The organism is Vibrio sp. Vb0598 (genome assembly GCF_033338935.1).
In the GTDB taxonomy this organism is placed as follows: domain Bacteria; phylum Pseudomonadota; class Gammaproteobacteria; order Enterobacterales; family Vibrionaceae; genus Vibrio; species Vibrio alginolyticus.
Genome location: NZ_JAWOTP010000001.1, coordinates 173,015 through 230,685 on the forward strand (window position 1 = coordinate 173,015; position 57,671 = coordinate 230,685).

53 protein-coding genes (2 of these 53 running past the window's edge) are annotated in these 57,671 nt (G+C 44.9%); 19 read left to right on the top strand and 34 right to left on the bottom strand.

Features of this window, described 5'->3' with window-relative positions:
• Together R7Q38_RS00830 and R7Q38_RS00835 are read right to left on the bottom strand one after the other, a co-directional pair.
• Positions 1-24, bottom strand: the 5' end (the start) of a protein-coding gene (locus R7Q38_RS00830) for a glycine betaine/L-proline ABC transporter ATP-binding protein (protein ID WP_318113958.1). It extends 1,206 nt beyond the left edge of the window; the window shows 24 of its 1,230 coding nt (coding positions 1-24); it begins with the start codon at positions 22-24; the stop codon falls past the left edge of the window.
• On the bottom strand, positions 17-916 hold the full coding sequence (locus R7Q38_RS00835) for an ABC transporter permease (RefSeq protein ID WP_005373926.1): 900 nt from the start codon (positions 914-916) through the stop codon (positions 17-19). The genes R7Q38_RS00830 and R7Q38_RS00835 overlap by 8 nt, the downstream gene beginning before the upstream one ends.
• A 500-nt stretch (positions 917-1,416) precedes the next feature.
• Here R7Q38_RS00835 and R7Q38_RS00840 point away from each other — a divergent pair, with 500 nt between their 5' ends.
• Genes R7Q38_RS00840 through nqrM form a run of 3 tightly spaced genes read left to right on the top strand, consistent with a single transcriptional unit; the run spans position 1,417 to position 2,421 of the window.
• Positions 1,417-1,707, top strand: coding sequence for a DUF134 domain-containing protein (locus tag R7Q38_RS00840; RefSeq protein ID WP_005373924.1), 291 nt, complete (start codon positions 1,417-1,419; stop codon positions 1,705-1,707).
• Complete coding sequence (locus R7Q38_RS00845) at positions 1,704-2,210, top strand: NifB/NifX family molybdenum-iron cluster-binding protein (protein WP_005387209.1); 507 nt, start codon at positions 1,704-1,706, stop codon at positions 2,208-2,210. The genes R7Q38_RS00840 and R7Q38_RS00845 overlap by 4 nt, the downstream gene beginning before the upstream one ends.
• A gap of 1 nt (position 2,211) precedes the next feature.
• Positions 2,212-2,421 (top strand): (Na+)-NQR maturation NqrM, encoded by a 210-nt coding sequence (nqrM, locus tag R7Q38_RS00850; RefSeq protein WP_017635136.1) that lies wholly within the window; start codon positions 2,212-2,214, stop codon positions 2,419-2,421.
• Here the strand turns inward: nqrM and R7Q38_RS00855 are convergent.
• A complete protein-coding gene (locus R7Q38_RS00855; protein ID WP_213903203.1) occupies positions 2,399-3,211 on the bottom strand; it encodes an aminoglycoside phosphotransferase family protein in 813 nt (270 codons plus the stop codon). The two genes, nqrM and R7Q38_RS00855, sit on opposite strands and share 23 nt — an antisense overlap.
• Positions 3,212-3,399: 188 nt before the next feature.
• Between R7Q38_RS00855 and R7Q38_RS00860 the strand changes: the two genes are divergently transcribed.
• Positions 3,400-3,594 (top strand): hypothetical protein, encoded by a 195-nt coding sequence (locus R7Q38_RS00860; RefSeq protein WP_005373920.1) that lies wholly within the window; start codon positions 3,400-3,402, stop codon positions 3,592-3,594.
• A gap of 75 nt (positions 3,595-3,669) precedes the next feature.
• On the opposite strand, the gene fusA is transcribed toward R7Q38_RS00860, so the two are convergent.
• The 5 genes from fusA to R7Q38_RS00885 all read right to left on the bottom strand — a co-directional run bounded on the left by fusA (position 3,670) and on the right by R7Q38_RS00885 (position 10,397).
• Complete coding sequence (fusA, locus tag R7Q38_RS00865) at positions 3,670-5,694, bottom strand: elongation factor G (RefSeq protein WP_213903204.1); 2,025 nt, start codon at positions 5,692-5,694, stop codon at positions 3,670-3,672.
• A 293-nt stretch (positions 5,695-5,987) separates the two neighbouring features.
• Positions 5,988-6,980, bottom strand: coding sequence for an N-acetyl-D-Glu racemase DgcA (dgcA, locus tag R7Q38_RS00870; protein ID WP_318113959.1), 993 nt, complete (start codon positions 6,978-6,980; stop codon positions 5,988-5,990).
• Between the two features lie 50 nt (positions 6,981-7,030).
• A complete protein-coding gene (gene dgcN / locus R7Q38_RS00875) occupies positions 7,031-8,035 on the bottom strand; it encodes an N-acetyltransferase DgcN (protein ID WP_239938685.1) in 1,005 nt (334 codons plus the stop codon).
• A 101-nt stretch (positions 8,036-8,136) separates the two neighbouring features.
• Positions 8,137-9,018: a LysR family transcriptional regulator gene (locus tag R7Q38_RS00880; protein WP_025767997.1), complete on the bottom strand. Its 882-nt coding sequence runs from the start codon at positions 9,016-9,018 to the stop codon at positions 8,137-8,139.
• Positions 9,019-9,188: 170 nt separating this feature from the next.
• Positions 9,189-10,397, bottom strand: coding sequence for an MFS transporter (locus R7Q38_RS00885; RefSeq protein WP_025767996.1), 1,209 nt, complete (start codon positions 10,395-10,397; stop codon positions 9,189-9,191).
• Positions 10,398-10,598: 201 nt separating this feature from the next.
• Between R7Q38_RS00885 and soxR the strand changes: the two genes are divergently transcribed.
• Entirely contained in the window at positions 10,599-11,033 is a 435-nt protein-coding gene (gene soxR, locus R7Q38_RS00890; protein WP_005373898.1) for a redox-sensitive transcriptional activator SoxR, read from the top strand.
• A 9-nt stretch (positions 11,034-11,042) separates the two neighbouring features.
• On the opposite strand, the gene R7Q38_RS00895 is transcribed toward soxR, so the two are convergent.
• On the bottom strand, positions 11,043-11,438 hold the full coding sequence (locus R7Q38_RS00895; protein ID WP_005373896.1) for a DUF2391 family protein: 396 nt from the start codon (positions 11,436-11,438) through the stop codon (positions 11,043-11,045).
• A 13-nt stretch (positions 11,439-11,451) separates the two neighbouring features.
• Positions 11,452-12,297 (bottom strand): tetratricopeptide repeat protein, encoded by an 846-nt coding sequence (locus tag R7Q38_RS00900; protein ID WP_005373890.1) that lies wholly within the window; start codon positions 12,295-12,297, stop codon positions 11,452-11,454.
• 200 nt (positions 12,298-12,497) lie between these two features.
• Here R7Q38_RS00900 and R7Q38_RS00905 point away from each other — a divergent pair, with 200 nt between their 5' ends.
• Positions 12,498-12,968 (top strand): ASCH domain-containing protein, encoded by a 471-nt coding sequence (locus R7Q38_RS00905; RefSeq protein WP_149192157.1) that lies wholly within the window; start codon positions 12,498-12,500, stop codon positions 12,966-12,968.
• A gap of 54 nt (positions 12,969-13,022) precedes the next feature.
• Here the strand turns inward: R7Q38_RS00905 and R7Q38_RS00910 are convergent, their stop codons facing one another.
• A complete protein-coding gene (locus tag R7Q38_RS00910; protein WP_017635142.1) occupies positions 13,023-13,610 on the bottom strand; it encodes a class I SAM-dependent methyltransferase in 588 nt (195 codons plus the stop codon).
• A 90-nt stretch (positions 13,611-13,700) separates the two neighbouring features.
• Positions 13,701-15,218 (bottom strand): phospholipase D family protein, encoded by a 1,518-nt coding sequence (locus R7Q38_RS00915; protein WP_149192156.1) that lies wholly within the window; start codon positions 15,216-15,218, stop codon positions 13,701-13,703.
• Between the two features lie 518 nt (positions 15,219-15,736).
• On the opposite strand from R7Q38_RS00915, the gene R7Q38_RS00920 reads away from it, so the two are divergent.
• The 5 genes from R7Q38_RS00920 to R7Q38_RS00940 all read left to right on the top strand — a co-directional run bounded on the left by R7Q38_RS00920 (position 15,737) and on the right by R7Q38_RS00940 (position 22,928).
• Positions 15,737-16,894, top strand: a complete 1,158-nt coding sequence (locus R7Q38_RS00920) for an efflux RND transporter periplasmic adaptor subunit (protein ID WP_025767993.1) — start codon at positions 15,737-15,739, stop codon at positions 16,892-16,894.
• Between the two features lie 13 nt (positions 16,895-16,907).
• A complete protein-coding gene (locus R7Q38_RS00925) occupies positions 16,908-20,066 on the top strand; it encodes an efflux RND transporter permease subunit (protein ID WP_053304607.1) in 3,159 nt (1,052 codons plus the stop codon).
• Between the two features lie 324 nt (positions 20,067-20,390).
• Entirely contained in the window at positions 20,391-20,657 is a 267-nt protein-coding gene (locus R7Q38_RS00930; RefSeq protein WP_005373876.1) for a hypothetical protein, read from the top strand.
• Between the two features lie 395 nt (positions 20,658-21,052).
• A complete protein-coding gene (locus tag R7Q38_RS00935) occupies positions 21,053-21,901 on the top strand; it encodes a DNAase (protein ID WP_239938673.1) in 849 nt (282 codons plus the stop codon).
• Between the two features lie 169 nt (positions 21,902-22,070).
• Complete coding sequence (locus R7Q38_RS00940; RefSeq protein ID WP_054574539.1) at positions 22,071-22,928, top strand: hypothetical protein; 858 nt, start codon at positions 22,071-22,073, stop codon at positions 22,926-22,928.
• 487 nt (positions 22,929-23,415) lie between these two features.
• On the opposite strand, the gene R7Q38_RS00945 is transcribed toward R7Q38_RS00940, so the two are convergent.
• The 9 genes from R7Q38_RS00945 to R7Q38_RS00985 all read right to left on the bottom strand — a co-directional run bounded on the left by R7Q38_RS00945 (position 23,416) and on the right by R7Q38_RS00985 (position 33,938).
• Entirely contained in the window at positions 23,416-26,517 is a 3,102-nt protein-coding gene (locus tag R7Q38_RS00945) for an efflux RND transporter permease subunit (protein ID WP_318113961.1), read from the bottom strand.
• A complete protein-coding gene (locus R7Q38_RS00950) occupies positions 26,514-27,842 on the bottom strand; it encodes an HlyD family secretion protein (RefSeq protein ID WP_318113962.1) in 1,329 nt (442 codons plus the stop codon). Before R7Q38_RS00950 ends, R7Q38_RS00945 begins: the two co-directional genes overlap by 4 nt.
• Entirely contained in the window at positions 27,829-28,485 is a 657-nt protein-coding gene (locus R7Q38_RS00955; RefSeq protein WP_025767986.1) for a TetR/AcrR family transcriptional regulator, read from the bottom strand. Before R7Q38_RS00955 ends, R7Q38_RS00950 begins: the two co-directional genes overlap by 14 nt.
• Positions 28,486-28,677: 192 nt before the next feature.
• Positions 28,678-29,337 (bottom strand): HAD family hydrolase, encoded by a 660-nt coding sequence (locus R7Q38_RS00960; RefSeq protein WP_017633566.1) that lies wholly within the window; start codon positions 29,335-29,337, stop codon positions 28,678-28,680.
• A 2-nt stretch (positions 29,338-29,339) separates the two neighbouring features.
• Positions 29,340-30,359 (bottom strand): ABC transporter ATP-binding protein, encoded by a 1,020-nt coding sequence (locus tag R7Q38_RS00965; RefSeq protein ID WP_005373862.1) that lies wholly within the window; start codon positions 30,357-30,359, stop codon positions 29,340-29,342.
• Positions 30,356-31,144, bottom strand: coding sequence for an ABC transporter permease (locus tag R7Q38_RS00970; protein ID WP_005387090.1), 789 nt, complete (start codon positions 31,142-31,144; stop codon positions 30,356-30,358). The genes R7Q38_RS00965 and R7Q38_RS00970 overlap by 4 nt, the downstream gene beginning before the upstream one ends.
• Positions 31,145-31,146: 2 nt before the next feature.
• Positions 31,147-32,037 carry an ABC transporter permease gene (locus R7Q38_RS00975; protein WP_033906313.1) on the bottom strand — a complete coding sequence of 297 codons (891 nt, stop codon included), beginning with the start codon at positions 32,035-32,037 and terminating at the stop codon, positions 31,147-31,149.
• Positions 32,034-32,858 carry an alkaline phosphatase family protein gene (locus tag R7Q38_RS00980; RefSeq protein WP_005373854.1) on the bottom strand — a complete coding sequence of 275 codons (825 nt, stop codon included), beginning with the start codon at positions 32,856-32,858 and terminating at the stop codon, positions 32,034-32,036. Before R7Q38_RS00980 ends, R7Q38_RS00975 begins: the two co-directional genes overlap by 4 nt.
• Before the next feature lie 12 nt (positions 32,859-32,870).
• A complete protein-coding gene (locus R7Q38_RS00985; RefSeq protein ID WP_239939088.1) occupies positions 32,871-33,938 on the bottom strand; it encodes an ABC transporter substrate-binding protein in 1,068 nt (355 codons plus the stop codon).
• A gap of 210 nt (positions 33,939-34,148) precedes the next feature.
• Here R7Q38_RS00985 and R7Q38_RS00990 point away from each other — a divergent pair, with 210 nt between their 5' ends.
• Entirely contained in the window at positions 34,149-34,877 is a 729-nt protein-coding gene (locus R7Q38_RS00990) for a UTRA domain-containing protein (RefSeq protein WP_213898006.1), read from the top strand.
• Between the two features lie 62 nt (positions 34,878-34,939).
• Here R7Q38_RS00990 and R7Q38_RS00995 read toward each other — a convergent pair whose 3' ends face one another.
• Positions 34,940-36,526, bottom strand: coding sequence for a BCCT family transporter (locus R7Q38_RS00995; RefSeq protein ID WP_005373846.1), 1,587 nt, complete (start codon positions 36,524-36,526; stop codon positions 34,940-34,942).
• 303 nt (positions 36,527-36,829) lie between these two features.
• Between R7Q38_RS00995 and R7Q38_RS01000 the strand changes: the two genes are divergently transcribed.
• Entirely contained in the window at positions 36,830-39,238 is a 2,409-nt protein-coding gene (locus R7Q38_RS01000; RefSeq protein WP_239939089.1) for a beta-mannosidase, read from the top strand.
• Between the two features lie 101 nt (positions 39,239-39,339).
• Here the strand turns inward: R7Q38_RS01000 and R7Q38_RS01005 are convergent, their stop codons facing one another.
• Entirely contained in the window at positions 39,340-39,594 is a 255-nt protein-coding gene (locus R7Q38_RS01005) for a hypothetical protein (protein WP_005387084.1), read from the bottom strand.
• Positions 39,595-39,760: 166 nt separating this feature from the next.
• On the opposite strand from R7Q38_RS01005, the gene R7Q38_RS01010 reads away from it, so the two are divergent.
• A complete protein-coding gene (locus tag R7Q38_RS01010; protein ID WP_054865478.1) occupies positions 39,761-40,120 on the top strand; it encodes a DUF6559 family protein in 360 nt (119 codons plus the stop codon).
• Between the two features lie 137 nt (positions 40,121-40,257).
• Positions 40,258-41,292, top strand: coding sequence for a PotD/PotF family extracellular solute-binding protein (locus tag R7Q38_RS01015; RefSeq protein WP_054730624.1), 1,035 nt, complete (start codon positions 40,258-40,260; stop codon positions 41,290-41,292).
• Between the two features lie 107 nt (positions 41,293-41,399).
• Here R7Q38_RS01015 and tyrS read toward each other — a convergent pair whose 3' ends face one another.
• The 4 genes from tyrS to ppsA form a co-directional block, all read right to left on the bottom strand.
• Complete coding sequence (gene tyrS / locus R7Q38_RS01020; protein WP_239939090.1) at positions 41,400-42,659, bottom strand: tyrosine--tRNA ligase; 1,260 nt, start codon at positions 42,657-42,659, stop codon at positions 41,400-41,402.
• An 82-nt stretch (positions 42,660-42,741) separates the two neighbouring features.
• Positions 42,742-43,548: a response regulator transcription factor gene (locus R7Q38_RS01025; protein ID WP_206953401.1), complete on the bottom strand. Its 807-nt coding sequence runs from the start codon at positions 43,546-43,548 to the stop codon at positions 42,742-42,744.
• A gap of 193 nt (positions 43,549-43,741) precedes the next feature.
• Positions 43,742-44,521, bottom strand: a complete 780-nt coding sequence (locus R7Q38_RS01030) for a hypothetical protein (RefSeq protein ID WP_005373824.1) — start codon at positions 44,519-44,521, stop codon at positions 43,742-43,744.
• 170 nt (positions 44,522-44,691) lie between these two features.
• Entirely contained in the window at positions 44,692-47,064 is a 2,373-nt protein-coding gene (gene ppsA, locus R7Q38_RS01035) for a phosphoenolpyruvate synthase (protein WP_239939091.1), read from the bottom strand.
• Between the two features lie 251 nt (positions 47,065-47,315).
• Here ppsA and R7Q38_RS01040 point away from each other — a divergent pair, with 251 nt between their 5' ends.
• Positions 47,316-48,152, top strand: a complete 837-nt coding sequence (locus R7Q38_RS01040; RefSeq protein WP_005373820.1) for a pyruvate, water dikinase regulatory protein — start codon at positions 47,316-47,318, stop codon at positions 48,150-48,152.
• 76 nt (positions 48,153-48,228) lie between these two features.
• Here R7Q38_RS01040 and ansB read toward each other — a convergent pair whose 3' ends face one another.
• On the bottom strand, positions 48,229-49,293 hold the full coding sequence (gene ansB / locus R7Q38_RS01045; protein WP_239939092.1) for an L-asparaginase 2: 1,065 nt from the start codon (positions 49,291-49,293) through the stop codon (positions 48,229-48,231).
• Between the two features lie 370 nt (positions 49,294-49,663).
• Positions 49,664-50,920, bottom strand: a complete 1,257-nt coding sequence (locus tag R7Q38_RS01050) for an adenylosuccinate synthase (RefSeq protein WP_005373814.1) — start codon at positions 50,918-50,920, stop codon at positions 49,664-49,666.
• A gap of 105 nt (positions 50,921-51,025) precedes the next feature.
• Between R7Q38_RS01050 and R7Q38_RS01055 the strand changes: the two genes are divergently transcribed.
• The 3 genes from R7Q38_RS01055 (at position 51,026) to R7Q38_RS01065 (ending at position 52,999) form a co-directional block, all read left to right on the top strand.
• Positions 51,026-51,895: a LysR family transcriptional regulator gene (locus R7Q38_RS01055; protein ID WP_062731066.1), complete on the top strand. Its 870-nt coding sequence runs from the start codon at positions 51,026-51,028 to the stop codon at positions 51,893-51,895.
• A gap of 19 nt (positions 51,896-51,914) precedes the next feature.
• Entirely contained in the window at positions 51,915-52,307 is a 393-nt protein-coding gene (locus R7Q38_RS01060) for a ribosome recycling factor family protein (protein WP_062731091.1), read from the top strand.
• A 77-nt stretch (positions 52,308-52,384) separates the two neighbouring features.
• On the top strand, positions 52,385-52,999 hold the full coding sequence (locus R7Q38_RS01065) for a LysE family translocator (RefSeq protein WP_062731065.1): 615 nt from the start codon (positions 52,385-52,387) through the stop codon (positions 52,997-52,999).
• A gap of 92 nt (positions 53,000-53,091) precedes the next feature.
• Here the strand turns inward: R7Q38_RS01065 and R7Q38_RS01070 are convergent, their stop codons facing one another.
• The 5 genes from R7Q38_RS01070 to doeB all read right to left on the bottom strand — a co-directional run.
• On the bottom strand, positions 53,092-53,613 hold the full coding sequence (locus R7Q38_RS01070; protein WP_017633576.1) for a DUF2058 domain-containing protein: 522 nt from the start codon (positions 53,611-53,613) through the stop codon (positions 53,092-53,094).
• Between the two features lie 171 nt (positions 53,614-53,784).
• Positions 53,785-55,188 (bottom strand): aspartate aminotransferase family protein, encoded by a 1,404-nt coding sequence (locus tag R7Q38_RS01075; protein ID WP_213910116.1) that lies wholly within the window; start codon positions 55,186-55,188, stop codon positions 53,785-53,787.
• A gap of 41 nt (positions 55,189-55,229) precedes the next feature.
• Complete coding sequence (locus R7Q38_RS01080) at positions 55,230-56,750, bottom strand: NAD-dependent succinate-semialdehyde dehydrogenase (RefSeq protein WP_239938745.1); 1,521 nt, start codon at positions 56,748-56,750, stop codon at positions 55,230-55,232.
• Between the two features lie 155 nt (positions 56,751-56,905).
• Positions 56,906-57,385, bottom strand: a complete 480-nt coding sequence (locus R7Q38_RS01085) for an Lrp/AsnC family transcriptional regulator (RefSeq protein WP_005387046.1) — start codon at positions 57,383-57,385, stop codon at positions 56,906-56,908.
• A gap of 123 nt (positions 57,386-57,508) precedes the next feature.
• A protein-coding gene (gene doeB / locus R7Q38_RS01090; protein ID WP_239938747.1) for a N(2)-acetyl-L-2,4-diaminobutanoate deacetylase DoeB crosses the window boundary here: on the bottom strand, positions 57,509-57,671 show its 3' portion. The gene runs 845 nt beyond the window's last position; only the last 163 of its 1,008 coding nucleotides appear in the window; its start codon lies off the right edge, out of view; it ends in the stop codon at positions 57,509-57,511.

Sequence of the window (57,671 nt, forward strand, 5' to 3'; positions counted from 1 at the left end):
GATTTCGATAAGTGGACTAGTCATGTTTTGAGTCTCCTAAATGAGCTTGAGTGCGTTTCGCATACGCTTGTGAAGCACGGTCAAAAAGGATTGCTAGGGCGACAATGGCTAAACCATTGAGAAGACCAAGAGTGAAATATTGATTGGTAATAGACTTTAGAACAGGCTGACCTAAACCTTTTACCCCAATCATTGATGCGATGACCACCATTGACAGTGCCATCATGATCGTTTGGTTAATTCCCGCCATGATGGTTGGCATTGCAAGCGGAAGCTGAACCCCAAAAAGCCGTTGCCGAGTGCTGGCACCAAATGCGGTTGCGGCTTCCAATACTTCTTTATCAACTAGACGAATGCCCAAATTGGTTAAACGAATAACCGGTGGAATCGCGTAGATCACTACTGCGATAAGGCCAGGAATTTTCCCGATGCCCAATAACATCACAACTGGAATGAGATACACAAATGCCGGCATGGTTTGCATGACGTCGAGTAATGGTGTTACCACCGACTGAATGCGATTAGAGCGCGCCATAGCGATGCCGATAGGGATACCAAGTGCTATGGCAAGCATAGTACATACAGTGATGATACTGAGCGTGCGCATAGTGTCTTCCCACATTCCAAAATAGCCAATCAGAATCAGCGAACCAAAACATGCAGCGGCCAGTTTCCAAGAGCGGCTGGCGGCATAAACGAGAGTGGTGCAGACACCTAAAATAATGAACCAAGGTGTAGAAATCAGAAGTTTTTCAAACCAGACAAGAAAAGCAAGGAGCGGATCAAACAGAGACTCAATGAGTTCACCATACTCGCGAGAGAAATCTCTATAGGCGCCGTCGAGTGTTTTGCGAATCGCCCTGAGATCAGAGGCATCCATTTCCGGGAATTCGCTGAGCCAATTTGAGTCAGACATATGTACTTCCTTTTTCTGATATACCTAAGCGCTCTCAAGAAACTTAATTTGGCAAGAAGAGTAGGGCACCTAGGCCAAGTAATGGTCGTTCGACAGGTTCTGTATCGAAAGTATTACCCTTTAAGCTCAGGCCAATGTCGTCAAACTTCTCTTTTTCGTTCCTTAGGTATACATCCTTTTAAATAAAACAATCATTAGTGTTCAAACTAATGATTTGCTTGGATTATAGTTTTTCTTCTTCAATAAAATGAACACATTAGCGTGTATTTGTATGAAAAATCTGCGCAAACTAACGTTTTTATTATCCGGTTAATTAGAATTGATCTTTTTGTTCGTTTGTCATCAAAATTCCTAAATTATTAGATGTCTAATTAATGCTGATGTATTACGTATTTGTCGTGTTGATTTTTGCAAACTTAGTTTATTGGCATATGCTAAAAATGTTATTGGCATATGCCAGTTTAAGGCGTAATTTGACTCTGTGTTTTTGAGGGACAATGATGGCAAGACCAAAGATAGAAAGACGAATATGCGGACGTGCGGCTCACCACTGCTTTAAGCCCAATGGCATTCCATTTAATCAGTTGGAGCAAGTCGCCATATTACCAGAAGAGTTAGAAGCGCTACGTTTAGCCGACTTAGAGGGGCTTAGCCAGCAGCAAGCTGCGGAGCAGATGGGCGTTTCTAGACAAACTTTTGGTAACACAGTAAAAAGTGCAAGATTGAAAGTCGCAAAAAGTTTAGTTGAAGGTCATGCATTAGTTTTTCCGAATGAGGAGTCAAACTTATGATTTATGCTATTCCTAATGATGGTGAGCGGGTGGCAAACCACTTTGTAAAAGCACCATACATCGCTATTTATTCTGATACTGACGGTATGCTAAAAAACTTAGCGAACATTGCTTCTATGCCACAAGCGGGTTGCAATGCGAAGTCTCAGTTGATCCAGTCCCTACAAGGGTACAATGTGGATGCTGTTCTTGTGCGAAATATTGGTGAACGTGTATTGGCAAAGCTACTTAGCAGTGGCACGCCAGTATTTAGGCTGTCTACTCGTAGTTCCTTGGAAGATGTGCTTGCGGTTCCAAGAGAGCCTTTGATTGAGCCCTCTCAAGGACGTCCATCAAACAATCATAAGAAAAGTGTTCACAAACAAAAAGGCGGCTGCGGCTCCTGTGGTTGTGGTGGCCAAAAATCAAAACCCTCCTTGTTGGCAAGACCTAAGGCGCTACTCAAAGCAACATCTAGCCCTGCTATACTTAAGCTAGAGTCGATGGCTAATAAGGCAGGTTAATATGGTTTGGTTATTTACCTTTCTTGGTTTTCTCGCAATCATTTTGTTGATGTCACTTGGCGTCATTTTTCACAACAAGCGCATTCAAGGAAGTTGCGGCGGTTTAAACAACGTCGGTGTTGATAAAGTATGCAACTGCGAAACCTCATGCGCAGAACCTGAAAGGCGTTTATATCAAATCTCAGAGCCTAACTCATCACCTGAGCGCTAAGGCTTTTGGCCCATTGCGGCAAGGTTTGCCGAAACCAGTCCAAATACTTGCTGGTCTGCGGATTCTCTCTGGAGACCAGTATGTTGACTACCTCGACAACGATCCACGCTTTTGCTAGTCCGATATCGCGCGCCAATTCTGTTGTTTCACCTTTCTCTGCGCACTTTATATATTTGTCTGCTACGTTCAAGTAATCATCAAATATGCCCATGCCCTCGATGAGCGGCGCTAAATCTATCGCGACATGCCCTGTAGAAAAGCGCTCCCAGTCGAACAGCACCAGCTCGCCATTTTGGCGCTGTCCCCAGTTTCCTGCATTGGTGTCTCCGGAGATCAAGTTCTGCCCATCGAAAAGGTGCGCCGATCGTTGTTGTAGCTGGTGGAAGAACTGTTCTGTCTCTGAGCCCAGTTTAAGTGTAGTGAGTGCTTGTTGAGTCGCTTGTGGTGTCCACTGGTGGCGGTGATAAACACCATCTGATGTTGGTGGAAGTCGGTGCAGTTTGACGAGTTGTTCAATGACTCGATCATCTTCAAGTAAGAATGCTTGCTCGACTGCGTGGGGAACGTATTCAATGTACAGAACGTTTTTCTGGTCGTCGAGTTGAATCAAGCGCGGTACGTGTATTCCAAGCGCGTTAAACTGCTCGGCATAGCGTTGATAAAACGCCACTTCTATTTGAGTAGGGTTACGTTTTTCTATTACTTGGACGCCATCTTTTTCGATGAGAAAAACCTTGGCACTGCCCATTTGGTTGAGTTCTTGTTGCGACACCGGACTTCCTGTCTTCATGTAGAGAGAGCTCACCTTAATCGCTGCACTCACGTTTGCCAATAGCCACGACAAAGTGCCTCAAAAATATTAAATGCAACTGTTTAAATATGATTTTGTTGTGAGTGTCTAAATTTTACACAGTCTCGTCTGTACTCCGATAAATTCGTTCTACGCTTACTATTCGTCTTAATAAAGGAGAACCAAAAATGGCTGTAATGAAGCAGGATATTCCAAATCGTGTAACGGTTTACCATGACAATATCGATCAAGAACAAGAGCTGAAAAATGCGATGCTGCCAGAGAAACCGCGCTACTTTAACGGTGCTCCGACTTACAAAGCGAACAGCATCGAAGAGTTTGAAAGCAAAATCAGTCAGATAGGTTTGTCTCTCGATAAATAATTTTTCTTTTACCTAAAAGCGCCCTCAAAATGAGGGCGCTTTTTTGTTTATGTGATTGATTTGAATCGTAGGGAATTAACCTTGTTGTGCACTGCCTTGGCAGACCTGTTTTTGCACTGCTGGTGGCGCGGGCTCGTAATGGCTTAAAGTCATACTAAAACTGCCTTCACCACCCGTGATGGAGCGCAATCGACGAGCGTAATCTTGCAGCTCATTTACTGGTGACTTGGCTCTGAGTAAAGTGAAGCTGCTGTCTATTGGCTCGGAGCCTTCGATTAAGCCTCGGTTTCCAGATAAATCACCAGAAACATCGCCAACATTCGCGGTTGGGATGTGCAGTTCCATCTGGACAATGGGTTCTAGCACAATAGGATCGGCGTTGTTAATCGCATTTAAAAACGCTTTCTTACCTGCGATGACAAACGCAATTTCTTTTGAATCGACGGAGTGATATTTACCGTCATAAACGGTGACTTCCACATCCTTAATTGGGTTGCCAGAAATCGCGCCTTCCTCTAACGCTTGCAAAATACCTTTTTCAACAGCAGGAATGAGCGCGGTTGGAATGGTGCCACCCACCACTTTGTTGATGAACTTAAATCCGGCACCACGTTCGAGTGGACGAACCTTCAATTGCACTTCACCAAACTGGCCTGCACCGCCACTTTGTTTTTTGTGTCGATAATGCCCTTCGGCAGGTTTGGTGATGGTTTCAAAGTATTCGACGCTTGGTTGGCAGGTTTCGACGTCCAGTTTGTACACGTTCGCCATCTTTTCTAATGCGACTTTGAGGTGAAACTCTCCTTGGCCGCTGATGATGGTTTCGTTGGTGCGAGCGCGATGTTCGATGCGCAGAGAAGGGTCTTCACTGGCGATTTTATTCAGCACATCTCCTAATTTTTGCTCATCTCCACGCTTAAGAGGTTTCAAGCACAAAGAATACATGGAGTCAGGAAGATCCAACGTTTTGAGTTGAACACCATCTTCTTCGTGAGAGTCATGAACGATTGAATCGAATTCGAGATCATCCACTTTGGCTAAAACGCAGAAGTCGCCTGCAAGCGCGCGAGGGATCTCGGTTCTATCTTTGCCCTGCAGTTGATATAAGTGCCCAACTTTAAATGCCTTGTTGCTTTCGCCGATATAAAGCTGGCTGCCCGCATTGATTTCACCCTGATACACACGTAAGTAGGCAAGTTTTCCCATATATGGGTCGACGCTGACTTTGTACACGTGTGCGACGGTGTGCTCTAAGGTTTCGCAATTTACTTTGATTTTTTTGCCGTTCTTTTCCAGTAGAGGAGGGTTACCCTCGTTTGGCATGGGCATGATCTCCGCCAAGGTACGAAGCAGAAGCTCGACGCCCGCGCCGGTTTGTGCTGAGACAAAACAGACCGGAATCACATGTCCAGTTCTCAGTGCTTCTTCAAACGGATCATGCAGTTGCTCTGCGGTGAGTTCAGAGCCTTGTTCCAGATACAGTTCCATTAGTTCTTCATCGACTTCGATAACTTGGTCAATCAAGGTCTCATGAGCTTCATCTACCGTCGTAAGTAAGGTTTCTCGTCCCAATTCTGGTTCGAAATAGCAGTCAACTACAGATTCCCCGTCAGTCGAAGGTAAGTTGATCGGCAAGCAGTGGTCACCAAAATGCTCAACGATGTTCTCCATCAATCTTTCTAACTGACTACCGTGGTTATCGAGCTTATTGATGATGATCATCTGACATTTTTGCTGCTCTTTTGCAAAGGTGAATAAGCGATCGGAAGTTTGGTTAAGTGGGGTTTGAGGGTCGATGACAAGGGCAGATGTTTCAACGGCAGGAAAAACGCTGATAGTACGGCCAAGTAACTCGTTTTGTCCCGGAGTGTCGATGATATTGAGCCGGTGTTTATTCCAGCGCAGTGCGACTGGCGTTGCTTCAATACTGTGTTGATATTGGATGGATTGAGGGTCGAAGTCGGTAACGGTATCGCCTTTTTCTACGCTGCCTAAATGGTGGGTGGCATCGCAGGTGAAGAGCAGTTTTTCTATCAGTGTGGTTTTACCGGTCCCGGTTTGACCGATAAAAGCGATATTGCGTATTTTATTGATAGGCATAGAGCCTCCTTGCAAGATGGCGTGAAAAACCTACGAATTGCTAGGAAGTGGGTTGTTATAGAAACCCACGCACTGCATTGGAGTAGGGCGGGATTACCGCCTATTCGTTTTCCACGTCATTTTCCGGATGACTCGATGCATAAGACCACCTTCTTGGACTACTGGAATCTTAGCATGCCTCAATAACCATATAATTTATGTGACTTATTTCATGATGGGGCTGATTGTTTTTTAATCGAGATCATAAACTCAGAGGTTCTGACTTTTGGAGCAAAACCTCTGGATTGTTTAGGCTATTTGGAAAGAACGATTTCGCCGTCGCGATAAACCAAGCTTGGCGTTACATCTTGTCCTAGTAACACCGGGCCATCAAGATCGACAACGCTCGCCTGAGCTGCAATAGGTAACGCGGCTCGCATCGCCAGCGACGTCCCCAACATACAACCGGACATGAGGCTAAAACCGAGTTTTTGGGCGTCGTCGGCTAATAATAGTGCTTCAGTGAGCCCGCCAGTTTTATCTAGCTTAATATTCACCATTTCATATTTGCCAACCAACTGATGCAATTGCTCTCTGGTGTGACAACTTTCATCGGCGCAAAGTGGAATGGGGTGTGGAATGCTGGCGAGTACGTCATCGCAGTCTTGTGGCAACGGTTGTTCGATCATGGTGATGTCTAACGGTTCGAGTTGAGCAAATACCGTCGCGAGATCGAGGCTTTGCCATGCTTCATTCGCATCTAAAACAATTTGCGCGTGCGGCGCGGCATCGCGTACTGCTGCAACGCGATCAAGTACGTGTTCACCATCCAGTTTTACCTTAAGCAGTTTTGCGCCTTGGCTAAGGTAAGCTTGCGCCTGTTTGGCCATCGCTTGCGGCGTGTCGATAGAAACCGTCATCGCCGTCACAACCGCCTCAGGTAACGTAAAGAGGTCGTGAACCTGCTGCTTGTGGCTCAAAAGCGCGTGAAGATGCCAAAGGGCGCAATCCAATGCATTTCTTGCCGCCCCTGCGGGCAATAACGATTGAAGCTTGCTTTTGAGAGCCATGACATCAGCTTCGCCTTTGGCATACAAACTTTGCAGTTCATGTGCGGCGTGAGAAATCGCCTTAATCACCGACTCAACCGATTCACCATAACGAGGGTATGGCGTGCATTCACCTTGGGCGGTCATGCCTCGATGTTCAATTGTCACTCGGACTACGTGGCACTCTGTCCGACTGCCGCGAGAGATGCGAAATGGTGTCGCCATGGCAATCGTGACAGGTTCTACATGAATTTTCATCTCACTAGTTTCCCCTAAACCGCAGTTATTTTCTAAACCGTAAATGTTTCTTAAATCGTAAGAAGCCTATCTGCAACCGCATCAACGCCAAAACGTACAGGGTCGGTGACGGGCACTTGGTATTTGTCGCTCCAATCCTGGCATAACTGGGCAGCATCTTCTTCGCTGAGCGCCGAAGTGTTTAAGCAAATACCCACTAATTGAGCGTTTGGATTTGTTAGGCGAGCAGCGGCCAGATTCGCTTCTATCGTTTGTTCAATGGTTGGCAAGCTCGCATGTGGTAAGTTGCGGATGTGCGGGCGACCAATCTCATGGCACAGTATCAGAGCGTCAGCTTGTGCGCCGTGAAGTAAGCCCAAACTTACGCCAGCAAACGAAGGGTTAAATAACGAACCTTGCCCTTCGATGATGTCCCAATCGTGATCGGTGAACTCAGGGCTGATCGTTTCTACTGCGCCGGAGATAAAATCGGCAACTACGGCATCAATTGAAATGCCACTGCCTGCGATGAGAATTCCAGTTTGACCCGTTGCTTTGAACTCTGCGCGACAGTTTTTACGCTTTAATGTGTGCTCAATGGCGAGGGCAGAGTACATTTTGCCAACGGAGCAATCTGTTCCTACAGTAAGTACTCGCTTGCCTGCACGAGCTTTGCCATTGCCGACCTTGAGCGGGGCATCATAATGGCGAACATCATACAGTTTGGTTAATCCGCGTTGTTCTAGATCGGCAAGAGGAGAAAATTCCGCCAAACGTTGATGCATGCCCGATGCAATTTCAAATCCCATCTCTGCCGCTTCAAGTAAGGTTGCTTGCCAAGCTTCGGGAATGACGCCTCCTGGATTTGCCGTGCCGAGCACCAGCGTTTTTGCTCCTTGCTGCTGCGCTTGTTGTATTGTCATGTCGGTTAAACCAAGCGATACGGTTTCTGGCGTCAGGCGGATTTGGCCAAGGCAAATCTCAGGTCGCCATTGGTAAATGCCACGCGCGGTTTTTGCTGCAAGTGGATCGGTTACATCGCCAAGAAAAAGTAGGTAAGGTTGAGCAATTTGCATGATGGTTCCCTTCGTCATCGTTATTGCTCATTAATTTAGCCAGACTGATTTAGGAAACCGAATGCTTATTTGTTAGGCAGGTATAACTTCAGGTTATACCTTTAAACCATCTGTTGTTTTAGAGCGGTGATAAATTGCTTTGTCGCAATGGATTGAGGTGTGTGCTCTGCGAATAAAATAGAGACAGAGAAGGACATATTTGGCTCCAAAGCATGCACGGAAACGGCATTATCTTGGCGATATTGTTTTGCAGTCCAAGGGTCTACAATCGCGAATCCTGCTTCGTTTTTCACCAGTTCAGCCGCCGCGGAGTAGCTGCGGACGGTAATGGCATGTTGATAATGCTCGTCACGCGCTGACAAGGTTTGATGTAACAGCAAGCCCAGAGGGTCTCGGCTATCTAAACCGATAATGGGTAAATCGTGACTGATGAGTTCTTCTAAAATGACGGTTTTTTCTGCGGGTATCGCTGCGCTTTTAGGAGCGATCAGTGCTAAGTTTTCTTTCAATAACACGTGCCCCATGATCGCTGGTGGTGTTTCTTCACCGAACGCAATGGCGACATCCAGTTCATGTTTCAGTAATCCTGAGCACAGCTCATCGCGATTGGCCGTTAATAGCTCAAAGGAGATGCCGTGCTCTTTCGACAACAACGCGACAGTCGGCGCTAACAAGTGCGCGGCCAAAACAGGCGGGGCACCGACTCGTAAATGTTGAGTTCCCTGTTTGACTTTGTTGGTCAGAGAGCGAAATTGTCCGAGTTGTTGATAGACTTTTTCAGCCTCTGGCAATAAGGCTTTGGCTTCTTGAGTGGGAACGAGGCGACCTTTTACACGCTCAAATAAAGCGAAGCTCAGTTGTTGTTCTGTATGGGCGAGAACTCGAGTGACATTAGGTTGGGAAACGTGCAGTAAGCGAGCCGCGCCTGACACCGTTCCTGCTTGCATAATGGCGTAAAAGACCTCTAATTGCCTTAAGTTCACTGCGATTTCCCCCTGCTCATGTTGGTCACCTCAGAATACCCAACCTTGCTGATAAGCGATAGAGGCAAAAGTGCTGGCGTAAAAAATAGGAAGACGATGTTGGTTGCCTTCTTATCTCGCTTTTTCAATTTCTCAACTTCTCAACTTCTCAACTTCTCAACTTCTATGCTTCACTTTGCTGCTGCATGAAGGGGCAGGTCGTTAAACGGCTCGACGTCTCGGCTGAGTAATCCCATCAAAACCACTGCTAACACCATGACAACAGCTGCTATTGCAAAACCGTATTGTGTTAGCTCGTAATGACTTAACATCGCGATTAACACGTAACTGAGAGATTGAATGGTGGTGGCAAACATGCTGATGCCGCCATCGACGCGACCTCGTTGATGAACCGCTACGGTATGATGCATCCAGTTGACTCTCGCAATGCGATTTAGCGCGTTAAATACGCCAAACAGCGCCGTAAACAATAAGATGGTCAGCGGGCTCATCGCAAAACTCATACCGATAAGCGCAAAAGAGACCATAACCATCGAAGCGAACATAATGTGGCTATGGGAGGCACGGCTTAGCACTTTGGTGACAATAAAGCCGGTTAGCAACGAGCCGAGGCCAAAACTGATGTTGAACCCTGCAAACCAATCGCCAGAGATGCCTTGTTCAGAAAACCAAATCGGCACCAGTTTGCTCAAATACGTCAATGCAGGATAAGAGAGGCAAGAGAGCAGAATAAAGCCATAAAATCGAGGTTCGAGACGGAATATTTGTTTGCTCTCTTTGAGTTGCGCGATGAAAGCAACGGATTTTGATGCCCTTAATTGTTGGGTATAAGGCGTCAGAATATAGAACATCGCTGCTAACGCAGAGGCGCTGGCCGCAAACAAAGCAAACTCTTTCATACCCCACATTTCAAGCAAAACAATACCCAACGCGCCAGCTCCGAGGGTTGTGGATTGCATTACAATTTCTTGCTGACCCGAAATTTTCGCATACTCATGGTGCTGATAATTTTCTTGGGTGAAGGCGTTGTTGGTCGTCCATGCAAAATTACTCGAAACCCAATACACCAATTGTGCAAAAGCCAGTAACCAGTGTGACTCAAACCCTAACCAATAAGCAATGAACACCACCAAAGCCATACCCGATTGAATCCATTGATTGAGCACGAGTAGTACTTTGCGTGAATGTCGGTCAATTAAAGTGGAAAAGAAAGGCGTTGCTAGAAAAGAAATCGCGGTGCAGCTCAGAGAAACTAAAGCGACGAATGTACCCATGTTAGGTTCGGAAAGCATGACCCATGGCAGCGCCATCATGAATAAGCCAGAGGAGATACTGTCGAAGAAGCGGCCAGCTAAGTACGGCTGAGTTTTATTTTTCATTATGTTTGCCTCTAACTCCCGATGTATTTCAAAAGGTTGATGTCCAACTGTCTTGTGTTTAACAACCAAGTCGTTCGCGCTGAACACATTATCTTGAGCTCGCCGGGGTTTAGCGTTAATTAAGATGGTGCAACTTTAAAACCTCAAGTAAACTTGAGGTAAAGCGTTTTTTTAACAAAATTGATATACAGGGAGTCAAGGATGGAAATCAGCGTAGGAGAAGTGGCAAAACGTTCTGGAGTGAAAGTATCTGCCCTACATTTTTACGAGCAAAAAGGACTGATTTCGAGTTGGAGAAATCAAGGTAATCAGCGTCGCTACCATCGCAGTGTGTTGCGCCGTGTTGCGGTGATCAAAGCAGCGCAGCAAGTTGGGTTGTCGTTAGAAGAAATTAAACATGCGTTAGATGAACTGCCGAAACACCAAGCCCCTAACAAAGCGCAATGGGAAGAAATGGCAAGCCATTGGCATGAACAGTTAGAACAAAAGATTCAAAAACTTAAAGCGTTGCAAAACGATTTAGGCGGATGCATTGGCTGCGGGTGCTTGTCGTTAGAAACCTGCGCACTGCGAAACCCAGAAGATGTATTAGGGAAAGACCACTCGGGGTCGAACTTAACGTTAGAAGAAGAGTAGCGATTATCTCTATTCTTTGTCGAAACTGTCGACTACGATCGCGCCCATCGAAGCAGGCATTGTGATGACGATAACGCGCTTTATCGCAACCAAAGGCTCATTCATGAGTGGCAGCTTATCAAGACAGAAAAGAACTAACGCTACCACAACTGCCGCAATGAGGTACGCGATAACCACACGAAAAATAAAGATGGATACGCGATTCTTGATGTGGCTTTGAAACACGCTTTGATACGCGAAAAAACTGAGGAAAATGACAGAAAGACTTAACAGCATGAGCAAGTTTGCCATTGGTAGGCTCTCACCCAATCGCCACGCTTCCTCCGAAAATGAGATCGGGACTGCTAGGGCAAAAGCGCCAACCAATACTTGGCTAGCGTCTTCTAGATTAAAGTGGCTGCTCATGCTGTTTATTCCATTATTCGCTTGCTAGATGTAAGAGCTTTTCAAAACGCTCATTACCGTGCAGCAATTCGAGGTCTCGTTCTTCGGCAAGTAAATCACGAATGGATGGGCTGTATTCAATTGCGCGTTCCAAGTCTTCAATAGCTTGCTCTTCGATACCAAGGCGAGAGTATGCACACGCGCGTTGATACAGTGCAGGGCCGTTGGTGTAATCGACTTCAAGTACGCGGTTACAAATGCTAAGTGCCCAATGGTATTCGTTGATTTCCATCGCTGCGTCGGCTTTGTAAGTCAACGCTTCTAAATCACCTGGACGAATTAATAAGATTTCATCATAGATCTCAATACGTTGTTCTGGAGTTTGAGAGCTTTGTGCACGTAGCCATAAGTTATGGATCTCGTTGATTTTCTCAATCTCTTTGTTGTTTTCGCTGATAATGCGAGTTTTGCGTTTTAAATCTCGCTCAAGGGCGACAAACTTTTTCTCGTATTCTTGGGCGATCTTCTCCAATCGTTTATCAGCCATCTCTTTGGTGTTGTGTTTAAACTCGCGCAGAGATTGCCATCCGACAAAGGCAATCAGCGATGCGACACCAGCAATGATGTAGAAGAAGTATGTAACGGTCACGTTGGCATAGTTCAACGATTTATCTGCGACCGTTAGCTCGCGATCGGTGATCTCTGTGATCATTCGCTTTTCTAGGCTTTGATAGTCCTGACGCAGCGCTTTTAGTTCATCTAAAATATAGCGTTCCATTAATGGTCTATCTAACAGATCCGATTCTGAATACTTTTCCTCCGATGCCATTGTTGGCAAGGCAAGTATCAGCGAGAAAAAAATACCAATAAATAAGCGCATATAACGTCCTTTCACGAGAAGAGTACAGATAGACCATGCAACAATAGCAAATAGCACAAACGTTTAGCAAAGTTATTACAAAAGAAATAACAGTCGTCTTCGTAGAAGTCATATTCTTGTTGTTTTTCAGTTTGTTCCTGATGGTTATTTGTTGTGATATCTTTTATCCTCCTTGCGAATTTATGATTAATGGAGTGAGCATGGACGCGCGAGCTAAGGATTACTTAGAACAATTCCTAGAATTATTATCACCAGAACAAAGGGAAGCTGTACCATCAGTCAGTGCTGACTATTATTGTGCCGATGAATACAACGCGAATGTATGCGCAGATTTGGTTCGTATTGGACAGAAAACTGCATCGTGCAGTTTGGAGCTTTGGTATCGAGAGCATGGTGAAATCATGCCCCAAGTCGGTCATTTACAAGTAGTGACGAATTGGGATGGGGACCCGGTTTGCGTGATACGAATTACTGACGTAAGTACATGCAAATATGAGGATGTAACCGCAGAGTTTGCCTTCGCAGAAGGCGAAGGTGATAGAACCTTAAACTGGTGGCGTGATGCTCATACTGCATTTTTTAAAGCTGAATGCGATGAGTTGAACATCGCTTGGCATGAGAAACGTACGCTGGTTTTAGAGCGTTTTGAAGTGGTGTATCCCGTCAATTAATCTCTGATAGCAGCACTGATTTGAAGTGCTGCTTTCTTTACTGAGAGACCATTTTTAGCGCTTTCGAGCGGTCACACTAAACATGTGCCAATGTTTTTGGCTTCCGACTACAGTGGTCCCGTCTTCATCTCTTTCATGCAATGAAATGAGGTCGTAACCTTCGAATAAGCTTTCCACTTCCTTTTTTGTTAATGCGGTAATGTTTGGGTGCATTTCGGAGGTAACCCAGGAGTCTTTCACTCCCAAGAAATCGCCGGAGAAGATACCGCCCGGTTGTAATGCGCTGTCTATTTTTGTCCAGACTTGTTTGAAGCCTGTGTCAGGGCAAAAGAACAAACTGGCATTTGCGATAACCAAGCTGCACTTAGGGTAATTAAATTCAGTAAAACAGCACTGCGAAACCGAAAATCGTTTATTACCTTCAAAGCGTGTTAAACAAGTTTTTACTGCATTTTCATTGCTATCACATGCGTGAACCTTAAATCCCTGTTCGAGGAGAAAGTGGCTGTCTCGACCTATTCCGCAGCCAATATCGAGAGCGACTTTGCCTTCTATCTTAAGTAGGTTCAGGGCATTTTCCACGTTTGGGCGGTGAGGTTGGCTTAAAATTTTCTGATAGTATTCATTCCATTGCGCTGGCATTGAACTTCCTTATGTTGGTTGTGTCCCCTGCCCAAAACTAGCGTCCATTTTGTTTTGCTTGACTGGGGAGGTTTGCAGTATTGGCAGCTGTTATAGCTGATCTTCAATCGGTAATATTCCGGAGAACCAAGCGCCCATTTTTCGCCATACTCCTGCTTCTGGTTCGGAGTCGTATTCTTCGCCTGTTTTTACGTCGGTCCAGACAATGTCCCCGTCGCGCAGAGTTAAGGCGTAGGCGTTACTCGACAGTTGATTCGGCAGTTGTTCTAGAAACATTTGCACATATTCTGGCTGTTCGATAACAACGGCCATTTCGGTATTCAAAGCGGCCGAACGTGGGTCCCAGTTCATCGAACCAACGAAAAGTGTTTTGTTATCAATCGTCATTGCTTTAGCGTGTAAACTTGCTCTGCTACTCCCCGTGAGGCTCCACTTACTTTTGAGTTTCGCGCTCGCTTTTACTTCCCAAAGCTTGATTCCAGCTTCGAGTAGATCTTTTCGATATTTTGCGTACCAACCATGCACGGCAAACACATCGTTAGACGCGAGGCTATTGGTCACAATCGTAATATCAACGCCTCGCTTGGCCGCGTTACTTAATGCTTGAGTACCTGTTTCAGTTGGAACGAAATAGGGAGAAATGAGCACAAATGAATCCTCAACACTTTTAACCAGTTCCGTTAAATTATCAATAAGTTGGCTCTCTCGGGTCGCGACTTTATCGGGCAGGTCAAACCATACTTTCGCTTCTCCCCAGTAGAGCTTGAGTTTGCCTTGTTTTAGATCTTGGTACATATCCAGTTGAGTGAAGTCATAGCGGCCGGTTGAAAACTTTTCCTCTAACCGGAGTTTATTGACCTGCTTTTGAATCGCTTGGTCGGTAATTTGCTGTGAATTCGGTGTAATCCATTCCATTGGTATCGAATAGGCGCTATTCCAGTAGAGGTCGAACTGATCGGCAGTTTGTTGTACCGCCTCACCATAGAGCAGAAGATCAAAATCACCAAACTCAACTTGCGATTCAAAAGAGAAGTATTCATTGCCGATATTTCTACCTCCGACAATGGCGGAAACACTGTCTGCAATCAGAGACTTATTGTGCATACGACGATTAAGGCGTTCAAAATCGCTAGCAAGAGCGAACCAACGGGAGTCGCGATACTGATGCGGGTTAAATAAGCGGATTTCTATATTAGGATGTGCATTGAGGGCAGCCATCACATCGTCGTTTCGCTTTTGCATATCGTCAAGCAACAGCCTTACTCGAACACCACGCTTTGCCGCTTCATACAAGCGCCACGTTATTAGCTGACTCGTTTCGTCACCACGGTAAATATAGTATTGAAGATCAAGGCTTTTCTGGGCGGACTCGATCAAAGAGGTTCGAGCAAGAAGGGCATCGTGTCCCTGATTTAACGGTGCAAAGCCAGTTATGGACTTAGGGTCTCTCCCGTAAGCTTCAAAGTACTGCGCAAGAACAGAATCCTTTTGATAACCGAGCTGAAAGCTGGTGGACTTTTCACTGGCGTCATTCAACGATACGGATGAGCATGCCGATAAAATAGTGAGCAGCGAGGGGAAGAGCAACTTGGCGAGCGTTTGTAACAAAGCACATTTCCTTGTCTTACAGAGTGTTACCTACTCCAAATTATAGACTTAAGCTGACGCCACATGCACCCAGAACCGTTTGATAACGAGCGATTAATCAATGAATTGCTATAGAGCCTGCACTAAGTTCAACTTTTAGAGCGCAGATAATCATTTATTTTAATTATCATTATGGCCGTATTGGTCATAATCACTAATATCTGGTGATTATGACCAATAGCACACTGGATAAAATAATGGTTTTTATATAACCATATGATTTTTAATAAATAAATGCTTGGCATGTCATTTGCTATTTAGAATAAAAGTTAAGTCAGAGCAACTTGCGCAGTTGGTTAATTTTTTGTTAATTTTATTAACTTTGAATTGGCAATAACTATCTAGTTCGCTGCTTAAAAGACTAGGCAAGCGCCGCTTTGATGTTTATTCAAATTCAATTCTCTCATCACCATGCTTACCGGGAGCAATGGACTGAATAAAAGTGTGGTGTTGAAAACAACAATAAAAAAGGATTTTCGATGTTAGCAAAACCCATATTACGTTGGCTTTTACCCTTCGTCGTCGTTGGAGGCTCTTATGCAGGATATGCTGCAATTGCCGCAACTGCGCCGGAAAAAGAGTCAACCAAAGATGCAATTACAGAACCTACTGTTCAGGCTTCTTCTCTTTTTCCTACTGATCACAAAGTGGTGATTACCAGTCACGGTGAATTAGTCCCTTTTGAAAAAACACACCTTTCCGCGCAAGTCAGTGGTGAAGTGATAAGTTGGCACCCGAATTTTGTAACGGGTGGCATCGTGAAACGAGGAGAGGTTCTTTTCACAATTGAAAGCGACAACTATGAAGCGTCGGTTTTACAAGCTGAAGCCGATTTAGCTAGTGCACGCGCAAACTTGATTGAGGAACAAGCGAAAGCCGAAGTGGCAAAGCGTCAGGCAAAGAGACTGAGCGATAAGCAAGTGACGGATCTGTATTTACGCAAGCCTCACGTTTTGAGCGCACAAGCGCAAGTGAAGTCGGCTCAAGCGGCACTCAAACGAGCAAAAAGAGAGTTAGAAAATTGCAAAGTCGTTGCACCTTACGATGCGCTGGTTGTTGAGCGTGATATTGGTGTTGGTCAATTTGTTACATCTGGTTCTCGAGTTGCCACGTTAAACAACATCGAAGTGGCAGAGGTGCACGTACCCATTGCCGGTTTTGATAGTGCATTTTTACCCGAATCCATTGGTGAACTCACTGCGACAGTGACGCAGCAAGGTGTGTTTTCTACCACTAGAGAAGGTCGAGTAGTTCGTGATCTAGGCATGATTGATAGCGCTACCCGAATGATTAACATGGTCATTCAAATCGCGGACCCATACGGTGTCGATAACCAGCAGCCTCCAATTAAATTCGGCTCCTACGTTGAAGTGAGCTTCACTGGTAAGGAACTTAAGCATATCTATCGCTTACCACAGGAATTAGTTAAAAACCGTACCGTGTGGGTGGTGAATGGCGATAATCAACTTCAACCCAGAACTGTCACGGTTTTGAGAGCAGAAGGTGAGTTTTTGCTGGTGGGCGAAGGTTTAGAGCAAAGTGATAAGTTGGTACTGACCTTGCCCGAGTACCCTCAAAAAGGCATGGCGGTACAAATCGCAAAAAAGAGTGACGACTCCGAAACCGTCGTACAGTAAGTAGGAGTATGTCATGGAAGATACTAAACAAAAGGGCTTAATTGCCTATTTTGCGAATAATCCCGTCGCTGCCAACCTTTTGATGGTGTTCATCATTATCATGGGTGTGGTGAGCTTTCTCTTTATTCAAAGGCAGATGTTTCCGAATATTGAGGTGAACTACATTGATGTTCGTGCGACTTATCCTGGCGCTTCTCCTCAAGAGATAGAAGAGAGTATTCTCGTTAAGGTCGAGGAATCGATTAAAGACGTCACCGGGATTAAAAAAGCAGTCTCAACGGCCTCTAGAGGTAGCGCGTATGTTTCCATCGAGGTAGACGTTAATGCCGATATCAAGCGTGTCTTAGATGATGTAAACCAACGTATTGATACCTTGTCTAACTTACCAGCGGGTATGGAACCAATCAATGTCTACCAAGTTGAATGGCGCCAAGATGTAATTGAAATGGGGTTAGTTGGGGATCGACCGCTCGAGGAGCTTAAACCGCTTGCTAAGCAAATCGAAGATGAATTACTTCAGTTAGAAAACGTCATGCTGGTGTATCTGAGTGCGCCAGAAGAAGAAATAGCGATTGAAGTTGACCCACTTGTTCTTCGTAAATACGACCTGACGTTGAGCGATATCAGCAGCGCGATCAGCCGTTACTCAGCCAACTTTTCTGCGGGCGAAGTAAAAACAAACTCAGGGATGATTGCAGTAAGGATTGAAAACCAATACTACCGTGGTGATGAGTTTAGAAATATTCCTGTAAAGCTTGGCGCAAATGGTGCGAAGGTGTTACTGCAAGATATTGCCACAATAAAAGATGGCTTTACGGAAGAAGAGCGCTACTTTGAATACTCAGGTCAGAATGCGATCTACATGTCTGTTGAAGCAACTCGTGACCAGAACATTATCCCTGTTGCGCAGTCCGTTCGTAATTATATTGAAGCAAAAAACAAGACATTACCGCAGGATGTTAAGCTCAAAGTCTTAGTTGATACGACTTATTATTTAAATGGGCGTCTCGACATGATGTTGAAAAACTTGCTGCAAGGCGCTGCATTAGTCGCGATTATGCTGACCATTTTCCTACGTTTCCGCTTGGCTATGTGGGTAATGATTGGGCTACCTGTCTGTTTTCTCGGTGCCGTAATGATGATGCCTGCATTAGGAATCACGGTAAACATCGTGTCTCTTTTTGCCTTCATTATGGTGCTCGGTATTGTAGTTGATGACGCCATCGTGATGGGAGAGAGCGCTTACAGCGAAATTGAAGAAAAAGGCGGTGGCGTCGAAAACGTGGTTCGTGGTGTAAAACGTGTTGCCACACCAGCCACTTTCGGTGTGTTAACCACAATTGCGGTGTTTGCCCCTTTCTTGTTGTCTAGCGGTATTGATAGTGCCTTCTTTTATGGTATCGCGGGGGTCGTGATTCTTTGTTTGATCTTCAGTTTGATTGAATCGAAGCTGATCCTTCCTGCACACCTTGCGCATACTCATTTTAAGCCAGTTAAACCAGGTGGTTGGCGTGACCGATTTAACCAACGTTTTTTTGGTTTTGTAAATGGTCCATATCGGAACTTTGTAACAACATGCACCCATTGGCGCTGGACAGTGTTTGCGGTGTTCTGTGGTTTACTGCTGATCAGCGCGGCTTTGATCAACGCGAATTATGTTCGGGTGATCCCTAACCCTAAAGTGCCGACTGACTATCCTGCGATCACTATTGAAATGAATGATACCGTTTCAAGTGAGCAGACAATCAGTGCACTCAAGACTATTGAACGTGTCATGCAAAAGATCGAATCTGAGACCATTGCAGAACATGGTCAAGGAATGATTCGTGATGTGCTGTCGTACAACAGAAGCCGCACCGAAGGTCGTGTATTAGTACCTCTGGTTGATGAAGAGTTACGCCCGTTCAATACATTTGAACTGGCTCGACGTTGGCGTGAAGCTATGCCTGTTATTCCAGGTATGAAGAGCATCAAAATCCGCGAGCAGAGTGCGGGTGGTGGTGACAGGGATGAGTTTGGCTACTTGTTGTTTGGTTCTAACATCAATGAGCTCAACGAGGCTGGGCGTTACTTGATAGAGCGTTTACAGCAGGAAGAAGGGTTATATGATATTTCATCTTCTATTGATTCTGGAAGCAAAGAAGTACTCCTGTCTCTTGCGCCTGTAGCGTACGATCTCGGTCTGGATCTCACCATGATCGCAGAGCAAGTTGGTGGCAGCTTTTATGGTGGCGAAGCACAGCGCATTATTCGTGATGGTGAAGAAATTAAAGTTATGGTGCGTTACCCGCAACTGACGCGTGAAGCATTCTCATCATTGCGTTACGCTGTGATTACCACACCAGCAGGTAAGAAGGTCATGCTAGGTGATGTGGTGAAGATCAACGAGCAGCCGGGCGTGAGTAGCATTCGACGTGAAGGCGGGTATCAAACCGTTTATGTTTATGGTTCCATAGACGAAGAATTGGTTGAACCTCAAGAAATCGTGAAGGTCATTGACGACAATATCTTACCGGACATGAAGCAAGCCTTCCCAACTGTGAAAACAGAATTGGGCGGTGATATTGAAGAGCAGGCTGCGCAGCGTAATGAACAGATTTTGTTCTTTATTGCAGGCATGATCATCGTCTACATCTTGTTAGCTGTACCGTTAAAAAGTTATACCCAACCTTTGATTGTAATGTCCGTCATTCCGTTTAGTCTGACGGGGGCGATTTGGGGCCATTTCTGGCTAGGTTTAGACATCAGTATGATGTCGACATTTGGTTTGATCGCCGCTGCTGGCGTGGTTATCAACGACTCTCTGGTTATGACAGATTACGTAAACCAAGTGAGAGAAAAGGGTATGAACATCAAACAAGCGGTTGTTGAGGCGGGTTGTGCTCGTTTTCGAGCTATCACGCTCACCTCAATAACGACGTTTGCGGGTGTATTGCCGATAATGTTTGAAACGAGTTTGCAGGCGCGTTTTGTCATACCGATGGCTGTCGCTTTGGGCTTTGCGGTGTTGTACGCAACGGTTCTGACTTTAGTGTTGGTGCCTTGTTTGTATTTAATGCTTGAAGATATTAAAAATATTTTCAGATCGATTAAGAGGTTTATCCATCGTTTGATTAATCGTTTCAGAAAGTCGCCAGTGACGTCGAGCGTTGAAGCAAGCGTATCGAGTTAACAAGCTTGATGTTAACGATTAGGAGCAGCCTTCGGGCTGCTTTTTTGTTTCCGCATTTTGATTCAAAGTGATTTTTTAGTGGGCAGTTACGTAATTATCTGATGAGAAAACTGCCTGACAAAGCATTTCTAATATGTATGTTTCTAATGTTTTAAATTCGCATGGTTAATTTGACACTTGGTTAGCGAAATTTACCAGACGAAGATAACGTTGAATATGAGGTTTAATTTAAGTTGTTGAAAAATAACAAAATAAAAGTTGGCATCGTATGTGCAATATATGAATTGTAATTAAAATTAACTGCTAATCCTCAAGGAGCTTATTATGAAAAGCGTATTTCTATCTACTCTAAGTCTTATTGCTGTAATGTCATCACCAATCGCTGCTGCTAACACTTTAGACAAAGAGGAGTGGAGCTCAGATTTACGTCAGGACTTTTCTGAAATGAAACATGAAGCTATAGCAGATATTCAGCAAATGAACATGGATGCCATTCACGCACGTGATGAGCGTATCGTGAAAAACATTAAAGATGAGCAAGAACAGTTAGTAAAGGTAACGTGCCACAAAGAGAAAGCAAGCAAGTCATAAACGCCGATAAAAGAGACTAACAGACGAAAATGAATCCAATACGAGTTCGGTGTTAGTTAGCAGTAAGCACTGACCTTGTTGCTCTACTTGCCAGCCTTTTAAGGCTGGCTTTTTTGTTTCTCATTTCATGGGTGGAGATCAGATCCTCAAGCTTATTATCAATAGTTGGCGTGTTTGATGAGCTATTGCTGGATGGAGCGGATGTAACTTTCAAAAGTGTAGATTTCAGTAAAGTGGAGGTGATGTTAGATATTTAAAATTTAGAAAAGATCCGATCTCCTTTTTGACCTTCATAATACCTTAGTATGTGGCTTACCTTTACTTGAATTAGAACTCATATTGCAGGCTCTCGTTTAAAGGTATTGATGCATATTTGAAGAGTAAGAGATAGACATATGAGTTTTATTAAAATGTGTAAAGATGGTTTTAGAGGAAAGCCGGGTTTCTCTGACTTATTACATAATGCGTTCCAGATAGATGACTTAGTGCTGTCATTTGAGTGTCCGAACAACATATATGAAGGACATGTATACCAGGATCTTGTTAATTTAGAACAGTTCGATGTTGAATCAAAAATAGAGAGGCATGAAAGGTTTGTAAAGTTAGCTACGGTATATTTTTTGTTTCAGAAGAAAATATTAAACCCTTTGCTTCCTATTAACAAACAAGGTGGATTATATATTAGGCTACGGGTTAAATCTACTGGAGAAGATATTGATAATATTAGTCAATTGTCCTCATTTTTAGAGAGAGAATATTATGATTTTTATCATGCCCCGGAGCAAAGTGAAGGCTCTATGAGGGGGTATCATACAGACTTGATGAAAGAATTGACTAAGCGTGCGAATAAACAATGGGGAGAAATTCCAGAAAGTGAAGACCGAAAAAGAGAAAAAGAAGAATATTTAATTAGAGGTTTCTTAAGTGGTTATCCACCAATAAAGTGTGAGATAGTTGAAGTTGGAAAAAACAAATACTCAAAATACTCAGAAGGTAATCTTAAGTATAAGAGTGAATTACGAAGAGTATACAATTTACCCATAAAAAATGAATTCTACCTGAGCATCGAGTTTTGGTATAAGTACGAATCGATGTTTGCTAAGCAGAAGTTTTTAGATTGGGTGAGAAGTGCGGATGAAACCTTTGAAAAAAAAGTATTGGAATTACTGGATTTGTCTCCGCTCATCGACTCGTATACAGCCAAAGCAGTAAAGGGATTGAACGAAAAAACTAAGGCTGAGTAACACAGCGTCAGTGTCAAGAAAAGCTAGCAAAGTATGTAGCCATGAGAGAAAAATGAATCAAATTGGATGTCTATTTACCTTTGTGCTCATGGTGCATATAAAGCCAATGGATTTAGTATAGAGCTTACCACAAATATCAATAAATATTTAAATAACAAGAGATAGAAATATGGATTTTATAAAAATCTTTAAAGATGGGTTTAGAGGGAAACCAGATTTTGTACACTTGTTACATAATGTATTCCAGATAGATGACTTAGTACTATCATTTGAATGCCCGAACAATATATATGAAGGTCATGTATACCAAGATTTTATTGAATTACAACGGTTCAATATTGATTCAAAAGTAGAGCGGCATGAAAAGTTTATAAAATTGGCCACGATTTATTTCTCTTTTCAAAATAAAATAATAAATCCACTATTACCAATCAATAAACAAGGTGGTTTATATATTCGGTTAAGGATTAAATCTTCAGATAAATATATTACTAGTGTTAATGAACTATCTTCATTTATAGAGAAAGAGTACGTGGATTTTTATCATGCTGTAGAGTCACCTGACGGCTCTCGAAAAGGTGATCATACAGAGTTGATGAATGATGCCATTTCTTACGCAAATCATCGTTGGGGAATGGACCCGATAAACGAAGAAAAAAAGAGAGCGAAAGAAGAATTCCTTGTAGGAGAGTTTCTTCGTGGTTATCCTCCAATCAAATGCCAAGATATCAAGATTGGTGAAAATACATTTTCAAAATATGTAGAAGGAAATTTGGAGTATAAAAAAGACTATCGAAGAGTGTACAATTTGCCTATCAAAAATGAGTTTTACTTTAGTATTGAATTTTTATATGAAATCGAGCCTATGTTTGCTCAAAAAAAGTTTTTAGATTGGGTAAGACACGCGGATGAAATCTTTGAAAAAAACGTTTTAGAGTTGCTAGTACTGTCTCCGCTTATTGATTCGCATACTACCTCCAAATCCGAAAGGTTGGCAAAAAAGTTGATCCAGAGCGTTCATACTTAACTTAAAGAAAAAAGCCCGCGAAGAATGCTTTCACGGGCGAAAAAAGGGCACCAAATTGGGTGTCTATTCATTTTGGAGGTGGTCGAACGTCCATATAAAACTGACAATAGGCTTGGTGAGAGGCTTACCACCAGCGCGACCAACGAGGCTAAAGTTAACATTGTTGTAATGATTGTTAAAATGTTAATTCTTCAATCAATGTTTTCATTATCGTGAGTTTAAATTGTGAATGTGTTGCCTACGTGTATTTTTACTCTGTGAAATGCCGTTTTTGACAATAAAACATATTATAAATCTTGTGTTGGTTATTTGATTTGGTTATATAAAACTCAACATACTTAATCCTTAACTGTTCATATTCACACTTAATGAGACACAATAACCCTCTGTTTGTTAAGTGATTGTGTGTTTTTTAACGTGTTGGTATTGAACAAAAAGCGACCTAAGCCGCTCTTGTTCATTTTGATAAGTTTACTTATCAGTCGTTTTAGATTTCTTCGTGCTTATGGACTAGACCGAAGTCAGCTAAAATGGCATACGCAGCAGGGATCATAAACAACACCAGCAGAGTGGATGCGAAAATACCAAACACGATGGAGATAACCAGTGGTTGAATAACCTGTGCTTGCAAACTGGTTTCAGTCAGTAACGGAAGCAAACCTGCTGCAGTGGTCATTGATGTTAGGAATACTGCTCTAAAGCGTTCCCGACTGGCTTTGACTACTGAGTCATGCACATTATCCCCTTCATCCACATGATGGCGTATGTACTGAACTAACAGAATCGAGTCATTCACCACAATCCCTGCTAATGAGACGAAGCCCATCATACTTGGCATACTTAATGAGTGACCGAGTAGGATGTGTCCCCATACCACGCCAATAAAAGCGAGGGGAATCGCAAGCATGACGACGAATGGTTCCAAATAACTGCGGAATTGGTAACTCAGAATCGCAAACACGCCAAACAAACCAAGCAAGAAGCCTTTACCCATTGATGCGCCAGTTTCAGCGGTATCTTTGGCTTCACCTTCAAAATCAAAGCGAAGACCAGGATACTTTTGCATAAGCTTTGGTGCTTCATCCTGTTGGAACTGACGAATAATGGCGGTTGAGTTGGCTTTCGTATTGTCGATATCGCCGAATACGCTTACAGTGCGCAAGCCATCAATGCGCTGGATTCTTACGTAATTACGCTGGAAATCCAAAGTTGCAATGGTCGCGAGTGGGATTTGATTACCATCGGACAAGATTATTGGGAAGTTTGCCAATTGCTGTAAGTCACCAGCTTGCGCTTTATTGAGGCGAACTTCGATGGAAATGTTTTCTACCCCAACTTGGATCTCGTCTGCGGTTTGGCCAAAGAAAGCCGCGCGCAATTGATTGGCAATGAGCTGACCGTTAATACCATAAGCTTCCGCCCCAGGACGAAGTTTAACCAAGACTTCTTCTTTACCCATGCGCATGTCATCTAATACGCCATGGACACCGTCAAATTCATTCAAGTATTGCTGAATGTCGATAGAGGCTGCTTTGAGTGCATCCAGATCATCATGCTTCGCTCGAATCTCAATCGCCCGGCCACCTGGCCCCATGGTCGGTTGTTTAAATACCAGTGAGATAGGATCCGCAAGTTCACCAATGTCTTCACGCCATGCGTCGATAAATTCATCGATGAGTGTGTTACGACTCTCGGCGCCCAGCAAATCCAGACGTACCGTGGCAATGTGAGGGCCAGATTCATTCGCGTCGGCGTTAGCATTGAATTGACTGGTGATGTGCAGAACCAATGGATTGCCGTCTTCCACTTTTTCTGTCCATTCTTTATCTAGCTTTTGAGCGGAAGCGACGATCTTATCGACGACAGCTTCCGTTTGAGACAGAGAAGAACCCGGAGGAAGAATAATACGCGCTTCTGCAATGTCGCCATCCAATTCAGGGAAGGGTTGGAACTTGAGTAAACCACCTACTAACGTGGCCGCGGAGATAAGAAGCAAGGCAACCACGCCACCCATAAAGGCATAGCGATACTCGACCACTTTATCTACTGCGTTGACCAAGGTGGTGTTACGGAAGTTTTCAAAAGAAGCGAGCAGCTTTTGTTTAAACTTCGGTGTCTTTCGCTCTTGCTTTTGTTTATGCAGTGAATGAGAAAGGTGGTTAGGTAGGATCAAGAAGGCTTCCACCAAACTTAAACTCAGTACGAGGATCAGAACTTGAGGAACCGCTTTAAGTACCGCACCCATTTCACCTTGCAAAAATAACAAGCTACCGAAAATACACACCGTAGTTAAAAAGGAAGAGATGACCCCTGGCAGTACCTTTTTCACTCCTTTGATAACGGCATCATCGATCTCTTCTCCTCGGTCGAGGTGAGCGGCAATCGATTCGGCAATAACGATGGCATCATCCATCATGATACCGATGGCCATGAGTAGCCCGACTAAAGACATGATGTTGATGGACAGGCCAAGTTGCGCCATCAAAAATAACCCACCTAAGAAGGCAACGGGTAAACCAGCTGCGACCCAAAAGGAATAGCGAAAACTAAAGAACAACCACATGGTGGCGAAAACCAGAATGATACCTTGCCAACCGTTTTTGACCATCATGGTCAGGCGATCCCAAAGTACGGATGAAAGGTCATTGGTCATTTGTAGCATCACACCGTCTGGCGCGATAGCTTGTTGTTCTTCTACAAATTGAGCAACCCGTTCCTTGATACGCAGTGCGTCATCTTCTTTGTTTTTGCTGACTTTTAGTAGGGCAGAAGGGTGACCATCGAAGAGGACTTTCTGTTCGTCCAATTCAAACCGGTCGGTAATCGTCGCAATATCTCTTAGACGGATGATTGAGCCATTTGTACCAGAGCCCACGACGATAGTCTCAAGCTCTTCCGGCGTCACACGTCGTTCATCAAAGCGGATCAGAAAGTTCTTATCTGGTGTCTCGACATTACCACTTGGCAACTTGACGTTCTGACGACCAATCTGCTCAGCAATATCGCCAACACTTAAGCCAAGTTGTCGAATGGCTTGAGTGTCCAACTCTACTCGGTATTGGTGGTCAGAGAAGCCTGCAACTTCAACCAAAGACACATCATAATCGAGCTTTAATGTGCGTTTAAGTTGTTCTGCATAGGCTTTTAGCTCTGGCCATGTGGTGTCTGCAGTGATCGCGACATCCACAACTGGCTCATTCCAATCCAACTCTTGTACAACGGGGGATTCAATCTCTTGTGGGAAGTCATTAATCGAGTTGATCTGAGTTTGAACGTCGACCAGCATGCGCCCGATGTCGGCTTCTTCATTCAGTTTTAAGATAAGACGCGCAGAGCCTTCAATCGCTTCACATTGCGTTTCTTCAATGTTAGCAAGGCCATCAACAGCATCTTCCATTCGGACACAGATACTCTCTTCGACTTCTTGCGGGGAAGCGCCAGGGTAAACCACACCAGCGAGGATGTAGGGCGGATCAAACTCAGGAAAGGTTTCACGCTTAATCGTGGAAAGTGAAGAAATCCCCAATATCAGCAGCGTTAGCATCAGCAAGTTGGCTGCCGTTGGGTGCTTGGCGAAGAATCGGATCATGAATCAGACTCCTCAACAGTGGCTTCTGACTGTTCAGGTGACTCTTTCAATAGCATGCCGTTAATCGCAGGTAACAAATCGTTGATGATCAGCTTCTGACCTTGCTCTAGTTCACCATCGATCACCACTTGGTTATTGCGGCGATATAACACTTCAACCGTCACGACTTGCAGACGATTGTCATCGCCCATCAGGTAAATCTTATCGCCATGAAGCGCACGCTCTGGGATGACCCAACTCGGGTTCTCTTGTCCCTCAATCAAGGCACGCACAAACATGCCGTTCACCAATGGAGGCGCAGACGTTGGGTTTAATGCACGGTAGTCTTGTTCAATTTCCAGAATCACACCGGCAGTCGCTTGGCTTGGATCAACCGTTTCACTGATGCGTGCAACTTTCGCAGGCCAGCTTGCAGAGAGGTTACCGCTGCTGAGTTCAATGTTGGCATGAATCGCATTCATATCAGGTTGTGGAATACCAGATTCATCGCGGACAAACTCACCGATGCTCGCTGCCAAAGTTTGCATGTCATGAATGGATAGTTGAGCTTCCACTTCCATGACATCAATACCATGTCCTGTCACCATGGTTTGTTGGAGGTTAACCACTTGCTTTTTCTCAATTTCTACGTCGGCAATACGCAAATCGTAAGGAAGCGTGATGATGGTCTTATCAAGCGAGCGTTCGGCCTCATCCACTTTTGATGCATTAACTTTAACTAGGGCTTCCGCGACTCGTTTCTCATCCGGCATCAAACCAATTTGATTTTCCATATCCAGTACTAACTTACGTTGAGAGAGCGCGCTTTGCTCTTGCTGATCTACATCCGATTGCGAGGTTAAGCCTTTCTTACGTAGGTTTTGTTTACGGTCTAACTCTTTGTTGGCGATAACCAGACGGTTGGCTTCTATCTTGAGTGTGCTTTTGAGATTCGCTTCTTCTTGGTTCAGCTTAGCCAGAGAGGTTTGAGCAGATTTGAGATCGGCTTGAGCTTGAACCAGTTTCAACTCGTAATCGAGTGGGTCGATTCGCAAGATTTCCGTTCCTGCTTGCAGCACTTGTCCTTTTTCCAGTTGCGGATGACGGTAAACCACTTTACCGGTCACTTCGGCTATCGCTTTCCATTCAACTTTCGGTGCGATTTTACCAAAGCCAATAGCAACAGGTGCAATCGCTTTCAGCTCAAGTGGAATCGTCTCGACCAACCGTGCACGATCTCCAGCGGGTTTTACGGGCAAATCTGGTTTGAGGCTAATCGCCAAAAACAGAATGACGACCCCCACCGCAAGAGCAGGAAAGAACAGCAGCTTTTTATTTATCTTCATATTGGTCGCCCGAGTCTAAAAATCCATGTTTCATCAGTTGTATGTTGTGTTCGAATAATCGGTTCAAGAAGGCTTCAGAAAGTTCAATGCCATGAATGGCGAGCAGTGCTGGTGGTGCCATAAAAGGAAACACCATCAAGCTGATGTAAGAGACGCGACAAAGTTGAGGGTCGGCGTCTTTTCGTAAAACGCCACTGTCAATCAACTTATCAAAGATCACGCCTTGCATTGGCTTGCTGATATCTGCGAAGACTTTTTCGAGCAGTTTGCGTTGGGTTTCCGATGGGGGCATATGCATAACTTGGGCAACTAAGCGTGGGAACTGTGGTACCTTGATCATTTCGCGGTAGTAGGTACGCATTAGATCGAGAAAGTTTTGCTCGTTACTGTTGGATACCAACGTCTGCATCTGCTTTTGCATCGGTGACAGTGTTTCGCGCAACATGGTCTCGAACAAGCCTTCTTTGTTGCCAAAGTAGTAGCGAATCATCGCAACGTTCACGCCTGCTTTCTGCGCGACTAGGCGAGTAGAGACCTTGTCATAAGCCATAATGGTGAAGAGTTCGCGCGCGTGGAAAATCAGTTTTTCCCGTGCGTCGATATTATCTGTGGGTCTTCCCGCCCTTCGATGCGCTTCCGTCACAATCTTCTCTCAAAATATTAAACATTTGATTAATTATAAGACGCTGATTTCTCATGCGACATGTGAAAAATTAATCAGTATTTAATCAAGTGATTAATTTGTGATGAAGAGAAGTAAAAAAGAGCAGAAAGAACTGCTCTTTGAACAAATAGAAAAGTATTTACTTAGGAAGAACGGTCTTGTGAGGCTATATCACCCCCAACTTAACACACTCCAATTCGGTCTGTTGGCGTGTTCTTTTAGTTGTGGGCATGGATTTACCAGATAAGCGTAGTTCGCGTATTCACAAAGCGGTAAATCGTTGATTGAATCGGTATAGAAATGGATTTCGGAATAAGGCTCAGGCTGATTTTCTAGCCACTGTTTTAATCGCGTGACTTTGCCTTCACGATAACTCGGGATACCGTCGATTTCAGCAGTATAACGGTTGTTTTTCTCGATTAAATCAATTCCGAGTGCGGTTGGAATATTAAGACGGCGACCAACGGCTTCCACCAAAAAAGTGACGCTGGCAGAGATGATAACCATATCTATACCATCACGAGACAGTTGCTCAATCAGGGTTTTGGCTTGAGGGAACTGTTTAGGCAAAATATGGCTTTCAACACATTCTTCAACCAAGGCGTTTACTTCTTCAATCGGCATGTTTTCTAGTGGCTTCATGGAGAACGCTAGGTAATCTTCCATGTCCATTTTGCCTTCAGAGTACAAGGCCATTAGACGCTGATCTTCCATAATAAATAAAGGATCAGTCGCGATGCCTTTCTCAACCATAAACTCGTTCCAAATCATTGCGCAGTCAGCGTTTATTAGGGTTTCATCCATATCAAAAACATACAAAGGTTTGGACATGTTTAGGCTCTCACTGGTTGAATTTCGTTTAGGTTAAAGAGTAGTTCTAGTTGGCTGCCATTCGCTAGTAAGCGTTCTGAAGAGCGGTTAAGTAAGTCAACAGTGAGCTCACACTCTTCAACGTTCACTTGATAGCGAATAACATTACCTAGAAGCTGGTGGTTGGTGATCGTACCTACTTGTGGCGCTGAGATGTGGCTATCATATTGACGACCTTGCTCTTTTACATATATAGACTCTGGGCGAATCGCCACTTTCCATTCGGTATCAATGTTGAAGAGTTGCTTGGCTTTATTGGCCTCTACAAGGTTGTAGTGCCCCATGAAACCGGCCACAAACTCGTTAGCAGGATGAGTATAGATTTCTTCAGGTGTTCCTGCTTGAACAATTTCCCCTTTACTCATTAGGAAGATACGATCAGACATAATCATCGCCTCTTCTTGGTCATGAGTTACGAAGATAGTGGTGAGATTCATCTCTTTCTGAATGTCTCGGATTTGCTGACGAAGGTGTTTGCGGATTTTGGCATCAAGCGCAGAAAGTGGCTCATCAAGCAATAATATGCGAGGTTTCACCACCAACGCTCGAGCGAGTGCGACACGCTGGCGCTGACCGCCAGAAAGTTGATGCGGATAGTGTTTTTCTTTACCTGCCAGATCCACCAGTTTGATGACTTTAGCCACTTCACGTCGAATATCATCATTCGCAAGCTTTTTCATTTTTAAGCCAAATGCAATGTTGCCTTCGACGGTCATATTGGGAAACAGCGCATACGATTGAAAGACCATCCCAATACCACGCTCTTGCGGGACTTGATGCGTGATATCTTCTCCGTTTACCCAAATCTCGCCTCCATCGACAGGGTTAAGCCCAGCAAGGCTGCGAAGTAGTGTCGATTTACCACAACCGCTAGGGCCCAAAAGCGTAATGAATTCACCTTGCTCGATGTTAAAGTGAATGTCCTCAAATACGGTGTTATCACCAAAACGTTTAGTCAGATTTTTCGCTGTTACGTAGCTCATTGTTTGACTCCTCGGCTGAAACGACTTGCCAACCAAGTCAGTAAAAAAATAAATAGGAAGTAGGTCATCACTAAGGCAGACGTAAAGTGGCCGCTCGTCTGACGCATGTTATACAAGTAGATTTGCAGGGTTTCATAACGTGTGCCGACTAAAATATTGGCGAACACAAACTCTCCCAATAGAAATGAAAATGAAAGGAAAAGCGATGCCATCAGTCCTTTTTTGAGGTTAGGTAAAATGACCATCAAAAACGCTTTGGTTGTGCTTGCCCCTAGCAAGTGTGCAGCGTCCATTAAATCGTTAAGGTTAATTGCTTCGAAGCTATTAGAAATCGCACGATACATGAACGGTAACGCGATGGTGAAGTAAGTACCTACTAGAATCCAAGGAGTACCGATAAGGGAGATTTCACTGTCAGCATAAAGTTGAAGCAAGCCGACGGAGGACACCACTGGTGGTACAGCGAATGGTAGCAAAATCAATACGTTCATGAGCTTATCGAGCTTCGGAAAGTAGTAAAACACCACGAATATCGCTGGCAGAACCAGAAGCACACTGAGGGTTAGCGAAGCAATACAAATAAACAGCGAACGCCCAAACGCTTGCAAAAAGCGTGGGTCGGTCAGCAATTTAACGTACCAATCAAAAGTGAAACCATCTGGAAGCACCGTGGCGCCCCAGCGTGATGAAAGCGAATAGACAAAGGTCGCTAAAATCGGGATGAGCATGATCCCAACAATGGAATAAACCACCGTTTTATGGAATCGATTATTAACGTTGTTCATGACTACTTCCTACCTGCATAGCTTTTCGAAATGAGCCATTGGTTAATCACTGTGATAAAGGCAAGTAACGCCATTAGAATCACCGAAATTGCAGCGGCGAGATTAGGTTCAAGGAACAGGTCTCCCGATACCAGACTCGCAATTCGAATTGTGATGACGTTATAGTTACCGGAGGTCAGCGCATAAACACTCGCATATGCGCCAATTGCGTTGGCTATTAAGATAATAAAGGTACCGAATAAGGCTGGTGAGAGCACTGGCAGCGCGATTTTCGCCCAATACTGTGATGTTTTGGCTCCCAGTAGCGCAGCTGCTGCTTGCCAATCATCACTCAACGCGTCGAACGCAGGGTAGAGCAACAACACCGCCAGCGGGATTTGGAAGTAGATGTAAATGGCCAGCAGGCCCCATTTACCATAAAGGTCGAAATCACCGAGTAAGCCATACTGCTTGAGCAAAAGGGTAATCGCCCCATTGGTGCCCAAAATAATAATAAAAGCGAATGACAGAGGTACGCCTGCAAAGTTGCTGCTCATGTTCGTAAACGCAATCACACCGTCGCGGACTTTAGAATCGACTCTGCGCAGAGAAGAGACCAACAGAGTCGCAATGGCTAAGCCAAAAATGCTCGACCATATAGCTAACCACAAACTGTTGCCAAACGCCTGCATCATAAAGGCGGAGTCGAGCACTTCAATGTAGTTATCGAAGGCAAACTCGCCATCGTAGATAAAGCTGTTTAACAGCACCCAAATCATCGGTGCGAGTTGAAATAGGTAGAAAAACAGCGCGAAAGGCACCAACCAAATGGCTGGCTTAAAGCGCTTTAACCAAGTACTTGCCAAATTTGAGCGTGATTCGCTGGAGCTTGGGGAGAGGACTGAACTGCTCATAGTGCTAACAATTCCTGAGTGTATGGCTTCGTGTGGTCAAGGTTTAGCAATTGACAAACGGTGCCACAAATATCAGTTTGCTTAATATGACAATCTTGATGGGTAAACTTATCACCAATCACAAACAGGGGAACTTCTCGTTCTTCAGGTAAAATCCCACCGTGAGAAAGATCGTTGTTCATGCCATGATCGCTGGTCACAATGATTTGATACCCATCAGCAAGCCATTGATCGATGTAGTTGGAAAGAATAATGTCTGCACCTCGCGCACAATTGCGGTATTGGCGAGAGTCTAGGCCAAACTTATGTCCTGTATCGTCGATATTCATCGGATGGATCAATAAGAAATCAGGTTGATAGTTTCGACGTAAATACTCTGCGTCCAGGAACAAGGCTTCATCAGGATAATGATCCCAATGGTAAAAGCAGCCGTGCTGGATATTCAGGGTTTCATCATGCGTGAAACGATCGCGAACAGGTTCAAATGGCGCGCGATTATAAAGCTCACTTACCCAGTGGTAGGCAGCCGCAGCGGTCACTTTTCCTTGGGCTTTTGCCAAACTGAAAATGGAATCGTGTTTGGATAGACGAACGATATTGTTGTTTACGATGCCGCTTTCTACAGGGCGAACGCCCGTTAAAATGCACTCATAAAGTGGGCGAGACATAGAGGGCAGCTCACACTGCACAGGATAAAGCGTTGCGCGAGTTTCTTGTTGGGAACGACTTTGTTCTAGAAGACCATTGAGGTAGCCCATGCAATCACGGGCTACCTGATAGTTCAGTCCATCTAGAACAACAAGGATGACCTTATTGCTCATAACGACTTACTCTTATTGCTGGTGGATTAAGACACTTTCTTGCCATTGACGTGGCAGCTTACGTGCGGACTTTTCCCAAGCTGAGAAGTCAGTCACTGGGTGAACATTGCTGTATTGGTCATTAGCAATTAGCTTGTCTTGCACTGCTTGAGGCAGCGTGATGTTGGTGCGGATTGGACGCGCATAACCTTCTGCTAAGTTGATTTGCCCTTGATCGCTGAAGATGTATTCACGAGCAAGCTTTGCTGCATTAGGGTTCTTCGCGTATTTATTGATTATGGTTGTATAACCAGAAATCACAGAGCCATCTTGAGGAATGCTCACTGTAAAGCGGTCGCGGTCAATTTTGTCGCGGTAGTTCAATGCATTGAAGTCCCACATGATCGCCACTTCCACTTCGCCTTTTTCTAGGTTGGCGATGTTCGGATCGGTAAATGAAAGACGACCTTGCTTCGCGAGTTCAGAAAAGAATTTGAGCGCAGGCTTGAGGTTGGATTCGTCCCCACCGTTGGCGAACGCTGCGGCGAGAACCGCGTTGTTTGCCTGTGCTGCTACGCCTACGTCACCTACGGTCACTTTGTAGTCACCTTTTAATAGGTCATCCCACGTTTTTGGCGCGTCTTTTACGAGGTTATTGTTGGAGATAAAAGAAATAGTGCCAGTGTAAGCAAGTGCCCAATGACCATCTTCGTCTTTTGCCCAATCTGGGATGTCATTCCAAGTTGTTGGTTTATATGGCTGAGTGACGCCTTTTTTAACCGCTACACGTGCGAAGGCAAAGCCTACGTCACCAATGTCTGCGGTCGCGTTTTTCTTCTCAGCTTCGAATTTTGCGATTTCTTGAGCCGAGCTCATATCCGTGTCTTGGTGCTTAAGGTTGTAATTTGACTTTAAATCAGCCCAAGTGTCTTTCCAGTTTGCCCAACTGTCAGGCATACCCACACTGTAAACCGCCCCTTCTTTTTGTGCTGCTACTACCAAAGATTCAATATCGGCTTCTTTCGCTACTGTTGGCGTAGAGAGCGTTACCGCAATGATTGCCGCTGGTGCGGTAATTGAACGACTTAGCAAAGTTTTCATTGTCTCCATCCTTCTGGACTAGGTCAGTAAGTTCGCTTTGTATGCTATGGATGGAATGTGACGATTTAGCGCAAGTAATTTGACAGTTTTGCTGATTTTATATGGCACTTATATTTCATACGTTCAGTATGTGTTCTGTTGATTAATGTCATATTTTTGTTACGTAAACGCCTTATGTTATTCGTCAAATTATCCTTGGACTAGATCAGAATGAGAGCGACAGGCACCGGACAATTTGGTACCCAATTAGGAAAAATTAGAAGCAGCTTAAAACAGCAGATTCTTTCCGGCATCATGTCGGAAGGACAAAAACTGCCGTCAGAGAGAGAGCTCAGTGAGCTGTTTTCTACAACTCGAATCACTATCAAAGATGCGTTGGTGTCTTTAGAAACTGAAGGTCTTATTTATCGAGAAGAGCGCCGGGGTTGGTATGTATCTCCTGAGCGTATCTGTTACAACCCGTTGTCTCGTTCTCACTTCCATCAGATGATTCGAGAGCAGCATCGTATTGCAGAAACTAAGCTACTCAACGTGCGAAGTGAAATGGCCGCAGGTGAGTATGCCAAATCGTTAGAGGTTGAGCGAATTACCCCAATTTATGTGATTGAACGGTTACGTTTTATTGATGGGCGAGCGGTATTGTTTGTTGAGAACGTGCTCAAAGCGGCACTGTTTGAGGGTATATTGTCTGAGAACCTCACCATATCCCTGACGGGCATTTATCGTGAGAAGTATGGTTACGAGACAAAGCGCTCTCGTTTTGATGTGATTCCCACGTCAGCTCCTGCTCATGTCGCTAAGGCGTTGAACCTAGCTGAAGGACAACCCGTTCTGAAAATTCGGCGGGTAAACTACAAACAAGATGGCAAATTAATGGACTGCGAATTCGAGTATTGGCGTCCAGACGCAGTGATGATTCGCATTGATAGCGTAGGATAAAGCGCAGAATTAAAAAGAGCCCAATGAAGGGCTCTTTTTCGCATATTGGTTAGAGAGGCGGTTTAAACGAGGCCTTGCTCTTTTGCCATTCTGCTTGCAATGCCGGGTGCTTTCCAAATGCTTGGCAGCAAAATGAAAGACACAGGCACGGCAGTAATTACAATGAAAGACTGCAGTGCAGAAATACCACCAGAGCCCATTGAGATAAGCGCAATAGCGACAATACCCATAATCAGACCCCAGAACGAGCGAATCACTGCGTTTGGTTCTGTTGAGCCCGTCATCACTACACTGATTGTGTAAGTCATCGAGTCACCCGTCGTCACGATAAATGTTGTCGTTAAGATCAGGAACAGAACCGAAATGATCATTGGGTAAGGTAATTCACCAGTAATCGCTAGCAGTGCTGCAGGCAAGTTAAAGCCTTCAAACGCAGATGAAATCAAACCAGGGTTATCAAGTTCAAACGCAAGGCCACTGCCACCAACGATACTAAACCAGAAGCAAGTAATCAGCGGTGCCGCGATGCTAATAGACATGATTAATTGGCGAATTGTACGACCACGAGAGATACGAGCAATAAAGATCGCCATCATTGGGCCATAACCGATAAACCAACCCCAGAAGAATACTGTCCACCAACTTAGCCAGCCTGTATCACCACGGTAAAGTGCCATAGGGAAGAAGTTATCCACCATACGACCAACGCCTTGCACGTAGCCATCAACGATAAAGCTTGTCGGCCCGAAGAACAGGATGTAACCAATTAATAGTACAGACAAAATGATGTTGTAACGACTGACGATTTGAATACCCTTGCTCAAACCGCTCAGTGCGGAAAGGGTATACATCAGGATCGCCGCCATGATAACCATGCTTTGCGTTACGAACGTATCTGGCAGGCCAAACAATGAGTTTAGCGCGTAGCTAATTTGTAAACCTAAGAAGCCGATAGGACCGATGGTTCCTGCTGCTACTGCAATGATGCTACATGCGTCAGCAACATCACCAATCCAGCCTTTAATGGCTTTATCACCAAAAACAGGGTAAAGCAGAGTACGCGGCTTAAGAGGCAGGCCTTTATCGTAATGCAAGTGCATTAAGACAATGGAAGATAGACCACCAAGGATCGCCCAAGCTAAGAAGCCCCAGTGCATAAAAGACTGAGATAGGGCATTGATTGCGGCAGTTTTCGGTGAGGCTTCCCCGTATAGAGGCGGAGCAGTCACAAAGTGCGCGATAGGCTCAGCAGCGGCCCAGAACACACCACCACCTGCAAGTAGAGTACAGAGTACGATTGACAACCACTTAAAGTTATCAATATCAGGTTTCGCTAGACCACCTAGGCGCACATAACCAGTGCGACCAAACGCAAGAGCCAAACCAATTAGGAAATTCAGAAGAAGCAGTACTTGCCAGTAAGCTCCGAAATATTTAGTAGCAAAGCCGAAGCCGGTGTTAACCATTGCGGTTAGAGAGTCGGTATTCGTTAGAGCAAGTAAAACGAATAGAGTGAGGAAGCTACCACTTAACCAAAAGACAGGATTGGTGAGTTCGAGGCGCTTGAGTAAAGATGGGGGATGAATAGCAGAATAGTCAGCATCCTGAATAGGCGCTGTGTGGGAGGCGGCATTCGTCATATTTGACATAATTACTTCGCTTTTTAGGGCTATGAAGCCGTGCATTTCCCCTCACATCGTTTCAACGAAAAGTGTGAGGATGTTCAAAAAGCCGATGATGTTAACATGTCGAAGTTGCAAATATAACCTTAGATTTCGATTAATTTTTAACAGGTTAGCCAAGTTGCTGATTTTTGGGTAGAGATCAAAAGAAAGAGTTTTTACGTGAAATGCACCGCATTTCGTATGTAATTAACATTTCCCTTGTTTTTGCATGGAATTATCAGGATTACATTGAGAAAACATGTTTTTCCCAAGCTAAGGTTTAACTCAATGGCTCACTTCGAACTTAACGGGCAGTGGATGCTTACCTCGCCACAGCGTCCCGATCTTGAAATTCCAATGTTTATTCCGGGCGATAATGTGTCGGCGCTTTTACAAGCAGAGCAGATTCCAGATCCTTATTTTGCCGATAATGAAAACAAAGTTCGATGGATTGAAGAGTGTGAGTGGCATATCTCACGTGAGTTTGAAGTCGACGCGTTTACGTTGTCTGCCAAGCAAATTTGGATGACGCTAACTCGTGTCGATACATTGGCAACCTTCTATGTTAATGGTGAGCTAGCACTAACTTGCAGCAACATGTTTACCCAGCAACGTGTGGATATTAAACCGCATTTAAAGCAAGGTACTAACACGATTCGGGTTGAGTTTGCTCGGGCGGATTTAGAAGGTATCGCAAGAGCAAAAAAACTGCCATTTCCTATTCCATCGGCAATGGGCAACAACCAAATTCCACACATGAACTTGATCCGAAAAACACAATGCCATTCCGGATGGGACTGGGGCATTTGCTTGATGGTATCGGGTATTTACGACCCCATTCAAATCGACATTGTGAATGAGCTTTGGCTCAAAGGCTTCTCGACAGAGCAGCAATGGCAAGCCGATGGGAGTGTGTTTCTTGATGTAGTAGTTGAAGTGGAAACGGACAGTCAACGCCATGAAATGATGGTTGAATTTAATGGTGAGCGTCAATGTATTCAAACAAAAGGAAGTGGTCACTATCATTGCCAGTTCCACATTTTGGAGCCTCAACGCTGGTGGCCATCGGGTTATGGCGAAGCGTATCTCTATCCCATTACCATTTCTTGCAGAGAGCAAAAGTTAACGCACAACATTGGTTTGCGTCAGCTAACTCTAAATAATCAAGCTGATGAGCACGGCTCTGCAATGGAATTTATCGTCAATGGCGTACCGATTAATGCTAAAGGTGCCAACTGGATCCCTATTGACGCAATGCCGGGGCGAGAGTGCGAAACACGTTATCGCAACCTTTTGCAAAGTGCGGTTGACGCCAACATGAACATGATTCGCGTATGGGGCGGTGGTCAGTACGAGAGTGAAATCTTTTATAACCTTTGTGATGAACTTGGCTTGTTGGTGTGGCAAGACATGATGTTCGCCTGCTCGTTGTACCCATCAAACGACGAGTTTTTAAAAGAGGTAGAAGAAGAACTTAGATTCCAAATCCCGAGGCTCAAGGAGCACCCATCAATCGCACTTTGGTGTGGTGACAATGAAGTGATTGGAGCTATTGGTTGGTATGACGAATCTAAGCGCAGTAAAGTCAAATACACGGTTAACTACGATCGCCTCAACCGCAAGATTGAGAAGGAGATTACCGAGCAAGATAGCACTCGCCGTTTCTGGCCAAGTTCCCCATGTAATGGTGAACTGGATTTCGGTGATGCGTGGCATGATGATAGTAAAGGCGATATGCACTTTTGGGACGTTTGGCATTCAGGAAAATCATTCAGTGCCTACCTTGACGTGAATCCTCGTTTTTGCTCTGAGTTTGGTTTTCAATCTTGGCCATCTTTTGCTGAAGTTAAGCGGTTTGTCCCTGAGCAAGACTGGAATATTACATCCCCAACTTTCGAACAACATCAGAAGAACCCTCGAGGTAATAGTATTATCACAGAGATGTTCACGCGCTATTTTCGTTTTCCCTCTGGATTCGAGAGCATGCTGTATTTAAGTCAAGTTCAGCAGGCAATCGCGATCAAAACTGCATGCGATCATTGGCGTGCCATTTCTCCAGTTTGTCGCGGCATGCTGTACTGGCAACTCAACGATAACTGGCCTGTCAGTTCTTGGTCTAGTTTGGAATACAGTGGTCGATGGAAGCAGTTGCACTACCATGCGAAGCGATTTTTTGCGCCACAGTATTTGGTATTTTCCGAGCATACAGGCAAGTTGAGCCTACATTTGCTCAATGATGCCAAAGAGTCCGCAAGCGTCAACACACTGCTTAAGTGGGTAGATTGGCAAGGGGAAGAAAAGCAATGTTGGAGCTTAGAACAAACAGTCATAGCAGACAGCAATACGATTTTGTGGCAATTGGATGAATCGATCGAGAAGGACGAACTTACGTCAGGCTTCTTGTATGTTGAAGCGCAAATCGGTGAAGACAGAATAAGCAACACATGGTTTAGTACTCACGAGCTAAAAACCTTGCCGATAGCGAAAGCCAATATAGGTGTCTCTATTGAAGGGAGGAAAATTACATTGATTGCGGATAAGCCTGCGTTTTTTGTTCATTTGGAGAGTGATGCTGATGGAAGATTCAGTGACTCCAGTTTTACTCTGTTGGTCAACGTTCCAATGACGGTTGAGTATTTAGGTGATGATGTTTCAGGTATGCAGCAGTCGTTGAGGGTATGCCACCTTAATGATTAAAGCGGGCATAGAACATCTATATGCTGATAACTAAAAAGGGAGCGTTTGCTCCCTTTTTAGTTACCAAGTATCCGTTATTAAGCTCAGGTTGAGACAGAAGACTATTTAAGTTTCTGATGGACCCGATAGCTAACGACAAAGCCAATGTAGAATAGTGCAGCAAGAGTAATCACTGCCGTCGCGTACGCCAGCAGGCTGTTTAACCCTAAACCAAAAGCCAAAGTGAAGGCGATACCATGAATGGCTTCCGCAGGGATTCGGTACCAAGCAGCGTGGACGGAAGATCCGAAGAGGATAAAGGTACTAAGTAAGACAATCGTGCCGCCTATAAAGCCGACCCATCTGCTGTTGTTCATGTTGCAGTCTCAGGGGTTACCGAGGTAACGTAACAAAATATTTCAGAATCGTATTATACAACCGATCATCGCGAAAAGCGCTAGAGAAATTTCGCGGATAAAACAGAGTGTTTTAATTCGAACAAAAGAATACGACATAGCCAACTTAATACAGGAATAACAAAACATGTTGAGATTTATACAACGTCGCCGCATTAAGAAAGTGATTAAACTAATGAGTACCAGATTGGTGGTGGGATACGGCAGTCGTGACTACTTTTCGGTTGGTCAGGTAAAGACGAGCACCAGCGAGTTAAGCGCGTGCCAACAAAAAATTGCGTTGGCATTATATGCGGATCCGCAAGATCTTGATTTGGAAAACCAACCAGAGTTGCAAGCAATACGCTCAGACGTGGCGCATGACTTCTTCGCTGGTGTCGATTATACCGCTCAAGATGTGCTTAATTTACTCGGTTCTGGTGGCTGGAAAGGTGGCCGAATGGAAGATGGAATGTCTCATCATTTTGGTATGCACAGTCGCTATTAAAAACATGCGTTAATTTTATAAATTCGATAAATATTTTTGCTGTTAAAGATTAATTAAATTTTCTTTCAATTGGGTAACAATTACCTAATTATGCACCCGAATCCCAGCGCGTCGCTGGACTGGTTGGATTGCATACCATGAAATTAATCATCAAAGGATTGGGGCTGAGTGCTCTTGTGCTCAGCATGTTTGCTCATGCAGATAGCAAAACGTTGAACGTTTATGCATGGGGTGGCTATTTGCCGGAAGCATCGTTAAAAGCGTTTGAAAAACAAGAAGGCATTACGATTAATTATTCGACTTTTGAGAATAATGAATCAATGTACACCAAGCTAAAATTGCTAAAAGGTTCTGGCTACGATGTGGTTTTTGCTTCTGCGTACTTCATTGAAAAAATGGGGCGAGAAGGGCTGCTTTCGAAAATAGATCACGCTCAAGTGCCAAACATGCAAGACACAATGGACGGTTTACTTGGCCAAGCGCACGATCCTAAAAATGATTACTCGCTGCCTTATATTTGGGGCATTACCGGGATCAGCTACAACGAATCCATGGTTGAGCAACCAGTGACCAAATGGGCAGACTTATGGGAGTCTCAATACGAACAACAAGTCATGCTGATTGATGACGTTCGCGATGTGTTCGGTATGGCGCTGAAGAAAAATGGCCATAGCGTGAACACAAAAGACGAAGCAGAAATCGAGCAGGCTTTTGATTCTCTAGTCGCGCTGAAAAACAACGTATTACTGTACAACTCAGATGCGCCGCAAGTCCCTTACGTGTCCGGTGAAACATCGGTCGGCATGCAATGGAACGGCAACGCATTCCAAGGACAGGTTGAAATGCCTGAGCTGAAGTTCGTGATGCCGGAAGAGGGCGCGGTATTGTGGATGGACAACTTCACTATTCCGTCTGGCAGTAAAAACAAAGCATTGGCGCATAAATTTATTAACTTCATGTACCAATCAGAGAACCAAGCGGAAATCGTGACCAGTTTGGGTTATGCGTCGGCAACGAACGCTGGGCGTGACAAATTGCCAGAAGAGTTGAAAAACAACCGTACTATTTTCCCTTCATCAGAAGACTTGAAAAAAGGCGAGTTTATTAATGATGTTGGCGCAGAAACGTTAGCGATTTACGAAAAGTACTGGCAACGTTTAAGAACGCAATAAGCAACGTCTTTGCCTATTGTTAGGCTTAAAATCGTTCAAATTTGGATTCCCCTCATCACGAAAGTGGTGAGGGGAATTTTTTTATAGTTTTTGTACTGCGAGTGTTGCTACGCGGCACGCTTTACGAGGCAGAAGTGCTTTTTACCGCGTTGCAGTAACCAATATTGATCAAACAGTGGGAAGCTTAAACTCGGGTTATCAGCCGCCACTTTTTCACCGTTTACACTGATGGCGTTGTTGCTGATGTGTTCGCGTGCAACACGCTTCGAACTTGCTAAGCCCGACTCAATCAACAGCTCAACCAAATCTTGCTGTGCGCTCTCAATGCTTGGTAAACCATCCAACTCCAATTGTTTTAATTCACCCAAACTCAGTTGTTGCACATTACCGCTGAATAAAGCTTGAGTGATGCGCTCGGCGCTAGCTAGGCCTTCTTCGCCATGAACAAATCGCGTCATTTCCTCAGCGAGGATACGTTGTGCTTGTGGCTTGCTTTGGCTTGCTTGGTCTTGCGCTTCAATGCTGGCAATTTCTTCGCAGCTCAAGAACGTGTAGTAACGCAGGAAGTGGTAAACGTCGGCGTCTTCTGCGCCAAGCCAGAACTGGTAGAACGCGTAAGGAGAGGTCTTGCTAGGATCTAGCCATACTGCACCACCTTCAGTTTTGCCAAATTTGGTGCCATCGGATTTGGTGATCAGCGGCAGAGTTAAGCCAAATACTTGCTCACCATTTTGACGGCGAGTTAAATCGATCCCGCTGACGATGTTTCCCCATTGGTCATTGCCACCGATTTGCAAACGGCAACCGTATCGACGGTTTAGCTCGGCAAAATCGTACGATTGCAATAGGGCGTAGCTAAATTCGGTGAAGGAGATACCTTGGTCAGGTCGTTGCAGGCGTTGTTTTACCGATTCTCGGTTGACCATAGTATTGATCGAGAAGTGCTTACCCACATCGCGGAAGAAGTCGATCACATTGATCGCTTTCATCCAGTCAGCGTTGTTCACCATGATCATCGGCTTGGTCAGTTGGTGATTCATCAACTGCTGAATTTGATTAGAAAGATCGTTAACCCAGCCTGAGACGATTTCCTCTGAGTTCAGACTGCGCTCAGTCGCTTTAAAGCTTGGGTCGCCAATCATGCCCGTTGCACCGCCAATCAAGGCAACAGCTTGGTGTCCGGCATCTTGAAAGCGCTTAAGCATAATCAAAGGCACGAGGTGGCCGATATGCAAGCTGCCAGCTGTAGGATCGAAGCCGCAGTAAACGGTTTGTGGCTGTGAGAGAAGTGTCTGAATTTCTTCCAAATCGCTGGCTTGTGCAATCAAGCCACGATCTTGTAAATCTTGCAGTAATGGTGTCGTCATTCTTTTTGTCTGTCTTAGTGGTTGTTACATTTAGACTAAAACGCGACACCTTTTCTCGATATATCCCTTAAGGGACAGTTTTTTATCTTGAATGGAGAATGAGGTGATTGAGGAAAAGCTGGAATAACTCACTCAATGAAGACACATTTAATTGCGAGTAAATTCGCTTTCGATGATTTTTGACCGTGCCTTGAACTAAGTGTAACCGCGCGGCAATTTCTTTGGTGTCAAACCCTTGAGCGAGAAGCGAAGCCACCTCTTGTTCGCGACGGGTGAGTGATTCTACGCCAAACGTTGCTAAAGCTTGCTCAATGGCTAATCGCATACTGCCAGAATAAGCACTCTGTGCAAAAACAGGCTCAGAAAAGGTAAATTCCGTTTGTTTCCAATGCTGCTGACAAAGCGACTGAATTATCGGGAAATAGGGCTTTAGCTTATTGATTTGTTGCTGAGAAAAGTATTTTCCATCATTCATATACCCGAAGTACAGCATGACCCAACGGCCAGATTCAACTTCGACTAGCATGCTCAGTTCGTCTTTCCACCCGGTCTGATGGTAGAACTGTTCGCAGTAGGAAGTAAAATCAACGCCTTTACGCGCCACGTCTTTGAGCGTAAATACGCCTTGTTGCTTTGTTTCGTTTAGTTTGAGAAAAAAAGGGTCATTTTGAAATGAGTCAGTAAGGTAGCGTTGAAAAAGTAACTCTCGCTCGTTCTCAATTGAGTCGTAGAGATAAATAGGATGTTTACCTTCTCGGTAACCTAAAATAACTGCGCAATCAAAATGAAAAAGAGTGCGAATGACACGCATAAGTTTAGGAGTAAAGTTAGGCGTGTTAAGAGCAGAAATTGCTTCTGCTAGCAGATTATTAAAGTTATTGTTAGGCATGGGATACCGAATTGCAGGTGGTTTTGCGCAAGCATAACCAAAAGCAATCCAACGAGAAAGGGAAGTCGCCATCTTCTGGTGACTTCCATAGAGAAAGTTGCGTAAGTGCTCAGTTTTGAGGAATCATATCCCCGTTAACTTATTGATAAGGGTGCATAACAACGGTTTTATTTAAGCGATTAGTTGCTATGCATTACTGCGAGTTAGTGAGCTCTTCGTTAACCCAATATTTAGAACCAGACACGTTAGCATCGATGAGCAAACCTTTAGCGTTCAACTGATAGACGGCGACGCCGCTGTTAAATTGTTTTGAAAGTTGCTCTGAATCTTCGCCCGCAACAGCAGAGGCTTCACTTGTGGCCTCCCATCCTTCGTTGACGAACGTATCAAAGTCTTCTTTGCTCTCAAACAGAACCACTTGTTGGTAAAATTTGCCGCCAGCCCCAAGTGCAACGCCCAAACCAAACATATTCATATAAGTGCGTTCTTCTGTTTCCTTATTCACTGCGACTCCTGACCCTGAGTTGGTGTGAAACAGCAAAGATAATTTACGAGAATCAAAGACCGCGTAGCCGTACGCGTTGTCGTAAATAGCTTTTGCCTCCGGCTTTTCATTAAATAACTTGAGCAAAGCGCTATCTGCCATTAAGTCCACGGCTTGGCGAGCTTCTTCTGGCGTATCGCCTTCCATCAGCTCATCAATTTTTTTGTCGGCAGCATCTATCCATTCTTTGCTTTTCTCGATGCTGGCTTCTGTCCATTCGCCTGCGGTATTGATCGCTTCCTCGGACCAGTTCGTGAAATCTTGCCACGCTTGTTTTGAAAACGCTTTGGTGTCGTCCCAAGCATCTTGTGCAGTATCAGAAACTGCGTCGCCAAGCTCAGACATTTTATTGGAAATTTCATCCCAATCGGCATAAGCAGGGGATGCCAGGAGCATCAATGTAGTAAGGAGTGCGATAGGCTTTTTCATCAAATTCTCTCTGGAGTTATCGATATACCATTCATTTTAGGTCATCAGACTTTGATAATGAAATTGACTAAATGACGAACTTGAGAGAGGAATCACGAACTGATTGTGAAATGACGTGTGAATAACAAAGCCCTCACAAGTGGAGTGTGAGGGCTAGAGTTTATCGTGTGTTACTTGCTGCTAACTTTACCGAGTTTTAACCAAGTATCGATAACCGTATCTGGGTTTAGTGATACAGAGCTAATACCTTGATCCATTAGCCATTCCGCTAAGTCGTCGTGGTCTGATGGGCCTTGACCACAAATACCAACGTATTTGCCTGCTTTTGTTGCCGCATCAATCGCCATCTGAAGCATCACCTTAACCGCTGGGTTGCGCTCATCAAATAGATGTGCAACATCGCCAGAGTCACGATCAAGTCCAAGCGTTAGCTGAGTCATGTCGTTTGAGCCAATCGAGAAGCCATCAAAGTACTTCAAGAACTCATCGGCAAGGACCGCGTTGGATGGCAGTTCGCACATCATGATGACTTTAAGACCCTGATCGCCACGGCGCAGATCAAACTTCGCTAGCAAATCAATCACTGATGCTGCTTCGCTTGGTGTACGCACAAATGGGATCATGATTTCAACGTTTTTCAGACCCATTTCGTTACGAACGCGTTTAATTGCTTGAGTTTCTAGCTCGAAGCAGTCTTCAAACACTGGAGAAATGTAACGAGACGCGCCACGGAAGCCAAGCATTGGGTTTTCTTCATGCGGTTCGTATGCTTTACCGCCAACCAAGTTGCTGTATTCGTTAGACTTAAAGTCAGACATACGAACAATAACGCGTTTCGGCCAAAATGCCGCAGCAATGGTTGCGATACCTTCTGTCAGTTTGCTTACGTAGAAATCGATAGGATCTTTGTAACCACGAATACGCTGAGTGATTTCTGCTTTTAGCTCATCGCTTTGTGCATCAAAGTTAAGTAATGCTTTCGGGTGGATACCAATCATCTTATTGATGATGAATTCAAGACGCGCAAGACCAACACCTTCATTTGGAATTTGTGCGAAGTCAAATGCGCGATCAGGGTTACCCACGTTCATCATCACTTTTGTTGGTAGCAGTGGCAGTTCATCAACAGAAGAGCGTTTTACATCAAACTCAAGTTCACCTTGGTAAACGTAGCCCGTTTCACCTTCTGAACAAGATACGGTCACGGTTGCACCATCGGTTAACTTGCTTGTCGCATCGCCACAGCCAACGATTGCAGGAATACCAAGCTCACGAGCGATGATGGCAGCGTGACACGTACGGCCACCACGGTTGGTTACGATTGCAGATGCTTTTTTCATCACTGGTTCCCAGTCTGGGTCAGTCATGTCTGTAACTAGCACGTCACCTTCTTGGACTAAAGACATTTGGTCCAGAGAGTCAACCAAGCGAACCACGCCTTTACCGATGCGCTGACCGATTGCACGACCTTCAACCAAAACATCCGCTTTGTTTTGTAGCTCGTAGCGCTCAATCACATTTTGTTCCGTTTGCGAACATACGGTTTCAGGACGTGCTTGAACAATGTACAGCTTGCCATCAATGCCATCTTTTGCCCATTCAATGTCCATTGGACGCTGATAGTGCTTTTCGATGATCATTGCTTGCTTTGCGAGCTCTTTGATCTCGTCGTCGTTCAATGAGAACGTGTTGAGCTCTTCATCAGGAGTATCAACGATATCAACTTGTTTGCCGATTTCTTGGTTATCTGAGTAGATCATTTTGATCAACTTAGAACCAAATGTTTTCTTAACGATTGGGTGTTCGCCTGCTTCAAGCATTGGCTTGTGAACGTAGAACTCGTCAGGGTTTACTGCACCTTGAACGACCATCTCGCCTAGACCCCATGAAGAGGTGATGAAGACAACTTGGTCGAAACCCGATTCAGTGTCTAGTGTAAACATAACACCCGACGAGGCTTTATCTGAACGCACCATACGTTGGATACCCGCAGATAGCGAGATGCCACGGTGGTCGAACCCTTGGTGAACGCGGTAAGAAATCGCACGGTCGTTAAATAGAGAAGCGTAAACGTGCTTAGTTGCTTCTAGTACTGCGTCGATGCCTTTCACGTTCAAAAACGTTTCTTGCTGACCAGCAAAAGAAGCATCAGGTAGGTCTTCTGCCGTAGCAGATGAACGAACTGCGACTGAAAGCTCAGGATTGCCTTCGATCAGTTCTTGGTAATTTTCACGAATTTCTTGTTCAAGGTCCGCAGGGAAAGGGGCCTCTAATACCCATTGACGAATGTTTGCACCTGTCTTACGCAGAGCTTCTACATCTTCAACGTCTAGTTCATCGAGTAATTGGTGAATACGCTCATCCAAACCTTCGTGGTCAAGGAATTGGTTAAACGCGTATGAGGTTGTCGCAAAACCATTTGGTACAGAAACGCCTGCGTTTGCTAGGTTAGAAACCATTTCGCCAAGTGAAGCATTCTTACCGCCGACTTTGTCGACATCATCCATGGATAGGCCATTGAACCAGAGGGTGTTCTTTTGCATGTCTTTCTCCAGAAACATTGCAGCTTAGTAGGGGGACTTAAATCGATCTAAACAATCGCATGTTGGCTGTTATTACACGTTGACCATACATTGCTTCATTTAGATTGATATCAAAGGCAAACGATTACGTTCTGGCTGAAAAAAATTCAAAAGAATTTTTAAAGCTGTGGTGAACCTAACTGAAAGCCAAACTGATTTATTAATATTATGTGTACCATCCTACTCAAAAGATTTTGAAAAATTAAACAGAAATGCAAATAAATAACCAAAGTCGTGATGTGTTCTATGTTTCTGACGGTACGGCGATAACATGTGAGACATTAGGGCATGTTGTTCTCGGTCAATTTCCGTTCATTCCTAACGAAAAAACCTTTCCGTTTGTAGAAAGCCAGGACAAAGCTACTGACGTAGTCAAAGAAATTGAAACTTCCTACCAGCGCAATGGCGTCAAACCTCTGGTCTTTTTCTCAATTGTCGTTCCAGAAGTACGTGAAATGCTGCTTGAAGCGCCGGCATACAGTTACGATGTTTTGGAGAGTATTGTGCAGAAAGTGCAAGACGACATTCAGATGGCACCAAAGCCTAAGTTGCAGCGTTCTCGCAGCGTGGGGAAAGATTCCGACACCTATTTTGACCGTATTGCGGCTATTGAATACACATTGGCGCATGATGATGGCATCACACTAAAAGGGTTGGAGCAAGCTGATATCATCTTACTTGGCGTGTCGCGTAGTGGAAAAACGCCGACTAGCTTGTATATGGCGATGCAATTTGGTTTACGTGTTGTGAACTATCCGTTTATTGCGGAAGATGTGAAGATGATGCGTTTGTTACCTGAGTTTGAGATCCATCGTCATAAGTTGTTCGGGCTCACTATCGACCCTGAACGTTTGACTGAAATCCGTGAGAATCGTTTGTCTGGAAGTGATTACGCTAGCACAGAGCAGTGCAAGCTGGAGCTAGACACTGTTGAGGCTTTGTTTAGAAGAGAGGCGATCCCATATATCAATACGTCCTCTCTGTCTGTTGAGGAAATTACTACGCGTATTCTGGAAAAAGCAGGAATGAAGCGTCGCTTGTTTGGCTAACAAGAGACGCTCATGTCGCTATGTGTAAGAGGAGGTAAGGTGTGTACCTCCTCTATCGAATGAACCTTAGACAGAATTAATAGTATTGGAACATCTTTTGGATGTCTTGATAGTTTTTGGTCTGAGTCAGTGACAGCATCAGTAAGATACGTGCTTTTTGTGGGTTCAATGTACCAGCGGCAACAAAGCCGTATTTTTCGTCATCAATTTCAGCATCCAAAGTGGTTGAGCCGCTAGGCGTTCGGGAGCTTCTTACAACAACAACGCCATCTTTACTCGCTTTCTCTAGCTCATCAAACACAGCGTGGTACAAGTTACCATTACCGACACCAGCACTTACGATGCCGTCAAACTTCGCATCCACAAAGGCTTTCACTGGCAAATTGGAGGCATTTGCATAGTTATAAACAATACCGACCTTAGGCAACTTAGTAAGCTTTGATACATCGAATGGGGTTTCTGTCGTATGTTTACGCTCTGGGCTTCGTTGATATTTGGCATCGCTATTATGAATGTAGCCGATAGCACCAAAGTTGGGTGACTGGAAAGTGCTGACGGAGGTTGTATTGGTTTTTGTCACATCTCGCGCATCGAAAATCGTGTCATTCATTGCGACTAGCACGCCACGTCCTTCTGAATCTTCATCGGTGACTGTTACGACTGCATTGTATAAGTTGACTGGTCCATCAGCACTCATTGCGGTGGAAGGACGCATTGCACCAACGATCACGACAGGCTTTTTGCTCTTGACGGTCAGATCAAGGAAGTAAGCGGTTTCCTCTAACGTATCCGTACCATGAGTAATGACGATGCCGTCAACATCATCTTGAGCGAGTAGCTCATTAACTCTTTTCGATAATTTTAGCCACACATCATTATTCATATCTTGTGAACCGATACTGACCACTTGCTCTCCAGAAATATCGGCAATGTTGGTCATACTCGGCACCGCAGAAATCAATGATTCAACGCCGACTTTACCTGCTGTGTAGTTTGACTCTGTTGCAGATTGACCTGCGCCTGCTATGGTGCCACCAGTGGCAAGGATTTTAATGTTCGGAAGATCGGATTGCGCAAAAGAGAACGAACTGATGCATAAACCGAGAGTTATCGTACTGAGGCGGAAAAGATTTTTCGTCATGGGAATCACCTGCTGTTAGGTTGGATGTTGGGGAACTCATCTATCCTAAAAACAGCGGGTTAGATTTTTTGAGTACTAGTTCAACAAATTGCAGATGAAGATCGTGATCAACTGATCACTTAAAGAATATCAAATCAACCAGTTAACCTAATTGACGTGCTTCTTTAACAAGTGAGATGTGCTAGTAACGTGCACAACGTGTTAAGTCCTATAATTTATTGATTTATAAATAAAGGAGGTAGGAGTCTCGTGATGAGGTTATTAAACATGAATTTAGCCGTGCAATTTTCCAAAGTTTACAGTGTAAAAAAAAGCGGCTTTACCCCGGAACAGATAAAAGCCGCTTGCCAATGATGTGTTAATTCACATCTTATCGCATAATCATTTGTTCACGACCAGGACCCACAGACACCATTTTTACTGGTACGCCCATGAGTTCCTCAATGCGTAGAACGTATTTCTGTGCTGCTACTGGAAGCTCTTCAAACTTACGACAACCTGTGATGTCCTCGCTCCAGCTTTCCATCTTCTCGTAGATTGGCGCAAGAGAGGCAGTTTGAGGCCAGATTGGGTTTTCGCTGTGGTCGCCTTCGTAGCCAACACAGATTTTCAGATCGTTAAGGCCAGTCAAACAGTCTACTTTCGTTAGTGCAATTTCAGTTGCGGCTTGCAGTTCAACGCCATTCTTCGTAGCGACTGCGTCGAAGTAGCCCATGTCGCGTGGACGACCCGTAGTTGCACCGAACTCGCCAGCAAGTTCGCGGAAAGCGTCTTGCTCTTCCATTGCAGTGATCAACGTACCAGTACCCACTGATGAGCTGAAGGCTTTTGCAACCGCAATAACGCGTTCAGGACGAAGTGCCGGAAGGCCACTACCGATACCCGCGTACATTGATACAACGTTAGAAGATGTTGTCCAAGGGTACTCACCGTAAACAAGGTCACGACCCGCGCCAAGCTGCGCTTCGAACAATAGAGTTTTGTCTTTCGCTTGTAGTTCTTTTAGAGGAAGCGTTACGTTGCAAATTGAATCGCGCCAAGGTGCAGAGACTTCTAGCAGCCAGTTCGCCAGTTCTTCAGCGGTTTGTTCAAACTCGAACGTCGGGTAAAGTGCACGCAGTTGCGGCAGTTTCCAATCCATCATGAATTGAAGGCGTTCAACCAATACTTCTGGTTGCTTCAACCAACCAACTAGGATGCCTTTCTTCATTACGCGATCACCGTACGCAGGTGCAATACCTTGGCGAGTTGAACCGTATGCTTTGTCGCCTAAACGTTGTTCTTCTAGCGTATCTTCTAGTGCGTGTAGAGGTAGACACAGTGTTGCGCGATCAGAGATGCACATATTCACTTTTACGCCCGCTTCTTCAACTTCCGCAATCTCCTGAGACAGCAACGCAGGGCTGATAACCATACCCGGACCTAACACTGCCAAACAGTCAGGGTTGAAAACGCCACTTGGTAGCTGGTGCAGCTTGAACGTACCTAGGTCGTTAACTACGGTGTGACCCGCGTTGTTACCACCTTGGAAACGAATGCTTGCAGAAGCTTGCTCTGCCAAAAAGTCAACGATGCGGCCTTTGCCTTCATCACCCCAGTTTGCACCCACAACAACGATAGACGACATAATTTAATCTCCAAAAACAGATGCAAAAATCTTAAGGTGTTCGCCATAATAAGAGAAATTAATTATACTCATTAACTTGATAAGAATCTCATATCGGAATTGGCAATGTTAGATTTGAACTGGCTGCGAACCTTCGTCACTCTTGCAGAGGTAAAACACTTTGGTAAAACAGCGACGGAACTGCACATGACACAGCCGAACGTAAGTTTGCATATCAAGCAGTTGGAGCAAGCCACGCGCACGAAATTGATTGAGCGAAATCCCGTGCAGTTGACGCAAGCGGGGAAGCGTTTGTTAGCTACGGCGCAGCGGATGCTCAATGAGCTGCAAATTTGTCAGTCAGATCTCAATGCCATCAACGATCTTACGCAGGGGACGCTTTCTATTGCGGCGAGCGATATTGTTTCACGTTTACTGCTTATCAAACCATTTCAGCAATTCAAAAGTGAATATCCGGGGATCGACTTGGCATTGTTCAACACCACATCTTCTCAAGCGGTGGATTTGGTGAAAAGTGCGCGTGCCGATATCGGCTTTGTTATCGCACAAAAAGAGAGTCAACCGCTGCATTTTACGCCTCTCACGCAGATTCACTGGTGTGCGTTTGGCGATAACTTTTTTGAGTGGCAAGACAATGGAAAAGAGAGCCAGACGCTGATCCTGCTAGGGCACGATACTCGAACCCGAGAGCTGATTGATGCGTCTTTACCTGAGCTAAATCTGCCTAAGCATCGCGTGATGGAAGTGGGCAGTGTGGAAGCACAAATCGACTGGGCGGAAGCGGGATTTGGGACTGCTATTGTGCCGGATTTCTCGCTCGATCCGAGATTAAAGCTTTCTCGTGAAGTTACGCCTTTGCCAAGTTTTCCAAACACTGATTTCGGCTACATCGTGCGTCAAAATCAGGTGTTGTCCAAAGCTGCAAAACAGTTGTTGGCTTGGGTTGGCGAGAATGTGTCGGTGGTTGAGGGCTAAGGCGATGAAAGAAAAAGCCATGAAAGAGACGGAGATTACGATTTCGCTCCCATCCTTGATTCACCGTATTGGTGGCGACCATGCCAAGCGAGCGAAAACACTCGCAGCAGAAAAACAGTGCGATCTTAAGCGAATTAGGCGATCTCGTAACTGGCAAATCTCAGGCGAGGCTTTGGATGTAAAAGCGTTTTTAGATCATCTTAAAAGCGAAGAGGCAGAGGTGATGCGCTTTGCGATCAACAAGATCGAGCAAGCTCTACTCGCTCACCAAGACAAGTTGGAACCTTTGGACGTGAAGTTGATACGTTTGGTGAGACAAAACCCAAACATCACCTTAGCTGAGTTGATGGCAGAAACGAACTGCACGTTGGTTCAAGCTCGCACGGCACGATTTGATGCTGAGTTGCTTTAAGATTGGTTTGTGGTTTACTCACTTTATTAACAGATGTTAGGGTACCGATCAAAATCACTCACTAAGACCATTTTATTATGGATATTTGGCAGCTTCTCTTTTTTATCCCTGCTTGCTTTGCTCTCAATATGGCTCCAGGCCCAAACAATTTATTGGCAATGAATAATGCTCGTTGTTACGGCTTTAGGGCCGCGTTTACGGCTAGTTTAGGCAGAATTGCCGCTTTTTCAGCGATGATTGCGTTGTCTGCATCAGGTCTGGCTGTGATTTTGTATACGTCAGAAATGCTATTTTTGGCAATAAAGTTGGTAGGGGCGCTGTATCTACTATGGATTGCGTTCAACCTTTGGCGCTCAGAGTCCAGCCCGATCTCTGACTTGGACAATTCGCGCAACTACGCAGGACTGGCGAAACAAGAATTTACGCTCGCTGCTGGCAACCCGAAAGCGATTCTTATTTTTACTGCATTCTTGCCGCAATTTGTTGATGCCAATGCCAACGTTCAAGAGCAGTTTTTTGCCCTTGGCTCCACGTTTTTGATATTAGAAATGGTCGCCATTTCAATCTATGCCATCTTTGGTTTGTACTTGAGACACTGGTTTTCAAACCCCAAAATGGCGAAACGTTTCAATCGCGGATGTTCGTTGTTTTTAGCCGCATCAGGTGCGAATTTGCTACTAAGTAAGCAATAACAACACATCATCTCCGTAGATTATTTTTCTATAAAAAGAGCCGCTGATGTTACATCAGCGGCTCTTTTAGTTGATGCATCGATTATTTATTGTTACCACATCAAATCGTCAGGCACGACGAAATCTGCGTATGGATCGTCTTCTGCTGGAATGTCCGATTCAGGTTCTTTTTGTTCGATGATGACGGACTCATCACGCTGAGCAATTTTATTCGCTACTCCACGTGGAATGACAACATAGCTTTCACCAACAATTGCGATTGCCAAAATACCTTTGATCAACTGCTCGCGGATAAGTGAATCTACATAAAGAGATTTCACTAGCGTACCGTGAGTGAAGTTGTATTTGATGTCGCCATCTTTTAAGTCGATCTTGTTCATCTCAATCAATTGATTGATCTGCGCTTTGATCTCTTTATTTAATCGCTCAGCATTTTGCTGCTCGCTCAATTGTTTATCACGCTCTAACTGTTGGCGTTTATTCTCTTCAACCGCCGCTTTTACTTCGCGTGCTTGAACGCGTGATTTTTTAGAGCCTTTCTTCGCTTTCTTTAGTTTCTTTTCATTAACTAAGCCAGCTTTCAGCATTTGTTCTTGAAGGGTAAGTTTTGCCATGTTTTATCCAGTTAGTGCGCAATTTTGGGCATTTTACCCACTATTGCCACTTGTAGTAAATAATAGTGCTTCCTATGGGTCTAAAATGTTTGGTTGGCTTGTTATCTCTTTAAGGAAAGTGCAAAGCGGGCCTTCTCCAAAGCCCGCGAGCGTTACTGAAATCTAGGTGGGTTATGGCTGCCACTGTTTAGATGTGACGAGGTTATCCATCACTTTGTTTACCGCTTGATGCGCTTTGTCGACAATGGTGTCTATATCGTTACGATTCGCGATAAGCGGTGGAGCAAAACCGAGGATGTCACCATGTGGCATAGCGCGAGCGATTAAGCCTTGCTCTAAACAGGCCGTCGCGATTTGCGGGCCTACTTTCAAGTTTGGATCAAAGTGTGCTCGGCGAAGCTTGTCTGAAGAAAACTCCAACGCATGCAACAAGCCAACGCCACGAGTATCACCGACTAATGGATGATCGTTAAACGTCTCTGCCATACGTTGCTGCAAGTAAGCGCCGACTTCGGCCGCGTTTTGCACTAAGCCTTCACGTTCAATGATATCGAGGTTGCAGTTCGCGGCTGCCGCTCCCATTGGGTGACCAGAGTAGGTATAACCGTGTCCGATAGCGCCCCATTGGTCGGTGCCGTTTTCTAGCACACTCCAAACTCGTTCACCGACGATCACGCCAGACAGCGGTTGATACGCTGAGGTTAACCCTTTCGCTACCGTGATGAGATCTGGTTTCATGTCGTAGTGCAGTGAGCCAAAATCGGAGCCGAGGCGACCAAAGCCACACACCACTTCATCCGCAATCAAGAGTACATCGTATTTGTCGAGCACTTTGCGAATCGCCTGCCAGTACCCTGCTGGTGGTGGCACAATACCGCCAGTACCGAGCACTGGTTCTGCAATCATTGCTGCTACCGTTTCTGGGCCTTCTTCCAAGATCATCGCTTCGAGTTGATCTGCGCAATATTGAGAGAATTCGAGCTCAGACATACTCTCGTCTTCACGGCGATAATAATATGGCGCGATGGTGTGTTTGATACGCTCAAGTGGTAAATCAAAATGGGCGTGGAACAGCGGCAAACCTGTCATTGAACCGGACGCGATACTTGAACCATGGTAGCCGCGGTCACGCGAAATGATTTTTTTCTTCTCTGGTAGACCACGAGCATTGTTGTAATACCATACCAACTTAAGTTGAGTTTCGTTCGCGTCGCTGCCTGACATGCCGTAGTAAACTTTGCTCATGCCTTCAGGCGCCATTTTGATGATGCGATCTGACAGTGTCACGAGCGCTTCGTTCGTATGACCGACGTACGTGTGGTAGTACGCCAGTTCTTTGGCTTGCTCATAAATCGCATCGGCCATTTCGGTCCTGCCATAGCCAATGTTTACACAATACAACCCGGCAAAGCCGTCTATCAGCTCGATGCCTTCTGAATCGGTGATGCGTATTCCGCTTCCGCTCGAGATAATTCTTCCCGAAAGCTCCCCGGCCGCATACTGCTTTAGGTGGGTTGAGGCATGAAATACTCTCTGACGATCGATCTCTAAAAGTTGTTGGGTTTTGTTACTCATGATCCTTCTCCTCGAATAATTGGATATCCATATTTCGTGTCTCAACTGCCACTGACGGTTGGTAAAGCGCCTAAGCAGCAGTATTTGATTTCACTGTATTCTTCAAATCCGTGACGGCTTCCTTCTCGTCCAAGACCAGACTGTTTCACGCCGCCGAATGGGATAGGGTGCCCTGTCATTTTGACGGAGTTCACGCTCACCATGCCAAACTCCAAACCGCGCATGCAGTGCCAAATTTGGTGAATATCGTGACCATAAACATAGGCAGCTAAGCCGTACTCAGTGTCGTTGCTCATTTCAATCACGGTATCTAAGTCTTGGTAAGGCAATACGCCTGCCACAGGACAAAAATTCTCTTCGCGATACACCGCCATTTCAGGGGTTACATCGGCTAGCAATGTCGGCGCGAAGAAATTTTCGCCTGGTACGGGCTGGTGGTATCCCGCTACCAATCGCGCGCCTTTGTCGAGCGCGTCACGCACCAAATCATGCGCTTTATCCACCGCAGTGCGATTAATAAGCGGTCCCATGGTGGTTTTTTCGTCTAAGCCATTGCCCAAAACGATGTGGCTCATTTCTTTGGCAAACGCTTCCAAAAACACTTCGTACTTATCGTCAGGGACGAAAATACGGTTTGCGGCCAAGCAGTCTTGTCCTGCGGTTTGAAACTTCGCATCCACGGCGGCTTTGGCTGCTTGCTCGACATCCATATCTGGCAGCACGATGAAAGGGGCGTTACCACCGAGCTCCATACTGCACTTCTTCACGGTTTGTGCCGCGTCGCGTAGCAATAGTTTGCCTACTCGAGTTGAGCCTGTGAACGAGAGCGCTTTGACTTTATCGGAGTGACACAAGGTTTGTGACACCATCACCGCATCGCCAGTGATCACGTTAAATACACCAGGTGGAAAGCCAGCTCGGTCTGCTAACTCTGCCAACGCTAACGCAGAAAAAGGCGTTTCACTGGCGGGCTTAATGATCACCGGACAGCCTATTGCTAGTGCGGCAGCGGCTTTGCGTGTGATCATGGCATTAGGAAAGTTCCATGGCGTAATCAGTGCTGCGACACCAATTGGCTCGCGCACCGTTGATAGCTGCGCATTCGGAATATGACTTGGGATGGTTTCGCCATAACAGCGGCGTGCTTCTTCGGCAAACCAACGAACAAAGGATGCGCCGTAGTCAATCTCACCTACAGCATCACCTAGTGTTTTTCCTTGCTCCATCACCATCAAATGAGCAAGGTCTTGCTTTGATTCTAGAATCAGGTCGTGCCAACGCATGAGAATTTCAGCGCGCTCTTCTGCTTGCATTTTTCGCCATTGACAAAAGGCTTGGTCGGCTTCATCAATCGCTTGATAGAGTTGTTGCTGAGATAGCTTAGTGATGTAACCGATGACCGTGCCATCTGCTGGATTATCCACCGGATGAAATTGATCACCACTTACCCATTTGCCATTCACGTACGCTAAACCTCTCACCAAACGTACGTCTTTCATTATCGCCATCATGTCGTGTGAGGCTTTTAATTCTTCAGTGTGTAAGCTGTGCAGTGCTGCCATGAGTCCTTCTCCCAGCATCGTTGTCCATAATGAAACTGTAATGGAGAAGTGACCGAAATAATTTCTGATACCGAGGTTTAAAACGTCAGAACTTTCTTTTTAGTGCCGTTAAATATGGTGTTTTTTCTGTTCACGCCTGATACGCATTTTCCCTTTTATAACAAAGCGTTTTGGTTTACTTCGAATGTGCCCGCATCACGTTTGATTGTTTTTGTCACAATGTAAGTAAAGTAGCGCTCAATGCCCACATCTGAGTCTAACCAGTTGTCGATAAGCCGCTGATATTGGTCGATATCTTCTGACTGAATTTTAAGGATGTAATCGATACCACCGCCCGTGGCATAGCAATCAGTGACTTCTGGTGAATGTTGAACCAGTTGCTCGAAGCGTTTGAACGCTTGGGCGTTGTGTTCTTTGAGCGTAACTTCAACCATAACCGACGTTCGTTTGAACAAAATATCGGTATTTACTTTTGCTCCGTAACCTTCAATGATGCCTGCTTCTTCCAGTTTTTTGACGCGCTCCCAGCAAGGGCTCACGGATAGGTTGATGGCCTCGGCAAGGTGAGATTTGGTGATACGACCATTATCATGAAGTATTTGTAGAATTTTTACGTCGTAGCGATCGAGGCGCATTATGAGTCTCCCTGTTGAATACTAATCATTTCATAAAGGCTGATGACTGGTCGCTGTTATAAGGTGCTTTCCAGTTTGCTTCTGGTATGCCATTTGTTTTGATTTCTTTAGTTGGCTTTTCAATCAGCCTATCTCGCCGCAGTCTTCGGCTATAACTGCGATAGTGTCACCGATATTCACCATAGCAGGAAAACGACGTGCCGCGAAAATACCATTGCGCTGTGACTTGTACTCAACGGGGGCGGTACCTGTGCGCTCGGTCGAGAAGATTCTCACTAATACATCT

Coding starts and splice junctions, on each gene's coding strand:
- R7Q38_RS00835 (WP_005373926.1), bottom strand. CDS start 916: ATGTCTGACTCAAATTGGCTCAGCGAATTCCCGGAAATGGATGCCTCT.
- R7Q38_RS00840 (WP_005373924.1), top strand. CDS start 1,417: ATGGCAAGACCAAAGATAGAAAGACGAATATGCGGACGTGCGGCTCAC.
- R7Q38_RS00845 (WP_005387209.1), top strand. CDS start 1,704: ATGATTTATGCTATTCCTAATGATGGTGAGCGGGTGGCAAACCACTTT.
- nqrM (WP_017635136.1), top strand. CDS start 2,212: ATGGTTTGGTTATTTACCTTTCTTGGTTTTCTCGCAATCATTTTGTTG.
- R7Q38_RS00855 (WP_213903203.1), bottom strand. CDS start 3,211: ATGAAGACAGGAAGTCCGGTGTCGCAACAAGAACTCAACCAAATGGGC.
- R7Q38_RS00860 (WP_005373920.1), top strand. CDS start 3,400: ATGGCTGTAATGAAGCAGGATATTCCAAATCGTGTAACGGTTTACCAT.
- fusA (WP_213903204.1), bottom strand. CDS start 5,694: ATGCCTATCAATAAAATACGCAATATCGCTTTTATCGGTCAAACCGGG.
- dgcA (WP_318113959.1), bottom strand. CDS start 6,980: ATGAAAATTCATGTAGAACCTGTCACGATTGCCATGGCGACACCATTT.
- dgcN (WP_239938685.1), bottom strand. CDS start 8,035: ATGCAAATTGCTCAACCTTACCTACTTTTTCTTGGCGATGTAACCGAT.
- R7Q38_RS00885 (WP_025767996.1), bottom strand. CDS start 10,397: ATGAAAAATAAAACTCAGCCGTACTTAGCTGGCCGCTTCTTCGACAGT.
- soxR (WP_005373898.1), top strand. CDS start 10,599: ATGGAAATCAGCGTAGGAGAAGTGGCAAAACGTTCTGGAGTGAAAGTA.
- R7Q38_RS00895 (WP_005373896.1), bottom strand. CDS start 11,438: ATGAGCAGCCACTTTAATCTAGAAGACGCTAGCCAAGTATTGGTTGGC.
- R7Q38_RS00900 (WP_005373890.1), bottom strand. CDS start 12,297: ATGCGCTTATTTATTGGTATTTTTTTCTCGCTGATACTTGCCTTGCCA.
- R7Q38_RS00905 (WP_149192157.1), top strand. CDS start 12,498: ATGGACGCGCGAGCTAAGGATTACTTAGAACAATTCCTAGAATTATTA.
- R7Q38_RS00910 (WP_017635142.1), bottom strand. CDS start 13,610: ATGCCAGCGCAATGGAATGAATACTATCAGAAAATTTTAAGCCAACCT.
- R7Q38_RS00920 (WP_025767993.1), top strand. CDS start 15,737: ATGTTAGCAAAACCCATATTACGTTGGCTTTTACCCTTCGTCGTCGTT.
- R7Q38_RS00925 (WP_053304607.1), top strand. CDS start 16,908: ATGGAAGATACTAAACAAAAGGGCTTAATTGCCTATTTTGCGAATAAT.
- R7Q38_RS00930 (WP_005373876.1), top strand. CDS start 20,391: ATGAAAAGCGTATTTCTATCTACTCTAAGTCTTATTGCTGTAATGTCA.
- R7Q38_RS00935 (WP_239938673.1), top strand. CDS start 21,053: ATGAGTTTTATTAAAATGTGTAAAGATGGTTTTAGAGGAAAGCCGGGT.
- R7Q38_RS00940 (WP_054574539.1), top strand. CDS start 22,071: ATGGATTTTATAAAAATCTTTAAAGATGGGTTTAGAGGGAAACCAGAT.
- R7Q38_RS00945 (WP_318113961.1), bottom strand. CDS start 26,517: ATGATCCGATTCTTCGCCAAGCACCCAACGGCAGCCAACTTGCTGATG.
- R7Q38_RS00950 (WP_318113962.1), bottom strand. CDS start 27,842: ATGAAGATAAATAAAAAGCTGCTGTTCTTTCCTGCTCTTGCGGTGGGG.
- R7Q38_RS00960 (WP_017633566.1), bottom strand. CDS start 29,337: ATGTCCAAACCTTTGTATGTTTTTGATATGGATGAAACCCTAATAAAC.
- R7Q38_RS00965 (WP_005373862.1), bottom strand. CDS start 30,359: ATGAGCTACGTAACAGCGAAAAATCTGACTAAACGTTTTGGTGATAAC.
- R7Q38_RS00970 (WP_005387090.1), bottom strand. CDS start 31,144: ATGAACAACGTTAATAATCGATTCCATAAAACGGTGGTTTATTCCATT.
- R7Q38_RS00975 (WP_033906313.1), bottom strand. CDS start 32,037: ATGAGCAGTTCAGTCCTCTCCCCAAGCTCCAGCGAATCACGCTCAAAT.
- R7Q38_RS00980 (WP_005373854.1), bottom strand. CDS start 32,858: ATGAGCAATAAGGTCATCCTTGTTGTTCTAGATGGACTGAACTATCAG.
- R7Q38_RS00985 (WP_239939088.1), bottom strand. CDS start 33,938: ATGAAAACTTTGCTAAGTCGTTCAATTACCGCACCAGCGGCAATCATT.
- R7Q38_RS00990 (WP_213898006.1), top strand. CDS start 34,149: ATGAGAGCGACAGGCACCGGACAATTTGGTACCCAATTAGGAAAAATT.
- R7Q38_RS00995 (WP_005373846.1), bottom strand. CDS start 36,526: ATGTCAAATATGACGAATGCCGCCTCCCACACAGCGCCTATTCAGGAT.
- R7Q38_RS01000 (WP_239939089.1), top strand. CDS start 36,830: ATGGCTCACTTCGAACTTAACGGGCAGTGGATGCTTACCTCGCCACAG.
- R7Q38_RS01005 (WP_005387084.1), bottom strand. CDS start 39,594: ATGAACAACAGCAGATGGGTCGGCTTTATAGGCGGCACGATTGTCTTA.
- R7Q38_RS01010 (WP_054865478.1), top strand. CDS start 39,761: ATGTTGAGATTTATACAACGTCGCCGCATTAAGAAAGTGATTAAACTA.
- R7Q38_RS01015 (WP_054730624.1), top strand. CDS start 40,258: ATGAAATTAATCATCAAAGGATTGGGGCTGAGTGCTCTTGTGCTCAGC.
- tyrS (WP_239939090.1), bottom strand. CDS start 42,659: ATGACGACACCATTACTGCAAGATTTACAAGATCGTGGCTTGATTGCA.
- R7Q38_RS01025 (WP_206953401.1), bottom strand. CDS start 43,548: ATGCCTAACAATAACTTTAATAATCTGCTAGCAGAAGCAATTTCTGCT.
- R7Q38_RS01030 (WP_005373824.1), bottom strand. CDS start 44,521: ATGAAAAAGCCTATCGCACTCCTTACTACATTGATGCTCCTGGCATCC.
- ppsA (WP_239939091.1), bottom strand. CDS start 47,064: ATGCAAAAGAACACCCTCTGGTTCAATGGCCTATCCATGGATGATGTC.
- R7Q38_RS01040 (WP_005373820.1), top strand. CDS start 47,316: ATGCAAATAAATAACCAAAGTCGTGATGTGTTCTATGTTTCTGACGGT.
- ansB (WP_239939092.1), bottom strand. CDS start 49,293: ATGACGAAAAATCTTTTCCGCCTCAGTACGATAACTCTCGGTTTATGC.
- R7Q38_RS01050 (WP_005373814.1), bottom strand. CDS start 50,920: ATGTCGTCTATCGTTGTTGTGGGTGCAAACTGGGGTGATGAAGGCAAA.
- R7Q38_RS01055 (WP_062731066.1), top strand. CDS start 51,026: ATGTTAGATTTGAACTGGCTGCGAACCTTCGTCACTCTTGCAGAGGTA.
- R7Q38_RS01060 (WP_062731091.1), top strand. CDS start 51,915: ATGAAAGAGACGGAGATTACGATTTCGCTCCCATCCTTGATTCACCGT.
- R7Q38_RS01065 (WP_062731065.1), top strand. CDS start 52,385: ATGGATATTTGGCAGCTTCTCTTTTTTATCCCTGCTTGCTTTGCTCTC.
- R7Q38_RS01070 (WP_017633576.1), bottom strand. CDS start 53,613: ATGGCAAAACTTACCCTTCAAGAACAAATGCTGAAAGCTGGCTTAGTT.
- R7Q38_RS01075 (WP_213910116.1), bottom strand. CDS start 55,188: ATGAGTAACAAAACCCAACAACTTTTAGAGATCGATCGTCAGAGAGTA.
- R7Q38_RS01080 (WP_239938745.1), bottom strand. CDS start 56,750: ATGGCAGCACTGCACAGCTTACACACTGAAGAATTAAAAGCCTCACAC.
- R7Q38_RS01085 (WP_005387046.1), bottom strand. CDS start 57,385: ATGCGCCTCGATCGCTACGACGTAAAAATTCTACAAATACTTCATGAT.